This window comes from Thermoleptolyngbya sp. C42_A2020_037 (assembly GCF_015272455.1).
Taxonomy (GTDB): Bacteria; Cyanobacteriota; Cyanobacteriia; order Elainellales; family Elainellaceae; genus Thermoleptolyngbya.
The window spans coordinates 1-57,459 of the sequence record NZ_JACYLP010000023.1 but is presented as its reverse complement, the minus strand read 5'-3'; the positions used below and the strand labels follow the sequence as shown (position 1 = coordinate 57,459).

Here is a 57,459-nt window from a genome sequence, read left to right as displayed (position 1 = left end):
AGTGGGATTGGATTGTCGATGCTCTATGTGTAGCGGGTATTTAGAGAATTGATATTACCGCTCTGGGGATTGACGATAGCGAGGTGTTTCAATCCCTGGAAGGGATTTGGGGGTTTTGCGACCACTCGTCCGATTGTCGACAAAGGCGAGGTACCGTTTGTTTCAATCCCTGGAAGGGATTTGGGGGTTTTGCGACGGGGGTGGTAAAGAGAGTCGTGTGATTGACGTGCATGTTTCAATCCCTGGAAGGGATTTGGGGGTTTTGCGACATCGTCCGGCTGCTGCCGTTGCCCGCGTCGGCGCAGCCCAGCCCATAGGGTTTCAATCCCTGGAAGGGATTTGGGGGTTTTGCGACCGCAACCCAGTTCCAGACGGGTGGTGATTTGGTGAATTCGTTTCAATCCCTGGAAGGGATTTGGGGGTTTTGCGACGCAGAATCTCTGCCAGACCTCAGGATAGTCGGCGAGTTCCAGTTTCAATCCCTGGAAGGGATTTGGGGGTTTTGCGACCTTAGAAAGAATCTCCACTTCAGCAGAGATTCCGTCGTTTCAATCCCTGGAAGGGATTTGGGGGTTTTGCGACCCTCTTGGACTTCTTCGATCTCCTCCTCAAGATCTTCGACTCTGTTTCAATCCCTGGAAGGGATTTGGGGGTTTTGCGACGTGATTTGAAAGAGGTTCTGAAAATCAAAGGTTGGTTTCAATCCCTGGAAGGGATTTGGGGGTTTTGCGACCCCTACCTTCTTTAATGATAGCATATTTTGCTAGCATCAGTTTCAATCCCTGGAAGGGATTTGGGGGTTTTGCGACCTGGCATCACAATACACCCAGCGCTGTGCCTTCCAATCGGTTTCAATCCCTGGAAGGGATTTGGGGGTTTTGCGACCTAGTAGCGATCCGCAAGGATCGCCTCGGTGTAGAGTTTCAATCCCTGGAAGGGATTTGGGGGTTTTGCGACCCTTGTTCCTGGATTCAGTATTCTGGAAGGGACGCTGGGTTTCAATCCCTGGAAGGGATTTGGGGGTTTTGCGACCGAGAGGGTTGCATCGACTTTGGAAAGCTTCTCAAAGCCCTCTTGTTTCAATCCCTGGAAGGGATTTGGGGGTTTTGCGACCCTGGTTGATCGGTAACTCAATTCCTGATAGCAAAAGCAGTTTCAATCCCTGGAAGGGATTTGGGGGTTTTGCGACCTGCCACGCTGCCTATTTTCAGATACGAATTGCCGTGCTGTTTCAATCCCTGGAAGGGATTTGGGGGTTTTGCGACCTGTGCGCTTTTCGTGCGATCGCCGCCTTCCTTCCCACAGTTTCAATCCCTGGAAGGGATTTGGGGGTTTTGCGACTGCTAAGGCCGCTGGAATTGAGATCGGTAATGCAGGTTTCAATCCCTGGAAGGGATTTGGGGGTTTTGCGACCGCTGCCTCTGCTTCAAGATCAAATAGAAACTCGTTCACGTTTCAATCCCTGGAAGGGATTTGGGGGTTTTGCGACTTGCGAGAGCAATTGGGGCTAGAGTACAAGGCAGGGTTTCAATCCCTGGAAGGGATTTGGGGGTTTTGCGACCGATGTGGGGGCCTTGCCCGTACTGACTGTACAGGTTTCAATCCCTGGAAGGGATTTGGGGGTTTTGCGACCCGCCCCTTAGTACGACGACCACCCTCTCGTACGACGTTTCAATCCCTGGAAGGGATTTGGGGGTTTTGCGACCGATCGCTTCTCTGGCTTGTCGTTCGAGGTGGTTGGTTTCAATCCCTGGAAGGGATTTGGGGGTTTTGCGACCGATAGTGGGATTGTGGATTCCTCCTGGATTTTAGAAGTTTCAATCCCTGGAAGGGATTTGGGGGTTTTGCGACCCTAGGCGATTCTAGAGGCTTCTGTGTGAATTCTTGATAGGTCGTTTCAATCCCTGGAAGGGATTTGGGGGTTTTGCGACCTCTGCCCCAAAGTTTTCTGGCGGCACAATCAGCGTGTGTTTCAATCCCTGGAAGGGATTTGGGGGTTTTGCGACCGAAAGATACCTCTGAGATTAGATCGCTGTTTTTGCCAGTTTCAATCCCTGGAAGGGATTTGGGGGTTTTGCGACCATCGGTGGGTACGATCGGCGGGTGCCTAAATCAGGTTTCAATCCCTGGAAGGGATTTGGGGGTTTTGCGACCCGAATCCTTCTAGCGGATCACCCGGAAACACGCAGTTTCAATCCCTGGAAGGGATTTGGGGGTTTTGCGACCTGGGCGTAGGCTCGAACGACGTAAAAAGCATTGTGTTTCAATCCCTGGAAGGGATTTGGGGGTTTTGCGACGCGCCAACCCGGTCACTGTGAGATCCGTGGTTGTAGGTCGGTTTCAATCCCTGGAAGGGATTTGGGGGTTTTGCGACCGTGCTTTTTCACCCAGATCGATTGCACGAAATAAGAGAGTTTCAATCCCTGGAAGGGATTTGGGGGTTTTGCGACCCTCCAGAATTTGATTGGCGCGCCCAATGCCGTCGACGACCCCGTTTCAATCCCTGGAAGGGATTTGGGGGTTTTGCGACCTTCAATCCCGACACCAACCGATGGGCCGCTAAGGAGTTTCAATCCCTGGAAGGGATTTGGGGGTTTTGCGACCATCAGGCTACGAATTTTGCCCTTCAGTACCGCATAGTTTCAATCCCTGGAAGGGATTTGGGGGTTTTGCGACGGGCGATCGCACTCGACGGCGATAGAAGCGGTTTAGTTTCAATCCCTGGAAGGGATTTGGGGGTTTTGCGACCATTTGGTTTCAGTGGATTGGGTCAAGCCGTATAGTTTCAATCCCTGGAAGGGATTTGGGGGTTTTGCGACACCATGACCCCCAGGCAGGCGCAGAAATACATGCGTTTCAATCCCTGGAAGGGATTTGGGGGTTTTGCGACCCACAGACGCAAGTTGCCCTCGCCTATCACACCCAAAGTTTCAATCCCTGGAAGGGATTTGGGGGTTTTGCGACAGCCACTCCACAAAGCTCGGCTGGGCATCCAGACTGTAGTTTCAATCCCTGGAAGGGATTTGGGGGTTTTGCGACCGGGAACACCTTGTCTCCTGGAGTCTCGGCACGGTTGGGTTTCAATCCCTGGAAGGGATTTGGGGGTTTTGCGACTCAAAAATGATCCAGCCCTCGCGGGTCTGAATGTTTCAATCCCTGGAAGGGATTTGGGGGTTTTGCGACGCGGATGGCTCGACCCTGCGGGGAGTTGGCAGCAGCTCTAGCCGATCGGTTTCAATCCCTGGAAGGGATTTGGGGGTTTTGCGACCAGCAAGTGCCGGTCTTCGCGATGCACCGTACCTTTGGTTTCAATCCCTGGAAGGGATTTGGGGGTTTTGCGACGGAATCCACAACTCAAGCCGCACTAAACCTGATTGAAGTTTCAATCCCTGGAAGGGATTTGGGGGTTTTGCGACAAGCGCTCACGACACTACAGCGATCCGGTAGCGTACCGTTTCAATCCCTGGAAGGGATTTGGGGGTTTTGCGACGCTTCAATCAACTCGGCAACGCGCCCCCCGTGATGAGTTTCAATCCCTGGAAGGGATTTGGGGGTTTTGCGACCATCGGGCTTCCGCAAAAGTAGGACGAACGAGCTGGTCAAAGGTTTCAATCCCTGGAAGGGATTTGGGGGTTTTGCGACGAACTATGGGCTAGCTCCGTTTGAGCGGGCAAACGGTTTCAATCCCTGGAAGGGATTTGGGGGTTTTGCGACTTGAATTCCCTGGCTACGAATACGCAGTCGAAGTGTTTCAATCCCTGGAAGGGATTTGGGGGTTTTGCGACCTGCGTCGATCTACGCAAAAGCAGCAGTACAGAGGTTTCAATCCCTGGAAGGGATTTGGGGGTTTTGCGACTTTGCGCGGGTTCTCTCGTTTGAAGATTTGCCAGCCCACTTGGTTTCAATCCCTGGAAGGGATTTGGGGGTTTTGCGACCCCACGGATCGTACCCACGGATCGTACCTGGCTACTCTTGGTTTCAATCCCTGGAAGGGATTTGGGGGTTTTGCGACTTTGCAACTGAATTGGTGCAATTTGGATCAACTCAAGTTTCAATCCCTGGAAGGGATTTGGGGGTTTTGCGACAAACGGGCTGGTGGGCATGCAAGCTGTAGTGGCTAACGTTTCAATCCCTGGAAGGGATTTGGGGGTTTTGCGACTTCTGATCTCCTTTTGCGCCTCCCTTAGAGTAGATAGGTTTCAATCCCTGGAAGGGATTTGGGGGTTTTGCGACACTCTCATATGGAAGGGTGGGTGCCCCGCGATGCCGTTTCAATCCCTGGAAGGGATTTGGGGGTTTTGCGACACGAACTGGCTTAGATGCAGCAAAGCGATCGCAAGTTTCAATCCCTGGAAGGGATTTGGGGGTTTTGCGACAATCGTGGTGCTGCTCCGCAACGCCATCCTGGCGCAAGTTTCAATCCCTGGAAGGGATTTGGGGGTTTTGCGACAGGCGTAGCGTATCTTATCTTCCCCCAATCCGTACTTATCCCGGTTTCAATCCCTGGAAGGGATTTGGGGGTTTTGCGACCCAGAAGCACCAAAACTAAGCAACACCCTCACGATCGTGAGGTTTCAATCCCTGGAAGGGATTTGGGGGTTTTGCGACGGACTGCTCGCGCCACCCCCGATCGAGAAGATCCACAGTTTCAATCCCTGGAAGGGATTTGGGGGTTTTGCGACCTTGAGATCTTTCAGTGTCAACGTCCCGTCCGACTGGTTTCAATCCCTGGAAGGGATTTGGGGGTTTTGCGACGGTGCAACGTTGAGGGCGTAGATTCGCAACTGCCCTTCGTTTCAATCCCTGGAAGGGATTTGGGGGTTTTGCGACCAGCTTCGTCGCTTTTGCCATTTTTCAAAATGTTTCAGACTGCCCTTCGTTTCAATCCCTGGAAGGGATTTGGGGGTTTTGCGACCCTGACGGCAACGCCGTTGGGCGATATCCGCGCCACCCAGTTTCAATCCCTGGAAGGGATTTGGGGGTTTTGCGACAGTTGTCAGCCCTGACGGAATGGCGATCGCACTCTGGTATGGGTTTCAATCCCTGGAAGGGATTTGGGGGTTTTGCGACCTCCGTTCGCAAGTCTTGGGAGAGAATGATCCGCGTCAGTTTCAATCCCTGGAAGGGATTTGGGGGTTTTGCGACGAACGATATTTTGGAAATTGCGATCACCGGTATTGCGGTTTCAATCCCTGGAAGGGATTTGGGGGTTTTGCGACAAGGGTGGGTGCCCCGCGACGTTTCATGTGAAATCGTTTCAATCCCTGGAAGGGATTTGGGGGTTTTGCGACCGATCCCTCCTGTTGGAGGTTTCTGTGTAAATTGGGTTTCAATCCCTGGAAGGGATTTGGGGGTTTTGCGACGTTTGCGGAACCCTGCTGCGCCCACACGAGAGTGTAGGGATGTTTCAATCCCTGGAAGGGATTTGGGGGTTTTGCGACTTGATCTTTCGGTAATGCCCGTAGGGCACGTTGTAGACGCCAGTTTCAATCCCTGGAAGGGATTTGGGGGTTTTGCGACCCTCCCCTAGCCCGTTTCCGATTCTCCGAGGAAGTGTTTCAATCCCTGGAAGGGATTTGGGGGTTTTGCGACAATCAATTGAATGCGATCGCCTATCACGTAGCTGAGGTTTCAATCCCTGGAAGGGATTTGGGGGTTTTGCGACCCTAAGCTCGATCTAGGCGATCTGGGAGCCAATCTCCGGTTTCAATCCCTGGAAGGGATTTGGGGGTTTTGCGACTTTCGCGCCTCAGAAACTCACTCCCAACGATTTTTGTTTCAATCCCTGGAAGGGATTTGGGGGTTTTGCGACAATCTCTACTACAGGCAGTCACACGCACACGAATTCGTTTCAATCCCTGGAAGGGATTTGGGGGTTTTGCGACCGGCAATTTTGAATTCCAAGCTTTGCCAGTTTTTGCCCGACAGTTTCAATCCCTGGAAGGGATTTGGGGGTTTTGCGACCGATCTTTGTTCCCTGCCTGACGGACTGGCTTCCTGGCGTTTCAATCCCTGGAAGGGATTTGGGGGTTTTGCGACGCAATGAGCAAGCCGAACTGAAACCATTTTGTGATGGTTTCAATCCCTGGAAGGGATTTGGGGGTTTTGCGACCGTTGAGAGAGCAATTTTTTGTGGATTCGACCACAGAGTTTCAATCCCTGGAAGGGATTTGGGGGTTTTGCGACGGAACGGCTTACCCTCATTGACGAGCTGCACATAGGTTTCAATCCCTGGAAGGGATTTGGGGGTTTTGCGACCCCATAGTTCGTGACGGGCATCCGGCGATCTGGAGAGGTTTCAATCCCTGGAAGGGATTTGGGGGTTTTGCGACAAATCGTAGTATCGCGGCTCTATCCCAGCGATCTCAGGTTTCAATCCCTGGAAGGGATTTGGGGGTTTTGCGACTGACGGGTCAACATCACTCGTGCGAGATCCCGATGTTTCAATCCCTGGAAGGGATTTGGGGGTTTTGCGACCTGGGTTGAACCGCATTTCCCGTTCATACCCATCAAGTTTCAATCCCTGGAAGGGATTTGGGGGTTTTGCGACTCATACTGGCGACACCGTTGCGCGCGTCAACTCCAGTTTCAATCCCTGGAAGGGATTTGGGGGTTTTGCGACCCGCCGTTTGGCAACTGGGGCGATCGCAACTTTGCTCAGTTTCAATCCCTGGAAGGGATTTGGGGGTTTTGCGACCAATCCGCCGTTTGGCAACTGGGGCGATCGCAACTTTGCTCAGTTTCAATCCCTGGAAGGGATTTGGGGGTTTTGCGACTGGTTATTGAGCCGCAGGTTGGCAGCATCCACCAGAGTTTCAATCCCTGGAAGGGATTTGGGGGTTTTGCGACCTGAAAGAAATAGGCGCTGGATCGCACAAGGCTATCGTTTCAATCCCTGGAAGGGATTTGGGGGTTTTGCGACAGTCGCGCAGCTCTCTGGCGATGCCGTAGGGCTTGTTTCAATCCCTGGAAGGGATTTGGGGGTTTTGCGACGGAACCTTCCGCCCGGAAGCGCGGCGGCTAGTTTCGCTGTTTCAATCCCTGGAAGGGATTTGGGGGTTTTGCGACGGGCTGCGGTCTGAAGAATCGCTCAACCGCTACGGAGCCGTGTTTCAATCCCTGGAAGGGATTTGGGGGTTTTGCGACCCATAAGTATACATCACGCCCAGCGAAGCGGTAGCTGGTTTCAATCCCTGGAAGGGATTTGGGGGTTTTGCGACACTCGATCGCGGCGGCTACGTTGAACGGCTCAAAGAAGCGAGTTTCAATCCCTGGAAGGGATTTGGGGGTTTTGCGACTCCTGTGGCGGCGCGCCCTTGTCCATCATCAAGCAATACATTGGTTTCAATCCCTGGAAGGGATTTGGGGGTTTTGCGACAGTCCTTCCCACCGTTGCCGTAGTTCCGTGGCGATCGCCCCGTTTCAATCCCTGGAAGGGATTTGGGGGTTTTGCGACTGCGACCGCCAGTCTGGTCAGTCTGTCGCCCCCACTCCAACAAGTTTCAATCCCTGGAAGGGATTTGGGGGTTTTGCGACGCATCGACAAAGTTGTGGTGTTCTGCCCGGTTGCGCTGTTTCAATCCCTGGAAGGGATTTGGGGGTTTTGCGACGCAGATTCCCTTCCTGGACGCCTTCACTTAAGATGCTGTTTCAATCCCTGGAAGGGATTTGGGGGTTTTGCGACCCCCATTGATGCATTTCGCCCTGCCTTTTACTCAGAAGTTTCAATCCCTGGAAGGGATTTGGGGGTTTTGCGACAAGGTGGCGCGGCTGCATGAGCAGATTGCCCGTACCCGCAAAGTTTCAATCCCTGGAAGGGATTTGGGGGTTTTGCGACCCTTCCCGGTCGCGACCGCTGAGGTGCCGGGCGAAGTTTCAATCCCTGGAAGGGATTTGGGGGTTTTGCGACCTCGGGCCTTCCGGCTCACGATTGCGGCGTGCGTCCTGAAGGGTTTCAATCCCTGGAAGGGATTTGGGGGTTTTGCGACGGCGGGACTCTGTGATCCTTAGTATATTCAATTTTCGAGGTTCAAATGCGCGAATCGATCGCGGATTTGCATATTCAGCCGATTGGATATGCCAAGTCATATTAGACATTCACCGCGATCGCACGTCTATCAAGCGTTTGGGAGCTTGCGCGAACCGCTCTTGCAAGAGCGATCGCCCGACCCAAGATAGACCAAGCCCTTCCGCCTTTTCAGCAGAGGTTGCTGCAAAAACAGCCTACCTCTCGCGCAGGCATAGCTCAATTTTAAGCAAAAAAGATGGTATCGTCACGCACTGCCTCTCCGCCTATGCGCTCTACTTTGCCATAGCAACAGGCACAGAGCGTATAAAACCGAATGCTATCTTGCTCCGGTTTGATTAGCTTGCTCAGGCGCAATCGCAGCTTGGCGTACTGTGTTTCTGTAATGGTGCATTCAAACACGCTGAACTGCATCCACTGACCGTAGGACTTCAAAACTTTGTGAATTTTAGTTCGGCGCTTGTCATCCGAGATGTCGTAGGAAATCACCAGATACATGGCTTTGCTATTTGATAATCAGCGGTGGATATTTGTCTGTTTGTTGCATCAAGAACTTTGCCAAAAGCCGCGCCTGGATTTCAAAACTCTCCTGATACGTGCATTTCTTATTCAAAACCGGGTGCGAAAAAGAGGACTGCTTCTTTTGCTCATAGAGCCGCAAAAACGTCCGCCGCCCCTCATCCAACAGCGCCACTGCATGGCTAATTGGCTCAGTGGTGAAATCTTCAGGAGTCAGTGACTTGCGATTCACCGCCGATAGGACTACTGCATCTACCACCAGTGGGCGAAACTCTTCCATTAGATCCAGCGCCAGCGACGGTCTGCCATAGCGCTGGACATGCAGGTATCCCAGATAGGGGTCAAACCCGACAATGTTAATTGCGCCTTGCACATCATGCCGCAACAGCGCGTAGCCGAAACTGAGCAGCGCATTCACCGGGTCTGTTGGCGGGCGGCGATTGCGGGTGCAAAAGGTGAATCCTTCCTGACGAATCAACTGTCCAAAGTTGGCAAAATAAGCCGCGCTGCCGGCCCCTTCTAGCCCGCGCAAAGAATCAATCGAGTCTGTTGTGTCAATTGGGGCGATCGCCTGTTCCAGTCGCGTAATTCCTTCCTTCAAGTCGAGGGTAGGATAGTCTCGCTGGGCACGCATTAGCGTGTTGCGATAGTTTTTCAGCTTTCCTCGAATTACACTCCGAGCGACATGAATCGCTGCTGCTGTATCTCCTGCTGCGCTCCATTGGGCAGCCCGCAGCAGCACGTTTTTTGTTAGCGGCGGCTCCAGTCGCCCCAGATATCGGCCCGTTGCCGTCAAAAACGTGAGGGGAATCTGGCGTTCTAAAAGCTCAATCATTGCTGCTGGAGACACCGTTGCCCGCCCCAGCACCACAATCCCATCTACCTTGATCAGCGGCACATCCAGCAGCGTTTTTTGGTTTGCCCGCACCTTTAGCCGCTCATCGGTTTTGCCAATGAAGGCATCTTCTTGAGTAATATAAACGGTTCCCATTGTTAACCTTTCTCCTAACTCGTCTCCTAACTTTTCTCCTGGTATTGGTTGACCTGGGCCGCTGCTCGTGGCAGACATTGGGCATAGAGGCTACAGCCCTTGCAACGCGGCGTATAGACCGCAGGCGGCATGGTTCCCGTTTCCAGCAGGGTTTTGACTTGGTCGATGGTGGCGATCGCCCGCTGTCGTAGCTCTGGCGTGAGGGCGATCGCCTGCCGCTGGTGCGATTGGGCATAGTAGACATAGCCCATCGTCACCGGCTGGCCCGTCATCTCCTCCAGGCATAGCGCCTGCGCGCACACCTGCAAGGCATCATTCTCAAACTCGCCCGTGGCGCTGCGCTTATACTCCACTGGGTAATATTTGCCATTTTCCGCCTCGATCAAATCGGCCTTACCCACTAGCCCATAGCGCTCCGACCGCAGCCAGATCGCCCGCACTTGCCACGTCTCTTCCCGATGCCCTGCCCCCAGCGAATGGACGCGATCGTGCAGCCCCGTCCCCTCCAGCGTGTAGTGATTGTCCACAAACTCCCCTGCACAAAACATCCGCCAGCAGCGATGCGGGCAATAGGTGTACTGGTTGAGCGCCGCAATGGGTACATCTTCAAGATTCATGGCTCTTGCTTGCGAGAATCAAAATTGAGATTAATGGTTACGCCCTTTTCCAGGTATTTTCCCAGCGCCTCGCCAAACTGCTGTTCCGTCGATTTGGGTGGCGGCGATTCTTTTAGGCAAGCCAGCATAAAGCCAGCGATCATCACAGAGAGGGTGATCACGTCCATATCGGTTTCAGTCGGTTTCAGGTAGATGGATAAGTTAACGAGGTCAGAAATGAGTCGTGGCTAGGCGAGTCGCCGGGTCATGCCCATGCCCATTGGCGTTTTGCGACCCACTCCGGCATATAGCGCAAAGTCTGCCAGCGTGTTGAGCTGGCGAATCGTTTCCGTATCTGCCGCTCCCATAATGCGAAACGAAAGGTTTCCCACACAGCCAATGAACTTGCTCCGGGCATCTTTCACCAACTCTGTGCGAATGTCAAAATAACTTGGAAATAGATGCTCGATAATCGACTCTGGGAACGGAATGTTGCTGTATTCATTCCATCGCCTCAGCAAACTGCCAAAGACATTTTCTCGGCTGGGCAGGGCAGAATCAAACGTCCCCTGGCGAAAGGCAGTCGGTGTGAAAAAGCGGAAATGAATCTGCGGCTCCTCCCGCGAGGCTGTTTCGTATAGCTGCTGATAGGGCGCAAAGCCTGCCCAGGGCTGAGTCGATTGTGGTGTTCCCAAGATGCTGGTGATGTGTAAATCAGCCGCCCCCAGATGCCAGGAATGCTGAGGGTTTAGGTTCAGCCATAGCCGAGACAGGTTGCCAAAGAGCTGATCATCCAGCAGCGAGATGCGCCACCAGCACGGTGTCTCTGCCGGAATGGGGCGAGAATGCTGCCACTGCAAGCAATCGGGGCGATCGCCCTTTTGCAGGGGGCTGAGCGCAAAGGCTTTGTTGGCAGTCTGGGCATGGAGGCGATCGCCCAATTCATAATCTACAGAACTCACCAGCGTCAAAAACAACGCATGAAGATGTTTTCCAGTAAGATAACCGGGCTGGATGGGCGATCGGGCTTGCAGATTGAGGATAAGACTGTGGGGCATGGCTTAAGCAACCCAAAATTCTTCGTTGTCAGGACTTTGCAAGGTAACCCCAGCAGCGGCGATCGCGAGAATGCCAGAAAGACTGGGGAAAAATAGGTATTCCTTGGGAGTTGGGCGATCGCGGCCAGAAACATGAATGGGATAGCACTCTAGTCCTTGCTTTCGTAATTTGACAATTGCCCATCGATTTTTATTATGTTCTTTGACAACAACCCCTGGAATTAGCTGTTTCTCAATTTCTTTAATTAAGGCTGTAGGACGAGTTGAGTCGCCAATCATACGCTTGATGGAGCAGTTTTCAAAGGCAAATAATCTGCAAAGGTAGTTATTGTCAAACTCTTCTAGGCTATCGACACATAGAGAGAATGCCAGAGAATAAGGTTGCTCCGCTCTGCTTAAAGCGATGATTTGCTCTCCATCTGATTCAAATTCGTAAAATCTGAGAAGATGCATGGGATCGATTATGACTTCCCCAGCTTCATCCAGTAAAAGTTTGTGAGGGTCCTGAACCTTCAGACTCTCAAAAAAGCTATCCCTAAATCGAAACAATGGACTATAGCTGGTGTGAAGAATCTTAGCGTAATTACGAAGATCCCCCGCCAGATCAAAATTTTCTTCTAGGAGGGATTCTACTGAAGTAATGGAAGCACGACCTGTCTGAATATCTTCATAGTCTTCTGGACAGCAAGTTCTGAGAAAGCTCATCAAACAACTCTGGCCACCTTTAATATATTTCCAGTCTTTTTGAATTTTTTCGGGCGGCACTTTCGCAAGATTTTCTGCCCCCTGTAACAGTCGCATTCGTTTTTTGTAGAAATCCCAGTCTCGTTTTCCTTGAAGAACGGTTTGCAGGACTCTGTACAACTCAGTAATCAGACTAGCCTGAGGAAGTCCCTCTAGCTGTGTCTCTAGCTCAAGGAGCGGTCTAGCAATTTCTAAGAAAGCTTCTGAACGCCAGTAAATGTCTAGAAATGGTCGCTTCAGACAATCCAAAGCCTCAAGCTTTTGTTGTAAACCAGTGCGGCCAGCATCAACAGGTAGATTGGCAATGTCCTGTTCCCAGGCTTCTTCTGGCAGATAGGCGATCGCCTCTGAAGGAATATGAGTAACAGGCTTACCCAAGACTCGCCCAACACGACCAATCCGCTGCCAAAAGGAGAAGCGATCGCGCGACGAAAAAATAAGCCAGTCTAGGTTTTGGCGTTCTGGCTCAATATCTCGCTCAAAGTTAAAGCCAACATCGACAGTGCTAGTTGCCAAAATGACTTGTTTTTGGGCTGCCGAGTGCCGCTGTTCTTTTGGAGTATTTCCAATAATTCGCCCAAAATGATGTTCTTCAACTTTCTGTCTTAGCTGATCTGCAATACGATTAAGCGTATCTTTCGAGTCTAATATGACAGCTCCGTGTTGATCGGGCTGTTTCTGAAGTCGATTTACAACTTCATCGGTTATCTCGACGATTAGGCTTTCTTTGTCTATCTGTTTGCGAATTTCCAGATTGACTGAAGTTTGGGAGGGTATTTGATGACTCTTGCCACTTTGTCCGTCAACTTTTTGAATTTTGACTCCTTCTTTTTGCAGGAGGTTTAAAGCTGCTTCACAGGCAGGTTCGGGAGTTGCTGTTAAAAGAACTATTTTGCGTCCATGCTCAAAATACCTGAAGACCTGAGACAAGACCAGGTAGAACAGCAAGCTAACAAGCTGCTTTGCATCGTAGAGATGAAACTCGTCAAAAATAATCGTTGAGAAACTGCTGTAAAACTCACTCGCGATGTTACTTCTATCTTTAGAACCGTATTGAAAAAAGGCTGCGTAGTAGAAGATATCTGGATTTGTGACTAGGAGCAGAGGCCGGCCGCCATACTCAGGAAAAATTGTGGCAGGCTCCCTTAGCAGGTTATAGATCTTCTCTCCTGGACGCGGCCCAACCCTGTCATCCGGCCATTCTCTCACCTGTTTAGCAGAGGCAGCAACGACGACGTGAGGGAGTCCAGTGACATCAACAAACGTTTGAGCAGCTTCGGACTGCTGTTCGATGAGAGCATTAGTAGGGGCGATATAAATCGCATTGCGATTGCGATTATGGTGAATAACGCTCAGTCCTGCCTTTGTTTTGCCGGTTCCGGTCGGTGCCAAATCAAGAATAATATCGTGGGTCTTGGCTGCTTCATAGACTTCGACCTGGTGTTGGAGAACACCATGACCAAAGGCTTTTAGCAGTTCAGCCGGCAGGCTTGGATTAGGGCAAGTGGCGATGCTGCGGGGTTCGAGCTGAATTCTGAGGTTATCCATGATTTCGACCTCCACAAAATTCTAGGTTGGCAGGGAGAGTGTAGTCGCCTACTTGCCAGCCTGCTCCGCTAAATTGCAGGTTTTTGAGCAACGAAGCCGGGGGAATTGAAATCAGGTCAAAACTCAATAAGCTTAAACCAGTAGGGAGATCGGCTGAGTTGAGATAAGCTTGGCAGTTGTATTCCCCTGGAGGCAGGGCGGTCACACTGACTGTTTTCACAATCTCAACTCTGACTTTGCTCATAAACTTGCCGACTCGGATGTATTCAGGCAGTTCGCCATCGCCAAAATGAATAGTTTGAAATCGGTTGCCTCGCTCAATAACTCGCAATCGCCCCGTTTGTGGAAAGTTGCTGGGACGAAAGGTGTTGGGCTTAGTGCCCGTGCGCTTTAGAGGCAAGTCTTCTCTAGCAGTCGCCACCCGGTTGTTGGTCATGGCATACCAGTAGGAGTCTGATAGCGCGTTGAATCGTTCAAAGCGAAAAGAGGCTGAGTTTTCTATAGGCCAGGCTGGGAGAATATAGCGCTGACCAGACAAGGGGGTGAGATCTTCGAGATAGGTGGGTCGCCCGGTGGCTTCTCCGAGCAACCGATAGGGCGATCGCGCCCAGCCCAAGGCATAAGCCAGGGCATAGTTCCCGATAGTGCCTTCGGTGTAGTAGGTATCTGATAGCTCTCTGGAGGCAAAGAAGACCGGCTCAGCGCACCATAGCTCGATCAGTTGAGCCGTTCTGTAGGGAGGTGGGGTGGTTTGAGGCTCTAGCGCGACTTGTGTCATGGATTACGCCTCCTGCTCTTTGCCTTTGCCCTTTTTCTTTGAGGCAGCCTGGATCTTACGCATGGGTTCGTAAGCTTCATTAAGCCGCTTGAGGAAATTGGCTTGGTCGTCGGGCGAAAGATGGCGGTCTACATCAGCAATCAACTCGTCTAACTCGGTTGCGGAGAGTTGCACTGAAATCCCTCGCTTATTCGTCCAGGTTGAAATGACTTCTTGTGCAGCGGCGACTAAAGCATTAGTGTTGAGGGGATGCTCTCGCTGGTCGGTTGGTAGCCTGTCATAAGTGGCCTGCACCAGTTCCAGAGAACTCGGAAGTTCGGCAATGCCGCCAAAGATACCCAGAATTTGGTTCTCCATGCGGCCAACCCGACTGGAAACAGCGCCATAGCGAGAGGTTAGCAAAATGTTGCCCAGGGCGTAGCGTAGCTCGTCAGCGGTCACGTCTTTGAAAGTGACGATATCGAGAAAATGAACCCCTGGCTTGATATATTCGCTGGTGTTAAGGGCCGTAGAGGCTTTGCCTTCTTCGTCCCGCATGGTGCCCGTTTCAAAGATGGCATTGATAGTGCGATCGCCAATCAGTTCAGTAGAGGGCAGTACGCTAAAGGCATCTTCTGTCCACACCCGGCTTTTTTGCGCCCCTTCGCCTCCAGCAGCAAAGCCATAGAGGAAGCAGTCAATACACATCTCACAAGGAGCGTTGGTATTGAGAGAACAGATGGAGTTGCCCTTGGGGTCAGGATACAGAAGTTCGTGCATTCGCAAAAACTCGCGACCTTTGCGCCGCTCTGGGGCAATTTGCTTGCGCTTGGTCATCACTAGGCGGGGAATGGTAGCGGTGTCTGCTACGCCCGCTTGTACATACTCGCTGCACATGGGTTCCCCAGTGCCCTCGGTGCGGAAGATAGTTTCCGATTGGGTCGTTCGCAGCACCACAGCACCAATGGTGCGGCCCTTGGGAAAGTTTTCGTAGCTGGTGGCGAGAAAGGGTTGCAGTTTTTCAATAGACATGGTGATTACTCCTAAGCTTGTGCAGATTGTTGTTCGGTTTGGGCCTTCAGTTCTTTGCGAGCTTCCTGAAGGAAAAAGAGATAAGCAGCTTCTAGGGTTTTGCTGTCGCTCAAAAGCCGATCGGGGCGTGAGTTGTAGACCTCGACAAACAACTCTTTAAGCACGTCGTAGTATTGCGAGATTTGCTCGTACTTGGTGGCTCCAACCCCATGCTCTCGAATGCGATCCAGGCGGTTGTGGTATTGCTGTACCAAGGCCGCAAACACTGTATCCCAGTCCATGTGGGCTTTTCGGGCACGGATGGCCTTGATGAACTCTGAAAAAGGTTCGGCTTGGGCCGTGCGACGGAAGGAGCTACCGCGCAGTTTGCCGACCTCTGCAATATGAGCCGCCTGCTTGAGGTAGCGCGAAACACGATCATGTTCTTCTGACATCAGACTCTCCAAAAGGGTGGTCAAAGGTTCTTTAATTCGGGTCCAGGTCGCCTCCAAGTTGGGATCATCCTGCTCTCGCAACAGCCAGCGCAGGAGGACGTGATAAAGCTCTAAAGGACGAGAAGTTGAGCGTGCCAAGTCATATAGACAGTCATCTTTTTTTTGCAGACTGGCTACGGCTACGGATAGTTGGCCCAGACATTGCAAGCGCTCTAGTACTGCTTCAGCGGTAACCTGCTGGCGACGTTCTTGTGTAGAAAGATTGCCCTCACGGAGGTATTGCCCTGAGCCTAAAAGAGGTTGAAGAGCGGACGGAATGCCCTCGACCCGCCCAAACATATCCCAACTCGGCTCAATTTCCAGGTTGGCACTGAGTACAAATGGGAAGCCAATATCCAGAGCTAGAGCCATCTCAAGGGCTAGCCGCAGAGACTTGAGTAATGCCAGTGAGTTATTCACGTCGCCCCAGAGTACGGGGATAGTGACGGTGGAATGCATGAACTCAGGCCGTTTGGGCAGGGCCAACCCCACGACTTTGTTTGCTTTGAAGACAATCTGGTTGTCTCGATAGAGCTGGAACTCATCGATGGTAACGGTGCCGTCTTCGTTCGTCGCAGCGGTGTGCTGGAGAAATTGTTTCCAGATGCATTGGAGTTCAACGCTAGACCCCTTGGGTAAAGCAAAATGCAGGTATAAGGGAGCCTGCTTGCTGGCCTTTGGGAAATTTGCCCCTACAGTGAGCAGTTGATATCCCAATGCTGACAGGGCATCGCCCCGGCGTTTGGGTTCTGCACTCATACCGCCCGGTAGCCGGTTTGAGAACGACTGAACCTTTGTCTCTGGAGGCATTTTGGCAGAAATTAACTCTTCAATCTGAGCGGTTGACGTTGAACCTAGGGAACAGCGCAGACGAGGATTGGCCTCGATGTAGCTGGTGAGTTCAGAAAAGCCTCGCCAGGTAGAAGTATGGGCAAAGTTGAGCAAATGGGCGACAGCCGCTAATAATTCCTGGGGCACTGAGGTATCTTCGGTTTGTCGCAGTTGGAAGGAGTCTTGTAGAAGGGGGGCGATCGCTGCTTGACCTTGGGGCACAGCTTTAGCGGCAAACAGACATCGCCCAAACTGCGGGTTGAAGGGTTCCAGAGCTTGCCGTTGCTCAGGGGAAAGTCCAACTCGTTCAGCAATGCGATCCCAAGCATCCTTCGGGCTAAGGTTTGCCTCGCGATAGCTGAGGTAAGTCGCTTTAAGCCCTTCTGAAACCGCAAAATCTTCAGCGTTGGAAATTGGCAGTAAACCCAGTTCAGCCGCAGTTGCTACCGCTGTTTCTCCAGCTTCGCCGCCGTATTTCTGAACGTCTTGGGCAATTTTGTCCGCTTTGTAGCCACTAAATTTTTTGACTAGCAAAGCGTCTACCTGCTCGATAGCAGCATCAGGGTTCTGCTGCACGGCCTGCGGGTCAACCTTGATGCCGTCTTTGCTGGCTTTGACCAATTGCTCAACGTTGCCACTGAAAACCTGGTTGATTTTGCGGTGCCATTTTTGGGCGATCGCCAAGGTTAAATCCTCTTCAGGGAAGCGTTCGCCAATAAAAAGCTGCCCATCTGGATCAATAGATAAAGTCGCCAGACCCCGCTCATGGAGAACCTCTTCGCAGGCGGCTAAGAGTAGAGCAGTTAGATAACCTCGATCTTCTGCTAATCCCACTTTGAACAAGTGAGTATCCTTTTGTAGAGCTACCGTCAGTTCAGTTTCAACCTTACGAATGCGCTGTTCTTCAGGAATGCCCAAGTCGTAAAGGTCACCGCCAATGAGCATTGCCGCCCAGCGCTTGATATTTGGGTCTTCGGGTAGAAACCGCATACCATCGCTGGCACTATGCCCGGAATGTCGCTCAATTAGACGACGCACCAATTCTAGATCTTCATCAGTTTTTACCCAGCCAGCTACGCCAGCCCGTTCGAGTTGTTCTTTGAGAAAGGTGCGATCGCGAGCCAGTGTTTTGACATTACGTTCCTGTGCATCCAGCTTGTTCAGGTCATGAACTGCTGTTGCAGCAAGGATGAGCGATCGCTTATCGTCCGGTACCTTAGCAAGTTTGCTGATGGTGAGAACAAATTGACAAGCTGAATCAAGATGCTCTGCTAAGCTTCTTCTCTGGCGACTGCCATATTGAGCATGGTCACCATGCAGTTCATAGAGCCTGGGGCGGATTGTATTGAAATATTGTTCGTCTACAGTATGTGATTCTTGGTTAAGAAGACGGCGTTGCCTAAACATAAAGCTTTTTTCCTCCACAAGAGCTTTCACTACTTAACACTTGCTCGTCTTGCAACCAACCAATACTCAAACATTCTGAAATCTATTCGCTGCTTCTCCGCTTTCCATCCTTTCTGCTTAGCCCGGTGCAGCATTGCCGAAAACCCATGCCCCACCCGCTCCGCCGGTTCTGGGGTCGAGCGCCACTGGCCGTCACTCAGTACAGGCCTCCGCTTTTCCATCATGGTTATGCAAGTTCCCCTTGTATTAATCCCAAATTTGCTGTGTGAATCCCGATTGCAGCCAAAATGCGTTGAAAAATGAAAAAACTCGGTTCATTGAGATTTCCATTGCTTTGGAGGCATCTATTGAGCGGATAAAGTGTACGTGCTTTGTTGAATGAGCCTATCTTTACAGAGATAATAGAGGAGCGTCAACACTTGAACGGACAAAGTGTACGTACACTTTTCAAAAGCTGCCCATGCCTCAAAAACGTTCTTCCATCACGCTCTCGATCGAAGAGCATGAAAAAGCTCAGCTAGAGCAGCTTGCGCTGGATTTTGACCAGACCTGGGGAGACAAGCCCAATGTCTCGAAGCTGCTGAAGGCGATCGCCCGTGGAAAGCTGCGGCTGGCAGTAAACCACGACTGGAGCCGCGATCGCATCGATACCTGTAACAAAGCGCTGAATTTGCTCAAAGACGCGGGTCAGATCAACGAAGCCCTAGAGCTAGCCCAGTTGCTCTTAGAACGAAGCGAACTGAGCCACCCGCTGCGTCAAGAAATTGAGCGCTGGGTCAACCAGCCCACCGCCCCTTGGCGCATTGACCTCGATCGCTGCATTCGGCTGCACCGACCCTTCAAGCTGATCTATCAAGATGCCGCCGATCGCCTGTGGAACTTTACAGTACGCCACGCCAAGATCGAGCGCCACGAAGATCGCCAATATCTCGACTGCTGGTGCGATGAGACGGAGGGGAACCAGGATATTGAACCGCTGCGGCACAATCGGTCATTGCGGCTGGATCGAATCCCGGATGAAGCCGTCATTGCTCCTGCCGACGGTCAATGGCAACCCGAGTTAAGCCACATCGAGATTGAGTTTCATCTGAGACGGGGGTTAGCTCTGGGCTATCGTACAAAAACGGGGGCGGACCTGACCAACGAGTGGCTGCCTGAGCAGCAAATTCGACGAGTCGTTCGCCGCATTCATAACACGTTCTGGTTCTTTCGCGAGGTGCGACGCTATGGCTCTGAGTGTGTGATTGTGTCGCCAGAGGCAGTGCGCGATCGCTTTAAGCAAGAACTCCTGGCCATGATTGAGCAATATAATGCCGACTAACCCAGCAATGTTAAGTTTTAAAGGCAAATTCAGATGTTGCCGCATCGCAGCGTGAATTAGACGGAAGCTCCAATTCATACCGCTTCTCATTGCAACCGCTAATTCATATCTAGAATCTGCATGGAACCCAAACGAGAATTTTCTGCCCCTACGGTTCTGGGGCTGGTGGCGATCGCTCTGCTGCTGGCGGTGGCGGGCATAGGCGTGGCGTTTTGCAAAAGCCTGTTCGGCGCAGGCACAGGCGCAGAGATCGAAACGCTGACTGCGGGCAACCTGTTGGGACTCCTGCTGCTGGCGCTGAGTTTGCTAGCGGCGCGGGGCTTTTTGACGGTGCAGCCAAACCAGGCGGTGGTGTTGGTGTTTTTGGGCAAATATATCGGAACCGTGCGAAAAGAGGGCTTTTGGTGGATCAATCCGTTTTCTGCCCGACGGTTTGTGTCGCTGCGAGTGCGAAACCTGAACAGCGATCGCCTCAAGGTGAATGATTCGGTCGGCAACCCGATTGAAATTGGCGCGGTGGTGGTGTGGCGCGTGGCGGATTCGGCCCAGGCCGTGTTTGACGTAGACAGCTACGAAAAATTTGTCGAAATCCAGAGCGAGACGGCCATCCGCACGCTGGCGATTCGCTATCCCTACGATGCGGGCGATGCCGACATGCCCTCGCTGCGGAGTAGCCAGGACGAAGTGGCGATCGCCCTGCGCGAAGAACTGCAAGCCCGCCTGCAAGTGGCCGGAGTCGAGGTGATCGAAAGCCGCTTATCTTATCTTGCCTATGCGCCCGAAATTGCTCAGGTGATGCTGCGTCGTCAGCAGGCGCAAGCCGTGGTCGCCGCCCGCCAGCAAATCATCGAAGGCGCACTGGGCATGGTGGAACTGTCGCTGCAACGCCTCAGCGACGGCAACCTGATCGAACTCGATCCTGCGACTAAAGCTGCCCTGATTAATAACTTACTGGTAGTGCTGACTTCCGAGCAAAACGTACAGCCCATCATCGATACGCGAATTTAGCTCGTTGCCAGAGGAGGTAAGCTAGCACCTGGCTAAATCGGCACCTGCACCCGTGTCGTCACGGTCATTACGGGGGGCGTTTGCTCAAGCTGCGTAAATTTCCAGCCGACGATCGCCCGATAATCCACCATCATCGTCAGCAGACCAATGCCGGAAGCGGTGTGTTCGTCGCTGAGGGCGTTTTGCTCTAGCTGCTGGATGTAGAGTTCCAGCGGTTGGGCCGCAAGAATTTCCTGGATAAAGCGCTGAAAGGGGGCGATCGCCTCTGGTTTGACGCTGTTCGTCACCCAAAACACCAGGCGATCGGGGTGGAGTTGTAGCTTGATGCTGATGGGTTGGCGGGAAGCGTCGTCGTGAAACTTCATCGCGTTTTCCAGTAGCTCGTTGGCAATATAGCGGACGGCATCCTGCATTTCGGTGCGGCGGCTCACTGTTTTTGGGTCGCGCTCGTCGGCGGGAAAAAACGTCACCATGTAATCCGCCAGGAAATTGGCAGACAGTCCGTTATTGCGCCAGCGCTGGCGAATCGATTTGGCGCTGGGCGAAAAGCCCAAAATCAGATATTCCTGATTGGGCTGCAAGTTGTCGTCAAATTCTCCGAAGATTTGATTCATGCAGGCGGCTGGGGGCGGATCATGGGGGCGGATCAGGTAGGAGCAAATTGCAGGCGCATAGGCAAAGTGACCAAATACCCAGAAACGAGCAGAAATGCATAGAATGAATCCACAAAATTTTAATCGGCTTTTTCGATTTTGATTCAGAAACAAGCGAGATTTAGTGAATCCTCAAGCGCCCTCCTAGCGCTGTTTTACAATTAAAAGCGTAATGTCATCGAACACTTTTTGCTGGCCAATGTGGCGACGCACATCGTCGATCACTGCCTGCCGGATCTCAATAGCAGAGCGCTGCCAGTGCTGGCTAACTACCTGACAGAGCCGCTCGATGCCGTAGAGTTCGTGAATTTCGTTGGCGGCTTCGGTAATGCCGTCGGTATACAGCACCACGCCATCGCCCGGTTGCAGGTGAATGTGGGTGTGGGTGATGAAGTCGGAAATATCTTCCACTAGACCCACCGGAAAGCCCAGCGTCATGGTGTTAATCGACTCGATCTCGCCATTCGCCCGCACGACCAGAACTTCCTCGTGCTGTCCGCTGAGGCGCAGTTGACCCGCTTCATAGTCCAGCAGGGCCAGCGTCAGGCTGCGATCGCAGTTCATGCGCTGCACATTGTCGTAGATCACGCGATTTAGCGTGCTGAGAAAGCGCACCGAGTCGGTTTCCTGCGTGGAGAGCAGCGTTCGCACTGCCGTCTGCACCATGAGCATCAGCATACCGCTTTCCAATCCGTGACCCGTGATATCGCCAATCCCAATCTTGACCGCGCCGTTGTCGTGCAGCACGTCATAATAGTCGCCGCCGACTTCATCAGCGGGTTCCATAAACCCGGCAATTTCAAGTCCTTCAATCTGATCTAGCTCATGATCTTTGGGCAGCATCATTTGCTGAATTTGGCGGGTAATCGCCAGTTCTGCGCCCATTCGCAGGTTTTCTGACTGCAACTGCTGGTTGAGCAGCGTAATTTCGTCGTTGGCGCGGGCAAGCTGGGCAGTACGCTCTTCAACTTTTTGCTCTAGCGTGCGATAGAACTGGGCATTTTCCAGGGCGATCGCCGCTTGCGCCGAGAGAATGTTGAGTACCGTCACCCGCTCTGGCGTAAAGGTATCGGTGGCCAGGTTGTTTTCCAGATACAGCAGCCCGATCAGATTGCCCTGGTTCAAAATGGGCGAACACAAGACAGAACGCAACTGGTGCTGCACGATATACGGATCGGTGGTGAACAGACCCTCCTCAACCGCATCCCGCAGCACCACGTCTTCGCGGGTGCGCTGCACGTAATAGATCAGCGACAGCGGCAGGGTTTGCTCATCGGGCGATCGCGACTGCACCCGCACCAACTCTTCCTCCTCCAACTGTCCTTCTGCCTCAATTCGCAGTTCGTCGCCCTGAAGCAGCAGCAGACAGCCCTTCTGTGCGCCTGCATTTTCGATGGCCAGCTTCAGCAACTTCTCCAGCAGGTTTGCCAGCACAATTTCCCCAGAAATCGCCTGTGCCGCCTTAATCACCGTATCCAGATCCAGGTTTAGCCCCTGCGAACCTCCTGTAGAATTGCTCGACCCCAGTGATACGGTTTGGTTCAATAAATTGGCTCTGGACGAGGCTTCCATCCGCCGATCCAGCAGTTGGGGATAGAGCGTGTTGAGCGCATCTACTTTGTAAGTTGCACCCCAGCGCAAGTAAGTATAGCGGGCATCGATCAGATAAGATTGGGCCAGTCGTTCTTTACCCAACGCCAGATAAAACTTGCCCGCTAGCTCCTGGGCCAGCGCCAGGTCGTTGATAAAGTTATTGTCTTTGGCAGCTTGAATAGCCTGATCGTAGGCATCAATGGCCTCGGCCGTGTGCCCCAACACCCGCAGCCGCTCAGCCTCTAGCAGCAGATGGCGATGCAGGTAGTTGGCAGGGCAGTAGGTCGCCCAGCGTCTGGTCATTCGCAGAAACTTGTTAATTTGGCGCAGATATTGTCGCTGCACCTTGGGCGAAACGCTGTTGTAATGCGCCAGGTAGGCCAGCGGCCAATAAAAATAGAAGAGGGCATAGAGCGAGGTCATGGGCGACGATTCTTGATATGCCACAGCCTGTTTTCCGGTTTTAATTGCCGTGGCATAGTCGCCGATGTGATACGCCCAGATCACCTTGGCAATGGAGCCGTAGAATAGCGGCACTCCCAGTTGCCTGTCTATAAACTGGGGCATCATTTCGTCTTCGTTGTAGATGCTGCCAACCAGGCGATTCGCGTAGTGCTCTGTTCCAGAATCGCCCTCGATACCCTGGCCGCGCAGGTGCAGCACGAGCTGATGCCACGGCAGCATGGAATAGAGAACCTGCTCCTGTCCAAAGCTGAGGAGCTGGGTTTCATATTGCTGAAAGGCTTCGGCCACCTCATACAGTGGTTCGCCCAGCAGCATCTGGTGAAAGCAGTAGACCGAGGCAGCCAGCGAAGCCGCCTCCTGGTTGCCCAGTTCCAGCCCTTCGGCATAGGCAGCTAGCAACTCAGGGGGCGATCGCCGCAGCGGCTCTTTCCAGTGGCGCAGGCAGGTTTCAAAGCCGACAATGACGATCGTTTTGAACTGGCGGGCGTTGAGCCGCTCCAGCAGTCTTAGACTCATTTGTCCAAAGTCATAGGCCCGGTCAATATCGCCCAGCCCCGCTCGCAGCATCACGCCATAGGCCACGCCCTGCACCGCCGTTTGGGGCGAGCTGCCATATTTCACCACTAGGTTGATCACGCGCAGCGCCGTGACTGCAATCAGATAAGGGGCGGCGTTGGCAGCCGCCATGATGGGTGAGCTAACGAGCCGCATGATGCCTTCTTTGACCGGATCGGTCATCGGCGGCAGCGCTTCCAGATCGCGAGAGGAGCGATTGCCAATCACCAAAAAGCGCGTCCGCATCAGTTCTAGCCCCACCTGGAGGCGGCTGGGATGGCGCGGAATTTTCAGCCCCAGGCGATTGATCGCCGTCACGAAAACATCCAGCGCCGCGTCCATGTCGTTTTGGGCGGAGTAGGCGGAGATTTGCGTCTGGTAAGCCTTCACAGTGTCCAGGTCGGCGCGGGCGTGATGCAGGATCATGTCGGCAAGCTGGTTGACCAGATCAAAATCGCCTTTCAGGTAAGCGGCTTCGGCAGCCTCTTCGTACAGCGCCAGAGTGAGTTCGTATTGATTTTGCCAACTGTGCTGGTCGAGCAGGTCGGCTCCGACCCGCAGATAGCGCAGCGCCGTGTCGTAGGCGTTGGATTCTTTGGCTTTGGTGCCTGCTTTCAGGTTTAGCCGAGCCAGCTCGTGCCGCTCGACGGGGTTGGCAATCAGCCCGATGCCTGTGTTCAGGTGATTCACGATGTCAAACAGGCGCTCCTCCTGCTGGTCTGCGGAACTGTGGGTGAGGAGCGATCGCCCAATGCGATAGTGGATCGTTTCGCGTTCGGCTTCGGGAATTAGCGAGTAGGCCGCCTGCTGCACCCGGTCGTGTAGAAATCGAAACACCAGGTCACGATTCCACGCCGGATCGCTCTGCAACTCGTCTGCGCTGGACGACTCCTGCCCATTCTGCTCCAGGCTGGCAAACGGATAGCCACCGCCCAGCGGCATCACCAGCCCTTCCTGCACACTCTGCCAGAGATCGGTTGCCACTGCGCTCTGGGGCAAGCCAGACACGATCGCCAGTGTAGGCACGTCGAACTGGTTGCCCAGGCAGGCCGCCAGCCGCAATACACGCTGGGTGTCTGGCTCTAGCTTTTGGATCTTGTCGGCCATCAGCTCAACGACATCTTCTGGCAAGCCCGTATCGCGAATCTGACTCAGATCCCACTGCCAGTTTCCCGACGACGCATCGTAGTTGAGTAGCCCTTCGGCATACAGCGACTTGAGAAATTCCGTCAGAAAAAACGGGTTGCCCTCGGTAATTTGCATCACATAGTTGGCTAGGGGGGCGATCGCCTGGGGCGCGACACAGCACGTATCGGCCACAATCTGCTGCACGGTGTCTGCATTCAGCGGGGCCAGGTCGATCTGGTTGACCCGCACGCCTGCCTGCCGAATCTGCTCCAGCGTCAGCATCAGCGGGTGGGCTGGGCTGACTTCGTTGCTGCGATAGGCCCCCACCAGGAACAGATAGCGGCTATCCGGCGCAATCAGCAGGCGCTCGATCAGCTTTAGCGAGGCCACATCCGCCCATTGCAGGTCATCTAGAAACATCACCAGCGGGTGTTCTGCCTGGGTGAACACCTGGATGAAATTTTGAAACACCAGGTTAAAGCGGTTTTGGGCTGCCTGGGGAGCCAGCAGCGGCACCGCTGGCTGGGGGCCGATAATTAGCTCGACTTCGGGAATCACCTCGATCACCACCTGTCCGTTGCGCCCCAGCGCCTTCGACAGCAGCGTTTTCCAGCGGTCGATCTGCGTCTGGCTCTCGGTCAGCAGTTGCCGCATTAGTTCTTGAAAGGCCTGAATCAGCGCTGAGTAAGGAATATTTCGCTGAAACTGGTCATATTTGCCCGCGATGAAATAGCCTTTGTGGCGCGTGATGGGTTTGTAGATTTCCTGCACCAGCGACGACTTGCCGATGCCGGAATAACCCGCCACCAGCATCACCTCGCTGCGTCCGGCGGCCGTCATCGCGGCCCGTAGCGCTGGCAGTTTGGACGGGGTCATCGGCTCTCCGTCGAGGATGCGCCCCCGCTCTGCGGCTCCGGCGGCGATCGCCTGCCCTGCTGCCACCCGCTCAAACCCATCGAGCAAAAGCTGCACCTCTCGCTCTCGTCCGTAGAGCTTTTGGGGAATCTGGAAGCGACCGGAAGCGTCGTCTTGCCCCAGCGGAAAGGGGGCGATCGCCCCAGTGGCCCGCAGGTCTACTAGACAGCGCTCCAGATCGGTTTTGAGGCCATAGGCGCTCTGGTAGCGGTCTTCAGCATTTTTGGCCAGCAGCTTTAGCACGATCTGCGACAGCACAGACGGCACGGTTGGGTTGATCTCGTGGGGCGGGTCGGGCTGCTTGGCCAGGTGGCTATGGATTAGCTCCATTGGGTCAGACGTGCTAAAGGGCGGATTGCCCGTCAGCAGTTCATACAGGGTCGCCCCCAGCGAGTAAAAATCAGTACGATAGTCCAACGAACGGTTCATCCGCCCGGTCTGCTCTGGCGACAGGTAGGCTAGCGTGCCCTCCAGACGGTTCAGCGTTTGCAGGGTGGGGTTTTCGCGCGACAGCACGGTGGCATTGCCAAAGTCGATTAGCCCGACGCGGCCGGTGTCTGCGTCGTACACCACGTTGGCAGGGTTCACGTCTTTGTGAATCACGCTGGCGGCATGAACCTGTCCCAGAATCTCCGCCAGGGCGATCGCCACCGACAGCGCCTCTGGCACATCGAGCGATCGCCTCAGCAGCAGCCGTTGCAGCGACTCGCCGCCAAAGTCCTCCAGCACCAGCACCACGCCACTCTGATGTGGCTCCAGTCCATAGACGCGGCTGATCCCGTCCACCGCCGACAGCCGATTCAAAATCTCATGCTCCAGCCGAAACCGCGCCAGTTCCTCCAGACTGGGATATTCCGACTGAGTCGCTTTAAGAATCACAGGCACTCGATCCAACTCGCGCTCAGCCCGATAGACCACCGAGCGACTGCTCATGTGGAGTTGGGTCAGCACTTCATAACCTGCAATTACGACCATGCCGGATAAGCGCTAAAACAAAAACTGGGTTCTCAGGATGATACTGTAGACCGGCGGATTTTCGCTGAAATTATTCGGGTTAAACGACACAAAAAACATCGGCACCAGCCCTACATTGTCATTCAGTGGAAAGTAGTAGCTGGCCAGCACATCGACCTGTGTGCCGCCATCGCCATAGCCCCCTACCAGAAACTCCTCACCATCCGTCACGTCAAACGGAATCGTCGCCGCCAGCGTACCCAGCGCCCCTGGCTTACCCAAATCCGGAAACGCAAAGCCCAACTGAAACGCCTGCACCTCCACATTGCCGCCCCGCCGCAGGGGATTGATCGGGTCAATCTCCGACGTGCTAAAGGAGTAGCGCCCAAACACGGCAAACCCCGGCGACAGGGCCCAGTCAAAATTCAGCACAAAGTTATGGGCGATGATGTCGTCTACCGTGCCGCCGAAGCCGTCATCTACCGCGCCCCGCAGCGAAGTCAGCAAAAAAGGAAACACCGCCAACCCTTCGGGCACACCCGGAAACGGCGGCGGCGCTTCTAGCCGACTGCGGTTATACAGCAGGCGAATGTTGGCGTTAAAGCTGGGGGAATAGGTCAGCTCCGCCAGGATGTTGTTGTTGCCGCTGAAAAAGCCGCGACTGGGGTTGGCCGGGCCGTCGCCGCCGGGGGAAATAAACGGTTCGTCAAAAATCCGCTGCGATCGGTCGTTTCGGGCCAGGTAGCCCGCCCGCAGCAGCCATTGGGGGCTGAGCGTCCATTCAAAAAAGCCGCCCGCCCCCGATAGCCCGTTGCCCGCCAGCGTACTTTGGTAGAAATTTAGCCCGCTGGAGCCGAAAACGATGTTGGTAAACGGGTTTTGGTCGAAATGGCGAAACGGCAGGATGCGGGGCCCCACCACCAGCCGAAAGTCTTCGCTAAACAGCGGAAAGGCGTACTTTAGCTCAAATAACCCGACGGAATTGGGCGACAGCGGCGTAACGGGGTTGGAATCGGCGTAGGGGATGCCAAAGCTGCTGGTGAATCCGGCGGAACTGAAGGCACTGGCGGGCGGGTCGCCGTTGCCCATTGCCAGGATCATCGTCAGTTCGTCGGTCTGCTGAAAAGACCCCGTGAAGACAAAGTAGGTCGAATAGCTGAAGGTGGTGGAGGGATCATCTCGCACGGTTTCCACCACCGGGTCGCCAAACTGCCCCGTTTGCAGGTCAAACTGGCGGGCAGGTCGCCGAGATGCCGGACTCACGCCGGGGACGGTGATGCCTTCGGCTAAAATGTCGCCGCCTGCAAAGGACTGACTGAAGTTAAAGGAGGCCAGCGTGTTGAACCGCAGCGTGGTGGAAAACTGATTGGCTTCCAGTTCGGAGGCGGCGGCCTCTAGTTCATCCAGGCGATCGCCCAGGGTGGCCAGTTCGGGTGCAAACTCGCGCTGGAGGGCTTCGATGCGGGCGATCGCCTCCGGATCAAGCTGCTCCAGTCGCCCCGTCACCGCGTCTAGACAGGCCGCCAGCCCCGCCGCAAACTCGTAGCGCGTCATCGCCTGCCCGCCTAGATACAGCCCGCTGGGGTAGCCCTCCAGACAGTCCAACCCGCCTTGGGCTTCGTCATTGGACAGGTAGGCCAGTGCCTCGTAGGCCCAGTCGCCCGGAGAAACGTCGGCAAGCTGCGAAACCGAAGTCACCTGCGCCATTTGGTCTACTGCAAACCCGTCTAGCTCTGCGGCTAGGGCAGCAGGTTCGGCGACAGATCCGGCTTGATACGCGGCATTGTCTAGGGCAGGTTCATCCAGGGCTTGCGAGTAGGCAGGAAACTCCAGCGCCAACAGGCCGAGCGACGGGCCCAGAACTGCCCAAAATCCCCGGCACAGCCGAATGCTAAAGCGTGTGCTGAGGGGGCAAATAGGAGGGGCGATCGCCCGCTGTATCTGAAACGGAACGGAATATAAACCCACGATTTCAAATCCTCACACGCTTCAAAATCAGATTCAAAGATTCCCGCAAGGGCTTGTTCAAATTTCGTTCAAAAGCTTGTGCAAAGTTTTATACAAAGCTGGTTTGAGAAGCATTGAAATCCACATTCAAGGCTGCCTTCGAAATCTCGTTCAGAATGGCTAGACAAGCGTAGTCTGACTTTCCTACTCAAGTTCGTACCAGCGTTCGCAGGCTTGTCGAACTTTTGTCAGAGTCTTGTTCATCGTCACATCCTGCACAACAGCAGCCTCTAGAAACGCCTCTAGAACGCTCTATCTGCTTGCCCTACTACCACAGATGCACGCTCGCTGCCGCAAATTTGCATCGCAGGCGAATAATCTACGAGTACTATATAGTAAGTCCGAGTCAAAAACTAGCCGTCTATCAAAATGGGATTCTGAGCAGAACTTTGTGAGTCTAGCCTGGCTGTTTATCCCGATTTCTCTTGTGGCGCTGGGCATGGCAGGCGGCTACTTTCCGCAGTTGCGCCGCGCCGTGGCGGAGTTGCCTCGTCCGCAAACGGCTCAAACCGATGCTGAGTGGACCGCGGCCTCGCCGCCGCTAGTTTCGGTGGTGATTCCGATGTACAACGAGGCTGAAAACCTGGAGGGCTGTATTCGCTCGGTGCTGGACTGCACAAGTCTATCTGCCAACCGCCTCCAGGTCTGGGTGATCGACGACCAATCTACCGATGGCACACTGGCGCAGTTGTATGACCTGCAAGCGCGGCTGGCTGATCCCCGGCTGCATATCCTGGCGGGCCGGCCCCAACCCGTGAACCAGCGCTGGTCGGGCAAAAACTGGGCCTGCTTTCAAGCCTCGCAGCACGCAGACGGCGACTGGCTGCTGTTTCTTGATGCGGACGTGCGGCTAAAGCCAGGGGCGATCGCCTCGATGGTGCAAACGGCGATCGCCCTTCAGGCAGACCTGCTCACCTGCATTCCGCAAGTGGTCAGCGGGTCGCTGGTGGAATGGCTGGTGCAGCCGCTGATGTTTGCCAATGCCGTAGTCACGTTTAATTCTGAAGCCGTGCGCGATCCAAAGTCGCCGACGACCTACGCGCTGGGCCCCTGCCTGCTGTTTTCGCGGGAGAGCTACGCGGCGGCGGGCGGCCACGGCGGCATCGGCGCGGAAGTTGCAGAAGATGTTGCCTTTGCCCGCACGCTCAAGCATCAGGGCTTTCGAGTGGTGCATGTGCTCGGTCGCGACCTGCTCAGCCTGCGGATGTATCGCTCCTTTGGGACCCTGTGGGAAGGCTGGACAAAGGTGCTATACGTCGGCGCAAACTATAGCGTGCCGCTGATGCTGCTGCTGGCGCTGGTGATGCTGTCGATTTACACCGTGCCCTGGCTGGCGCTGGCGATCGCCCTCGCGTCCCTGTTCACCGATGGTGGCCTGGGCGGCTGGATTCTGCTGCTGCTGGCAATTGCCGGCCTGGGGCTGCAATATGCCATTCGCGCTATCGGCTCCCATGCCCTGGGCACAACGACGCGCTATTGGTGGCTGCATGTCCTCAGCGGCCCGCTCATCACCGCGCTGGCAATCGCCTCTATTGTCAAAGCCGAAACGGGCTGGGGCTGGACTTGGCGGGGGCGATCGCTGAAGCCCCTGCGCCGGGTTTCTTCGTCTCGCCACCGCTGAGGCAGATTTTGGATTTTAGATTGTCGATTTTGGATTTTAGATTGCCAGCCCAAAATCCAAAATCCAAAACCCACCTCACTCGTTCAGCAGCAGGTAATACAACTGCCCTGGATGGTTGATCAACCCAGCGCGATCGCCCGCGAGCTGCCCGCTGCCCATATAGATATCGACCCGACCGGGCCCACGAATCGCGCCGCCTGTGTCTTGATCCAGCACATAGCGGCTGACGCGGCGCGGGGTCAACTGTCCTGCTGCTTCGACCTGGGGAATGTCCGTGCGGATTAGCGCCAGGGCACCGGGCGGAAACACAGTCTTGTCGGTGGCGATCGCCCGCTCAGCCGTCACGGGCACATTCAGCGACCCGATGGGCGGCGCACCGGCCGTTTCTCGGAAAAACACAAACCGATTGTTGCGCGGAATATAAACGTCTAACTCTGCCGGGTTTTGCCGAAAATAGTCCAGCACTACGGGCAGGCTCAGCCCCGCTTCGGGAACCTTGCCATCGTTACTCAACTCTCGCCCCAGGCTGGTGTAGGCATAGTCCGTGCGGCCGGCGTAGCCAATGCTGAGGGTCGTGCCGTCCGTCAGTTGCAGCCGCGCTGACCCCTGCACCTGGATCAGGAACGCTTCCAGGCGATCGCGCAACCAGGCGATTTCCAGCCCCCGCAGCGGCCCGTCCGCCCCCCGCAAGCCGTCGATGCCCTCTAGCTGGGCGCGGGTGGGGTGGGGCTTGGGCCAGCGGTCGAGGTCGGGCGGCAGGCGATAGACGGGATAGCGAAACTCGGCGGTGGGGCGGCGGCTGGCGGTGTAGGTCGGCTCGAAATATCCGGTGAAATCGACCGTGCCCTGGCCGTCGCGCCCGATGGATTGATAGAGCGAAAATTCTCGCAGCACCGCTGTTCGCAATTCTTCGGCAGAACGGGTGGATTGCAACAACTGGCGAAACCGCACCAGGCTGCGGCGGACGCGATCGCGCGTGAACCCTGGCACAGCAAGATTACGATAGGCTTCGGCCGCGGCAGGCGTGTTCAAATACCGCAGCGAATAGTCGATGGCGCGAATCATCGCCGGGCGATCGCCCCCAAATCGCCGAAGCTGCTCATCCAGCGTCACGGCTGCCTCTAGCTGGGTCGCCTCCACCCGCCGCAGTGGAACGGTCTGCGCCGCTGCCAGTCCCGCACTGCCCAGCCAGAGGCCCAACGCCAGTGCTGCACCTGCGAATAGGCGGCTGTAAAACTGAGGGCGATCGCCCCACTGCCTTTCTACTATCAATTGTCCTATCACCGTCAAACTCAACTCCAAACCAAGCGCTGGCCCATCCATTTATAACGTTCAATCGAACCATTCAGTTCCACCGTTCCGCCACACGCCCAACCCCAACCTCCCAACCCCTGAAACCTAACCCCCCAACCTTGGGCATAATGGAGGGTGCTGATGCAGAGAGCTATGGCATGACTTCAGAGCCGTTTTTGACCATTGATGACCAGCCGATCACCGTATCCCAGGTCTTTCGCTACTTGCAGGCAGGGGGCAAGCTCGACGGGTTCATTGGCGAAATCGTCCGGCAATACGTCATCGAGCGATCGCTCATTGAGGAACCCAACCTCCAGCCCAGCCCCGCCGTGCTGGAACAGGCCGTCGTCGATTTTCGGCTCAGCAACAAGCTGACGGATGCCCAAGTCTTCCAGCAGTGGCTCAGCACCAACGGGCTAACCTACGAAACCTTTCACGAGCGCATTGCCATCGGCTTCCGCATGGACAAGCTGCGGCAAAACGTGACGGAGCCGAAGCTCCAGGAATACTTCATCGAGCGCAAGATGTTCCTGGATCGCGTCGTGCTGTCGCGCATTATTGTAGACAGCAAAGATTTGGCAGAGGAACTGCGGCTGCAACTCTCCGAGGGAGCCAGCTTTGAGCAACTGGCGCGGGAGCATTCCCTGCTGGAAGACCGCGTGATGAACGGCATGATGGGCCCCGTCAGTCGCGGCAGTATGCCGGATATCTTGCGGGCGGCGATCGATCTGGCAGAACCGGGGCAAATCGTTGGCCCCATTGAGATAGAAGGGCGCTGGGCCCTGTTTCGCGTCGAAGAACTGCTGCCTGCCGTGCTGGAAAACCCCCAGGTGCGCCAAACCCTGCAAAATGAGCTATTTGACCAGTGGATCGCCGAAAAAATTCAAACCTTGCCGATTAAAATCAATATTGGAGAATAATGCCCCAAGACCCCCTTGCCAGCATTCCCTGGGATGCCCCTCCCCTCTGCTGGCTCAATGCCGATCAGCAAATTGCTGTCAAAAATCAGGCCGTCGTCCGCTCCTTTAAGCTGGGCGAGGTGATCTGGTCGGCCGATGCGCCAGGGGAGCAATATCTGGTGCTGGTGGGCAACGTGCGGCTGGTGCCGGAGGAGGGCAAGCCAACGCTGCTAAAGCCAGGGGACTGGTTTGGCAATTTTCCCAGCCTGACGGGCCCCTGGAAGGCGCGGGCGGCGGGCAAAGAGGTGCAGGTGCTGGCGTGGAACAGCGACCTGTGGGATGAGGTTTCGGCGCGGGTTCCCGAAGTGCGCCAGTTTTGGCTGGAGGGGCGATCGCGCTATCAGCCCGACTATTCCGACGCGCCCAAACCCGTGGCAGGGTTTCCCTTCGTGGGCGGCGTAAATTCGGCGGCCGCCTGCCTGACGATGGTTGCCCAGGTGCTCAATGCGCCGACGCAGATCGACTGGGTGCAGCGGCAGTTGCGCGGCCAGTTGCCCAAAGACTTGATTAACGCAGCCGAAAAGCTGGGCCTGCAAATGAAGCGGCTGCTGCTGACCGACTGGCGTGACTTGCAGACCGTCAGCTATCCGGCGCTGATGCTGTGGCATCGGGAGCATTGGGTGGTGGCCTACGGGGTGAAGGGCGATCGCCTGCTGATTGCCGACCCGCTCGATCCTGACCGCACCTGCAAAAGCGTCCCCAAGCCCGTCGTTCAATCGGCCTGGGACGGGCAACTGTGGACGGTGGAACCCGTGCAAAAGCAGGACAAATTTAGCCTCAAGTGGTTTTTGCCTGCGGTCTGGAAATATCGCGTGCTGCTGGGGGAGGTGCTGTTTGCCTCGCTAACGCTGCAACTGCTGGGGCTAGGGACACCCGTGATTACGCAAGTAATCATCGACAAGGTGATGGTGCAGGAAAGCATCCCCACGCTGGACGTAATGGGCATCGCACTGCTGATCATCGCGGTGTTCGAGGCGGTGCTGGGCATTTTGCGGATGTTTATCTTTACCCACACGACCAATCGGCTGGATATGGCGCTGTCGGCACAGCTCTTCCGGCACTTGCTGCGGTTGCCCTTATCTTACTTTGAGGCGCGTCGCGTCGGCGACACAGTGGCCCGCGTGCAGGAGCTAGAGGAAATCCGCCAGTTCCTCACCAGCACCGCGCTGACGGTGATCCTGGATAGTATCTTCTCCGTCGTGTATCTGGGGATGATGGCGTACTACAGCATCACACTGACGGGTATCGCGCTGGCCGTGATTCCCCTGTTTGCTATCCTGACGCTGATCAGCACGCCAATCCTCCGCAACTGGCTAAACGAAACCTTCAACCGCAGCGCCGATAGCCAGTCTTATCTGGTGGAAACGATGACGGGCATTCATTCCGTCAAGGCCCATGCAGCAGAACAAACCACGCGCGATCGCTGGGAAGGTTTGTATGCTCGTTTTGTCCGCACGGGCTTCCGTGCCACCACCACGGCAAACATCAGCAACCACCTGGGCGATTTTCTTACCAGCCTGTCAGCCCTGCTCATCCTCTGGTTTGGCGCACGGCTGGTGATCAATCAGGATCTCACCATCGGTCAGCTCGTCGCGTTTCAAATGCTGTCGGGTCGCGTTACGGGGCCGCTGCTGCGGCTAATCCAGCTCTGGCAAAACTTGCAGGAAGTGCTGCTGGCGGTCGATCGCATTGGCGATATCCTCAACGTTGCCCCCGAAGCAGAACCCGGCACGGGGCTAACGCTGCCCAATCTGCGCGGCGAAGTGGTGTTTGAAAACGTGTTTTTCCGCTATCAGCCCGATCAAGAGGCGATTCTCAAGGGCATTTCGTTTCGGGCTGAGCCGGGGCAGTTTGTCGGCATCGTGGGGCGCAGCGGCTCTGGCAAGAGTACCTTATCTAAACTGATTCAGCGGCTCTATCCGGCAGAGGCAGGGCGAATTCTGGTAGACGGCTTCGATATCAAAAGCGCTGACTTATCTTCGCTGCGACCGCAAATCGCTGTGGTGCTGCAAGAAGATTTCTTATTCAACGGCTCTGTGCTGGAAAATATTACCCTGGGCAATCCCAATGTGACGGCAGAGCAGGTAATCGAAGCGGCGCGGCTGGCTGTCGCCCACGACTTTATCTGCGACCTGCCCCACGGCTATGAAACCAGCGTCGGCGAACGCGGCACGGCCCTCTCTGGCGGACAGCGACAGCGCATCACCCTGGCGCGGATGTTCCTTTCGGATGCGCCCGTGCTGATTTTGGACGAGGCCACTAGCCACCTGGATGCGGAAACCGAGCAGCAAGTCCTCGAAAATTTGAAGCAGGTGTCGAAGGGGCGGACGCTGTTTCTGATCGCTCACCGCTTTGCCCCCTTGAAACGCGCCGACCTGATCCTGACGATGGAAAAGGGCGTAATTGTGGAGCGCGGCACACACGATTCGCTGTTGCAGGAAAAAGGGCTATATTATTCCCTCTATCAGCGACAGCAAATGTCGGTTTGAGCCATCCCGCGCTCAGCTAAAGATCTCGGCAGGTGTGAGCGCAAAGGCAGGCACCACCGTCGATTGAATGGCTTCTGCCTCGCTGTAAACCCGATCTTCGTATTGACCATTGACCCAGAGGCACAGCGTCACCTGCCGGGTTTCGGGATCGACAATCCAATATTCTGCGATGCCGCGAGCCGCGTACTCGGTGCGTTTGTGGCGATAGTCGCGGTCACGATTGACCTGACCGGGGCTAACCACTTCCACGACTAGCGCTGGGGGCGGCATGTCGCGAGTGATTGTGGCGCGGGAAGCACCCGCCACAGCCGCCTTTGAGTCTTCTGTATGCACCAGCAGATCGGGAATCCGCGCTGTGGCCCGTCGCCCGGTCACTTCAATTTCAGTTCCCCAAACGACCCAATCCGCCGGGATGTGTTTAATGAACTCGAGGAGCAATTTTCGCGCAATACTAAGATTCTCATCACTTTCGGGGGGCATTTCGACCAGCGCTCCATTCACCAATTCATAGCGAGTATCTGTACCGTCGTCGTGGCGCAAATAGTCCTCAAAAGTCAGGCATTGGGATTCGGTGGAGGTGGCTTGGCTCATGGATACGGCGCTCCGCTTGCACAGGATCGTTGGGGTTATTTTAACGAGATTTCTTATGCGTCGGGCGATCGCAGCACCGCATCTCCTGTACCGCCGTTTATAAAATTGCTCGCGCTTTTGGTATCCCTATCGAAGATCGGGTAGAAATTCTGGAAGAGTAGACTTGCTGCCCTTGTCCCGCAGGGTTTCCTCTAGAGCGACGATTGCCCGTCGGGGCGATCGCCTTAGGGACAGCTTCATCTCGCCGCGCTGCGGGCGCACCATGCCGCGCTCAACTGTCCCACGCTCCTCTGTCATTGCCCAATCAGTTAGGCAAAGCCCCAGCGCCAGCAGCACCCCGCCGACCCCCAGCACAAACACCCCCAGCGAAAGCTGAATCAGCCAGTTCGCCTGCACCAGCGTCCGCAAGGCCAACAGCAGCGTGCTGGAAACCAACAGTAGCAGCGATCCGTGGGCGACTAGCAGGCTTACGGCAACCATCTGGTGGTGTCGCTTGAGACGGCGATTGCTCCGCCGCAGCGCCAGCAGTGATCGATAGGCCCCCCGTCCCCACGACTGTTCCAACCGCCAGGGGCGATCGCCCAATCCCTTCATCTCATCTCGCAGCACCTCTCCCCCTGCCCCCCGCAGCAGACTATCCAACCACACCCAGCGCAGCATCAACCCCAGCCACACTGCCGCCCCCACCGCCACCATCAGCACGCTGTTCAAAATCAGTTGGATGAGTTGGGTTGTTTGCTCAATGCTCATTGGCTTGTCGGGAATTGAGGGTTGCCAGGAATCAGGGTTTGTTGAAAATCTGAGAGCAGGAACGAGCCGCAAAACTGACGAAAAAGGAGCTAGGATGCTGACTTTGCCTACCCTTGAAAAGAAGCAGGTGTAAGGCAGCAGGCAGGCGCAGAAACGAGAGCGAAAACGGAAAAATAAAGTCGGCCTCTGCCTGAGCAAAAACCGACTGTGGCAAGAAGTTGGTTAGTTCAATAGTACTACCCAACTTCGAGTAATGCAACTGTTTTTAGGAACCAGGATCAAGCCCTAAGTTCCGTATTCTAGAGCCTGGATTCTAGAAAAAGGCGGGCTGATGGCGGATCAAGCTGAGGAATTCTTCTCGCGTGCGCTGATCTTCCTGGAACACACCCAGCATGGCGCTGGTGACTGTCCAGGAACCGGGCTTTTGCACCCCGCGCATCACCATACACATATGAGTCGCTTCCATGACCACCGCCACGCCCTGGGGTTCCAGAATCGTTTGCACCGCTTCGGCAATCTGACGAGTTAGGCGTTCTTGCACCTGGAGGCGGCGAGAATACATTTCCACGATGCGGGCCAGCTTGCTCAGCCCCACCACTTTTTGATTGGGGATGTAGGCGACATGAACTCGACCCATGAAGGGCAGCATGTGGTGTTCGCACAGGCTGAAGGCGTTGATATCGCGCACCAGCACCATTTCGTTATGTCCTTCGTCAAAAATTGCGCCGTTCACCAGTTCTTCGAGCGACTGGTTATAGCCACTGGTGAGAAAGCGCATGGCTTCGGCGACTCGCTTGGGGGTCTTGAGCAAGCCTTCCCGCTCCGGGTCTTCGCCTACGCCCAGCAGCATCGTTCGCACTGCGTCGATCATGTCCTCTTGCGACACTTCGGTATGCTCTTGGGCATAGGAGGTCGTGCGATCGGGGCGCACTTCCAGGGTTAGTGTTTCGCCCTGCTTGGGTGTATCAATCTTAGTGGGTGAGGAGTTGGCTCCATTAGATCCGTTCGTAAATCCGTTAGAAGAAGCAATCGTCATAGGTCTTGGGATGAACTCTCCAAAGAAAACAATGAAACTGTTGAGAGAATCAGCCAGTGCCGAACGGCTTGTTCAGCAATCTCTCTGTAAAGCAGTCCCGGTAAAGCAGTCTCGGTAAAACCGTGCTGCTTGGGGGCTGGCTCGGATCTTCACAAGGCTCCCGCACTGGGAACCAGCGTGATTTCTTCAATCACTGCACCAGGGGGGAGCAGGGCAGTATGCACAATCGACTGGGCGACCACGTCGGCAGTGAGCATACGAGAGCGATCGAAGTCGGCTTGCACCGTATCGGTGTCCCAGATTGGCGTATTGACCGATCCGGGCGAAAAGGTGACGACGCGAATCCCGTGGGAGCGCTCCTCGGCTGCCAGGGTTTTGGATAGGGCGATTAGCCCCGCCTTGCTGACGTTGTAGGCTCCCCATCCGGGAAAAGCTTGATAGCCCGCGATGGAGGCGATGTTGATAATCACACCCTGGCCGCGATCGCGCATGGTTGGCAGCACAGCCTGAATGCACTGAAAGGCGCTGGTGAGGTTGAGATTGATCACCCGCTGCCAGTCGGCGAGGGGAGTCGTCAGCAAGTCTCCGGTGTAGCCGATTCCGGCATTGTTCACCAGAATGTCGATGGGGCTGGCAGTGGCGATCGCCCCAATTTTTTCGGCAACCTGATCCAAAACTTCCAGGTCAATGGGGTAGCTGTTGGCCTCTACACCCAGTTCCCGGGCCGCAGCGGCAACTGGCTCCAGCGATTCGGCGGAGCGGGCCACCAGAGCTAGGTTTACCCCCGCTTTGGCAAAGGCGATCGCCGTGGCTGCGCCAATGCCCCGACTGGCTCCGGTGATCAGGGCGCGGGTGGGAAGAGCGTGAGACATGCGTAAAATCCTGAACTGATGGATCAGCGTGAATGGAATAGAAAAAAACAATGGTTAAGCCAGCCTGTAGCCAAAACTTAAAATCGCAGGTGGGTAGCGAACTGGGAGAAACTCCAGTTCCAAGCAGCGGTATGAAGCGGTTGATTAAAGGAACGATTGGTTAAAAGCAGTTGGGTTAGCAGGTGAGTTAAAAAAGTTAGAAAACTGGATTGCTAGCGTCAAAGAGTCCTGAGCTCAAGTCAGGCGTGGGTCTTGGATGAGGCGGCATCTGGCTAATCCGTGCCATCAGGCATTGCAGTGAGGCGATCGCACGGCGAGTGTCCAGAAGCCAGACCGAATCCATCAGCAATAACTCTATCCAAATCAAAGCCAAGCCCTAATGCCTATGATTAGCATGACCGAAACAGGGCCCTATTAACGAGTATTAAGCGCTACACACCAGAATCGGCTCCAACATATTAAAAAATGTTACGGATTTGATTTTAACACTCATAAACCAGACTCGACCAATTTCCTCTGCTACGCTAACTGATTTTGTCAAAGGGAGTAGTGGGCAAATCCGTCCTGCCGTCTGGCTCCAGGTTCATTCAGAAATCGAGGGGCTGGGCCTATCAGTTCAGCCTCCCCAACTCCTTCCACTCGCTCAAGCCGACATCTCCTGAAAGATTCCAATCTTGCGAAACTTTTGGTAACGCAGGTCACGCCGCTGGGCGTTGGTGAGGCTATCAAGCTGGGCCAGGTTTTCTAGGATGGCGGCCTTGAGGGTGGCGGCGGCCTGGAGCGGGTTAGCGTGGGCCCCGCCCAGCGGCTCCGGCAAGATTTGATCCAGAATGCCAAGCTGTTTCAAATCTTGGGCGGTAATCCGTAGCGCCTCCGCCGCCTGAGGCGATTTGGCTGCGTCTTTCCACAGGATGGCGGCGCAGGCTTCGGGGCTGGCGACCGTGTAGACCGAATGCTCGAACATCATCAGGCGATCGCCCACGCCAATGCCCAGCGCCCCGCCCGAACCGCCCTCGCCGATGACAGTGCAGAGGATCGGCACGTCCAGTCGAAACATTTCGCGCAGGTTATAGGCGATCGCCTCCCCCTGGCCCAGCCGCTCTGCCTCCAGCCCCGCATAGGCCCCCGGCGTGTCGATAAACGTCAGAATGGGCATCCCAAACCGATTGGCGTGGTTCATCAGCCGCATTGCCTTGCGATAGCCCCCCGGCGAGGCCATGCCAAAATTGCGCGCTACGTTGTCTTTTGTGTCACGCCCCTTTTGATGCCCTAGCAGCACCACGGGCCGTCCGTCCAGCCGCCCAATGCCGCCCACCAGCGCCCGATCGTCTGTCCCCGTCAGGCGATCGCCATGCAGTTCGATCCATTCATCGGTCATGGCCTGAATATAGTCCAGCGTGCTGGGTCGGCGAGGATGCCGCGCCACCTGGAGTCGCTGCGCCGGAGTCAGGTTTTGAAAAATCTCCTGCCGGAGCTGATCGGCCCGCTCCTCTAGCTTTTGAATCTGGTCAAACACGTCCACCTCGCTTTCCTCCGCCAAGTTGCGGATTTGCAGGATGCGCTCTTCCAAATCGACCAGAGGTTTTTCAAAATCCAGCAGCAGGCGACGTTCCGTTGTGGGCATGGCTCAGGGTTAGAGGTTGAGAACTAGCTTGGGGTTGAGAACTGGGCTGATCACCCAAGGGTTCATTTTAGCAATCCGTCGTTCTCCACAGTTGCCCCAACGGCTGCGCCAGGGGATTTCAGACATCAAAACTATTGAGCTTTCCTGAGTTGGCCCCAGGAAAAAATTGATGGTAGGACTTACGCAGTTGGACGATTTCTCGCGGGCGCAGCCCGCGAGCAATCGTCCAAAACCTAGAAAACTTATCGCAAGTGCGTAAGTCCTGGATGGTTCTAATGGTTCTAGCTGAGGGATCTGCGGGTTGTTCCACGCCGTCCCCTTTTACCTGATTCCCGTTCACCCAATCGGGTGAGCCAGGTAGGTGAGGTAAGGATTGGGGCGATCGCCCTACGATAGGCACGACACTTCTGACAGCTTGGCTAGAGGAGGCAAAGCAGATGCTCAAACACAGCGGCGTTCGTACCATTCCAAATATTCGAGTCGTTGTGGTTGCTTTTGTCGCCGGCCAGTCCCAACGTCTCCAAACTAAAGTTCAGATCTTTCTGATCATTCAGATTTTGCGGCAGTTGCCCATTCTGCGGCAGTTGCTCAGCCCCCCACGCGGAATGCAGCCGGGGCTGCTGATGCGACGAAGCGGCCGCTGGGGCGCAGCAAGCTTTTCCAAAGCCCTTTTCAAAGCCTCTGGGCTAAAGGGCGCGGAGGAGTTTGCCCATTGCGGATAGCCCGCGAATAGTCCGTGCAATGGTTCAGCGTTTTGTTTGGGATCGCTGGGCCCTGCGTCCCCTCAGGCGACTTCAAGATTTAGCCAGGTCTAGAGGCTTCTCTGACCTGCATTTGCTTCCGGTTTTAGACACGGTTTGGCGCTTCATCCGCCGTGCCCGCAGGTTGGTTTATAGGCGGGCGGTTGAGGAGTCGGCGTTGGGGCAGTTGCCAGAATAGTTGCTAGAGCAGTTGCCGGAACAGTTATAGGAACACTTGTCGGAACGGTTACTGGAACAGTTGTTGGAACGGGCAGGGTGAGTTTGGTTTGCCAAAAGCGGGCGATCGCCCTAGCTCATGCTCTAATGTTCGCCCCCGTTCAAACTCTGGTTGATGCCTTTACCGGCCGCATCGCGGTTACCTCTGGTGCTTCGCTGGTCGAGCCTTGCCACCGTAGCGTGAGCCAGGTTTCGCAGCACATGCAGTGCCCGCAATAGGTTCCTGATACTCTCTACAACTCCGCAGCGCGATCGCCCTAGTGGTGTTTGCCAAGGCTCCAACCCGCTGATTTTGCCTCCTCTGAGGGTGCAGATCAGCATTTCCCTCGACGGATGGCGATGGTTTGACCCGGTTTGAGGTTTGACCCGATTTAACTACAGCGACGGGCAGGCAAGCTGGCTTTTGCTGCACCGTGCCCAAAGTCGCCCCTTCATCTCACCATTCACCCCTGGAGTCTTTCTCATGAAAACGATTCATAAACCCGGCGACCTAGAGCCGAAGCCGGGTTCTGCAACCAGTCTGGCAATTGACGGCAGTTGTTCCCGCAGATCTCGCTGGGCAAGGCTCTGGGACAGCTTGCTGGATCATCTATTGAGTCCTCTCCTGAGCTATGCAGGCGACCCTGGCGAACCGCGTGTTTGGTTCGAGCGCGATCGCAATGGGGAAAGCTGGTGGTGTGCCCATGACCCGGTGACGGGCGATCGCGTCCGCTGCCACACGGGTACAGAACTCCGTGCCTGGTTGGAATCTCGGTACAATCGCCCCTCTAGCCGCTCGACTCACACCGCCCGCAGCCTCGTGCCACCGATTCATCGCTGGTAGGCTGCTAGGAGGCGGAAACGCAAGCGTCAGGACTGAAGGCCCTGATCCGTGACGCTTGCGCCCAACTCTTCCCGGCTTCTATTCACCCGACGGCGGCCATTGCTCGACCTCCCCATCTTTGAAATTTCCAGAATTTCCGCAATTTCCAAAATCTCCGAATCTCTGAAACCCGAATCCCTCAAACCTATGAAACCCTGGCTTACGAAAAACACGATTTCAGCCGAATCGCGGGAGTTATTTTGGCTGGCGCTGCCGCTGGCAGGAGCGCAACTGTCGCAGTCGGCGACGGGCTTTGTCGATACGGTGATGATGGGTCGGCTGGGCAGCGAGTCGCTAGCGGCGGGCGGATTGTGTGCGACCTATTTTGTGGCGCTGCTGCTGCTGGGCGGGGCGATCGTGGCGGCGGTCAGCCCGCTGGCGGCGGAGGCCTACGGGGCAAATAATCCACAGCGGGTCGGCGCGGTTAATCGGCAAGGACTCTGGCTGGCGCTGCTGCTGAGTCTTCCCATGACGGTGCTGATCTGGCACGGCGACGCGGTGCTGAGCCGCACGGGGCAGTCGGCAGAGATGCTGGATCTGGGGCGGCCCTACTTGCGGGCGATCGCCCTCGGCTATCTCCCCGGTGTGGGCTTTGCGGCGCTGAAAAGCACCGTGTCGGCCCTGTCGCGCCCCCGGCCGATCATCCTGATCATGCTGGGCGGAATGCTGATCAACATGACGCTGAACTATGCGCTGACGCTGGGCAAGTTTGGGCTGCCGCAGTTGGGGCTGGCGGGCATTGGCTGGGCTAGCGCGATTTCGCTGTGGAGCATGTTTGGGGCGATCGCCCTTTACATCCTGCGGCAAGCGTCGCTGCGTCCCTACGCCCTCCTGAGCCATCTGCATCGGTTTGACCCCAAGCTGTTTCGGGAACTGGTGCGAATTGGCCTACCCATCGGCATTCTGGCTGCCATCGAGGTGGGCCTGTTTACCGTTACCACGTTTCTGATCGGGCAACTGGGAACCGTGCCGCTGGCGGCCCATCAGGTGGCGCTGCAAACGGCCGCCGTCACGTTCACCATTCCGCTGGGGATTTCCTTTGCCACGACCGTCCTCGTCGGTCAACGCCTCGGCCAGCGCCAGTTTCCTTTGGCCAAGCTGGCCGGATATCTGGGCATTGGCATGGGCAGTCTATTTATGGCCATCATGGCGCTGATTTTCTGGCTGATGCCGGAAACCATCGTGTCGCTTTATATCGACGTGCGCGACCCGGCCAACAGGGAAGTGGTAGAACTTGCCAAAAAGCTGCTCTGGGTAGCGGCTATGTTCCAACTGGTAGACGGCATCCAGGTCACGGCGACGGGCGCACTGCGGGGACTGAAGGATACGCAAGTTCCCATGCTGATTGGGCTGCTTGCCTACTGGGGCGTAGGGCTGACCAGCGGCTACTGGCTGGGTATCCAGGCGGGATTGGGAGCAGTCGGTCTGTGGTGGGGGCTGGCCCTGGGGCTGACCGTCGCGGCGATTATCCTGCCCTGGCGATTTAGCCGCGCCAATCCGCTCAAGCTAGAGGACGGTCTGGCGAGTTCAGGCTCCTGAGGCGATGGCGGATTACGGCTCTACGCGCACGGGCGTTCCCACTTCTACTAGGGCATAGAGCGCTAGCACGTCTTCGTTTCGCAGCCGGACGCAGCCGTTGGATGCCGCCTGCCCGATGGAGGAAACCGTCGGCGTGCCGTGGAAACCGATCACGCCGTTGGGCAGTTCTGCAAAGCCGATCCAGCGTAAGCCCAGGGCACTGTCTGCTCCTGGCTGGCGAATTTCGCCTGTCCAGGGGTTCTGCCAGGTCGGGTCTTCGATCATTTCAAAAATGGTGAACTCGCCCGTTGGCGTGGGAGTGCTGGGCTTGCCAACCGCAACCGGAAAGCTGCCTAACATGGTGTCGTATTGATAGGCAAACACGCGCCGCTGGCTGATGCTGAGGACGAGATGGGTCGCTTTGGTGCGGGGTGCGGGCGTGAACTGCTCCACATCCCACAGCGGCGGTAGCTCCGGCAGCGTCGTGTTGTAATAAATCGGCAGGGGAGCAGTGGGAATCGCTTGACCGGAGGTCGGGCCACTGGTGGAAACGGGATAGGCTTCAGCGGCGGGATGGCTGGCAGCAGGAGAGGAAAGGAGGGCGATCGCCCCCAGCACCAGCACTCCAATTAAACTTCTCGCCCTGCTTGACCCATTCCAGTGGAGTCTGTCCCGTCCGAACCGCAAGCTTGTTTGCTTAGTTATGTGCCCAGTCAATCGCAGGTTTTGCGGCAAGTTTTGTAATAAACTCGACTGATCCCGATTCACAATTTGCTCCTCTTCCACACGCTAAAGCTCTCTTTCAAACTATCTTGCCCAGTCGAAAGATAGCAAACGATAGCAAACTGCGAACTTGGGATTTTTACTGCACCTTTTGCAGGTAAATTTTTTACGGCTGCTGCTAAGAAGAGTCAGATACAGCGTTTTTGAAGCTAGTGAGGCACACGGATGGTTAATAAGTCCTTGCCTCGTGAGGGCAGCATGTGCCTCACCCCGCAAGAAAATGCTGTACAGCATTTCTGTATATCTCACTAGCCGCAAAAATGCCGTACCAAGATGCGCGAGGGGGTCGTAAATTTATCACCTCATATCAATTCTCGAAAACAGCGCTACAGATTCAATCGCTTTCAATCGATGCAAGCCTTTCAGCCTCCCAGATTAGCAATCTAAAGTTGCCAGTCCAAGGTCTGGGAGCAACATTCAAGATTTAGAACTGCTCCGCTGATTCGCCTGTTCAGTTTGACTGAGCGTTGGCTGCCTGTTTCACAGGAATCTTAATCACAAACTCTGCCCCGTTGCCCGGTTCCGAGTGGCACTCTAGCGTTCCGCTGTGGCGCTCGGTCACAATCTGGTAGCTGATCGATAGCCCCATGCCCGTGCCCTTGCCAACGGCCTTGGTGGTAAAGAACGGGTCGAATAGCCGCTGCCGAACGGCTGCGGGAATGCCAGAACCATTGTCAGAAATGCGGATAAACACCCACTGCCCGTTGAGCAAATCGGTGCGAATCTTGATGCTGGGTTTACGTTTTTTGTCCTGAAATGGGCTGTTGGGCTGGGCCATCGCCTCTTCAAGCGCATCGATGGCATTGCTGAGAATGTTCATAAACACCTGATTGAGCTGTCCTGCATAGCACTCAACGTGGGGCAAATTGCCGTATTCCTTGAGGATGCAGATTTCGGGGCGATCGCTCTTGCCCTTGAGCCGATTTTGCAAAATCATCAGCGTGCTGTCGATGCCGTCGTGAATGTCTACGGATTTGAACTCGGCTTCGTCCATGCGGGAAAAGGTTCGCAGCGACGCGACGATTTTTTGAATGCGCTCTGCCCCAACGCGGATAGAGGCAATGAGTTTGGGCAAATCTTCCAACACAAAGGGCAAGTCGATGGCCTCAGCCTCGTCCTGAATTTCGGGATGGGGGGTGGGATAGTGCTTCTGATACAGGTCTAGCAGCCCCAGCAAGTCTTGCGTATAGCCGCTGGCATGAGACAGGTTGCCGTAGATAAAGTTCACGGGGTTGTTAATTTCATGGGCTACGCCGGCCACCAGTTGCCCCAGGCTGGACATTTTTTCGGCTTGAATCATCTGCGACTGGGTGCGCTGAAGCTGTTGCAGCGCGTCCTGGAGTTCTTCGCTGCGCTGGCGGAGGGTGGCTTCGGAGCGCTCTAGCTCTAGCTGAGCCTGCTTGCGCTCGGTGATGTTGCTCATGGTTCCTACTATGCGAGATACGGCTCCTTCTGCGTTACACAGTGGAACGCCACGGTCTTCTACGTAGATATATTGACCATTTTCTTGAAGGAATCGGTATTCTGCGAAGAAGAGCTGCTTCTGACGCACGGATTCTTTGAATAGCGCTGTAGCCCACATACGGTCTTCGGGGTGGATGCGTTGCTCCCAGGCTGCAATATCCACATGCTGAAATTCCTCTGGTGTGTTGCCGGTCATCTGGGCGATCGCCCCCGCCCAGCGAATTTCCCTCGTGCTGAAGTCATAGTCGTAAATGAGCTGCCCAGTTTGCTCAGCCACCAGGCGGAATCGCTCCTCGCTCTCTCGCAGCGCCGCCTCGGCCTGACGAAACTCACGGATGTCGCGCATTACCGTAGATAGGTAATCGACCTGCCCTTCGGCGTTTTTGTGGGCAATAATCAGTTGCGAAACGGGAATCTCTTCCTGGTTATGAGCCAGGACAGCCGTTTCGCCAATCCACACGCCCTTCTCAACAGCAGTAGGAATCCCCTCTTGCAGAATGCGCTCTATGGCCCAAGCAGGATGAAAGCTCGCGATGAAGTAATCAGTCAGGGGGGCATTGGGCGCGATGCCAGCCAGTTGACGACCAGCCCGATTCATGTAGAAGGGCTTTCCATCGGGAGTGGTCGTGCCGATCAAGTCGGGGCTGGCTTCCAGAATTTCTATTAGGCGCGATCGCTCCTGTTCTGCTTGCTTTTGTGCCGTAATGTCCTTAGCAGTTCCTGTCGTGCCCAAGATATACCCGTCCTCATCGCGTAGCGCTACTGCACTAAACAAAAGCGTCACGAATTGCCCATCCTTTGCGATATAGCGAGACTCATAATTCAACACCGAAGACCCCATCAGCGTTGCCTGGAACGCAGCCAAGTGAGCCTGATGCTGATTAGGTTCCAAGAAATCAGTGAAGGGCCGACCCATCATCTCCTCTGGCAGATAGCCCAAAATTTGTCTGGCAGCAGTATTGACAAACGTAAAACGACCCTGGCGATCGCACGACCAGATCAAATCCTGCGATGTTTCCACCAACCGACGATAGCGATTTTCACTTTCTCGTAAAGCGTTCTCTGCTAGTCGCCACTGAGTAACTTCAACAGTTGTTCCTACCAAGCGATAAATTTGACCCACCGCATTTCGCAGCGGCGAAAGAGTCGTCAAAAAATACCGCTGCCTGCTATCTGCTGCGGGAATCGTTTCATAGTAAGAAATCGGAACCCCACCTTCTACACAGGTTCTAAACTGTGACTCAAAAAGTTGTCCCATTTCAGAACCGAAGGCTTCTACGGTCGTCTTGTTGAGAAACACTGACTTGTCGGCGATTCCAAACATTCGCATTGCCGATGAATTGGCATCCACATAGCGATACTGACCGTCATCTCCCAAATCTGAGACGAAGATTCCTTGATTTGCACCTTCGTAAATGCTTCGCAAAAATTCTTCCTTTTGTCGAAGCTCTGCTGTCTGTGCTGCAACTTGTTGCTCAAGTTCTCTCTTGCTTTGCTGTAGAATCTGCTCTGTCCTATAGCGGCTGGTAATATCTCGAATCGTACCAATTACACAAAAACGTCCCTCAGCATCTTGAAAACGATTCTTGCGAGTCGAAAGAAAACGCACCTCCCCGCTCGGAAGTGTCAGTTCCTCTTCATTAATATTCTCTTCACCCGTCTCCAAAACTTGTCGATCTTTTTTCCAAAAGATCTCAACCTGTTCTTTCGGGAAAAACTCATCGTCGGTTTTTCCTAGAATCTCTTCTCGGGCAATCTGAGTAAACTCGCAAAAAGCATGGTTGACTAAGACATAGCGATGTGCATCATCCTTGACAAAAATTGGGTCGCTAGAGCCATTAATCACACGATTCAAAAACTGCTGAGATGACTTTATGCTGGCGCTAGCGTATTTTTGCTCTGTAATATCGCGAGCAACTAAAACAATGTATGAGCGACCGCTAGCATCTTGAAATCGCGTTTTATGATCTTGATAGTCGCGAATTTCTCCGGTAGGTAGCGTGGCTTGCAGTTCAACAATTGAGGGGATTCCTGTAGCTAGCACCTGCTCATCAGTTCGTCGTATGTGATCCGCTTGTTCTGCTGACAGAATATCGTAGTCAGTTTTGTTGAGCAGTTCTTCCTGACTCATGCCGACCTGTTTGCAGAGGGCATCGTTGACCAGCACGTAGCGAAATTCCTCGTCCTTAACCAAGACTCCATCAGGAATCTTATTGATTAGATTTTGAAAGAACTGCCTTGAATCTTGGAGTTGCTGAGCAAGTTTGCGATTTTCAGTAATATCAATCACCCTTGAGATGATACCGACAACCTCATTTTCTGAGTTCAACAAGGGCGAGTGAAACCATTCGCAGTAAATTCGATTTCCAGCTTGGGTCAGGTTTTCATGGGTGCAGCGGCTGCTAGTTTTCTGAGTCAGCAGTTGATGGATGATGTTTTGTAGGGTTGTAAGTTGATCACTAGGCACGATTAGCTCATAGGCGCTGTGTCCAATCGCTTCCTCAGCCGTAAATCCAAAAATTTGCTCCGCAGTGGTATTCCAAGTAACAACCTCTAGTTGGGGAGTCCACTCAATGACCGCGAGAGGACTGTGGTCGATTAGGAGGGCTAACTTTTGTGCTGGATCTAGGCTAGTGATGGGGTTTCTCAGATGTGCGGCGGCTGGCTGCATAGGTTGGGCTGGATACAGGGCGTGTTGTCCGAATGTTCCATGTCCAGAATTCCCAGGACGAACGTTACAGTCAACATAGAAATGGCTGATATTCAGCACTTTGCTGGCTGAGTTTTTGATGAAATTCAGCTATTTTTCGGTTGTTTTTTGCGCGAGTTTGGGGGGCAAGGGTAGGAACTGGGGCGATCGCTCCCCTTACAGCATTTTCTTGCGGAGTGAGGCACGCGCTGCCCTGACGAAGCGAGGGCTGCTTGACCATCCCCCTCCCTCACTGGCTTTACAAACGCTGTATTACAGGCTGACCAATTTCGGATAAAGAATGCAACAAAGCTGTAAGCCTTCAGGTCAAACTGGGGCGCTGCCTGTATAATTTCAGGACTCGTCAGATCAAGACGGGTGATTGGAAAATGGCTGGAGCGATCGCCCCTAGTTCATGCTGTTTTCTAGTTTTTTAGCCGACTTTTATCAAGCCATGAATCACGATCCCTTTCTTGTTAAACCCGGTTCAAAAGTTTCTTTGAAAAAAGACTATGACCCTGGCTATACCGGAGACTATACTGACAAAGCCGCGGCGCAGGAAAAGCTGAAAAAAGGTGTAGAGCGGCTGGCAAAATATCAGGATGTCCTTTACGCCCAAAATATCTATGCGCTGCTGCTGATCTTTCAAGCTATGGATGCGGCGGGCAAAGACAGCACAATCAAACACGTCATGTCGGGGGTCAATCCCCAGGGTTGCCAGGTCTACAGCTTTAAAGCACCGTCGGATGAGGAACTCGACCACGACTACCTGTGGCGATCCTTCAAGGCGCTGCCAGAGCGGGGACGGATCGGCATCTTCAATCGATCGCACTACGAAGAAGTGCTGGTAGTGCGGGTGCATCCCGAAATTTTGCAAAAGCAGCAGTTGCCCAAATCGGCCCTCACGAAAAATATTTGGAAGCAGCGGTTTGAGGAGATTAATAACTTTGAAAAATATCTGGTGAACAACGGCATTATTGTCCTCAAGTTTTTCCTAAATGTGTCCAAAGAAGAGCAGAAAAAGCGATTTCTGGAACGCATCGAGCGACCAGAGAAAAACTGGAAATTCTCTGCGGCGGATGTGAAGGAGCGGGGGCTTTGGAACGACTATATGCGGGCCTACGAGGAGATGTTTTCCCACACCAGCACCGAACACGCGCCCTGGTACATTATTCCTGCGGATCACAAGTGGTTTACGCGGCTGGCGGTGGCAGAGATTATTGGCGATCGCCTCTCACAACTCGATCTGCACTACCCCGTGCCCACAGACGTTCACATGAAAGATCTGCTAGAAGCTAAAAAGATTCTCGACGCAGAAGAGTAACCCACCCCATGCCCACGCTCCTCCTGGTTGACGGCCACTCCCTCGCCTTCCGCTCCTACTACGCCCATGCCAAAAACCGCGACGGCGGGCTGCGAACCAAAACGGGCATTCCCACCAGCGTTTCCTTCGGGTTTATGAAGGCGCTGCTGGACACAATGGAGCAGGAAAAGCCGGACTATGTGGCGATCGCCTTTGACCCCGGCGAGCCGACCTATCGCCACGAAGCCGACCAGACCTACAAAGAAGGACGGCCCGACGCGCCAGAAGATTTTCTGCCCGATTTGTCCAACTTGCAGGAACTCTTGCAGGCGCTAAAGCTGCCCGTCATCGCGGTTCCGGGCTACGAAGCCGACGACGTAATCGGTACCCTCAGCCGCAAGGCCGTGGCCGACGGGTTTCGGGTGAAGGTGCTGACGGGCGATCGCGACCTGTTTCAGCTCATCGACGACGAGCAGTTGACCGTCCTCTACCTCAGCACCACCTTCGGCAAAGGCACACCCCCGCCCCGCGAGTTCGGCCCGCAGCAAGTGAAAGACAAAATGGGCATTACGCCGCAGCAGGTGGTCGATTACAAAGCCCTCTGCGGCGACGCTTCCGACAACATTCCTGGGGTCAAGGGCATCGGTGACAAAACCGCCGTCTCTCTGCTGACCGACTTTGGCTCCCTCGCAGAAATCTATAGCCACCTCGACGACCCCCGCATCAAAAGCGCCGTCCGCAAAAAGCTAGAAGAGGGCCGCGATGCTGCCCTGCATTCGCAATACCTGGCGCAAATTCACCTGGACGTGCCCCTCGCCCTCCGCCCCGAAGACTGCAAACTGCAAGCCTTCGACGATGCCGATGTCGTCCCGCTTCTAGAAAAGCTCGAATTCCGCTCCTTCCTCAACCGCCTGCAAAAGCTCCACAGCCAGTTTTCTGGTGATGGCGCGACCCAGCAGCCTAGTGCCCCAAACGCCGCCCCAGCGCTCCAGCACTCCAGCACCCCAGCCCCCTCCGAAGACGACGATCTCTGGTTCTTTAGCGCCGAAGACACTGCCACCTTCCAGGGCTACGCCACCACGCCCGTTCAGCCGCAAATCATCGACACGCCCGACAAGCTCAGCGCCCTGGTGAACACGCTGCAAACCTGCACTGACCCCGCCGCGCCCGTCGCCTGGGACACGGAAACGACCGCCCTGGAACCCCGCGATGCTGTGCTGGTGGGCATTGGCTGCTGCTGGGGGCCGGGCGAGGCGGACGTGGCCTACATTCCCACCGGGCACGCCCAGGGGACAAATCTGGATGTGGCAATAGTGCTAGAGGCGCTGCGCCCGATTTTGGAGAGTGCAGACTATCCCAAAGCCCTGCAAAATGCCAAGTTCGATCGGCTGGTTCTGCGCTGTCAGGGCATTCACCTAGCGGGTGTGGTGTTTGACACGATGCTGGCTAGCTACGTGCTGAACCCCGAAGGCAGCCATAATCTGACCGATCTGGGGCGCAAGTATCTGAATCTGAACGCTCAGAGCTACGATGACCTAGTGCCCAAGGGCAAAACCATTGCCGATGTCTCCATTCCCAAGGTCGCCAACTATTGCGGCACGGATGTCTATTCTGTGTTTCACCTCGTCCCCCAACTGCGGGCAGAACTGGCACAAATTCCCCGGCAGACGGAACTGCTGGAAACGGTGGAGCAGCCGCTCGAACCCGTGCTGGCAGAGATGGAATACACGGGCGTTCGCATTGACCAAGACTATCTCAAGGCGTTTTCCAAAGCCCTGGAGCAAGACCTGAAGCGAATCGAGGAGCAGGCCTACGAAGCAGCGGGGCAAACCTTTAACCTGGGTTCGCCCAAGCAACTGAGCGTGCTGCTGTTTGACACGCTGGGGCTGGACAAGCGCAAGTCCAAAAAGCGGGCCACAGGCTACTCTACGGATGCGTCTACGCTGGAAAAGCTCCAGGGCGACCATCCGGTGGTGGATTTAATCCAAGAGCATCGCACCCTGTCGAAGCTGAAATCGACCTATGTAGACGCGCTGCCCAGTCTGGTGCGCCCTGACACACAGCGGGTGCATACCGACTTTAACCAGACGGTGACCGCAACGGGTCGGCTGTCGTCGTCGAATCCTAACTTGCAAAATATCCCGATTCGCACCGAGTTTAGCCGCCAGATTCGCAAGGCGTTTATTCCGGCAGAGGGCTGGCTGCTGGTGGCGGCCGACTATTCGCAGATTGAACTCCGCATCCTGGCGCACTTGAGCGGTGAGCCGATTCTGATTGAAACCTACCAGAACAATGGCGATGTGCATACTGTCACCGCCCAACTGCTGTTTGAAAAAGAGGACATCACACCGGACGAACGGCGGATGGCCAAGACGATTAACTTTGGCGTGATTTACGGCATGGGGGCACAGCGGTTTGCGCGAGAGTCGGGCTTTAGCCAGGCCCAGGCAAAGACGTTTATCGATCGCTTCTATGAACGCTACTCTCGTGTGTTCGGCTATTTGCAACAGATGCAGCAAGAGGCGATCGCCCGTGGGTATGTGGAAACCATCCTCGGTCGCCGCCGCTATTTCAACTTTGGCAGCGAGAGCCTGAAGGCATTGCGAGGACAAAACCCCAGCGATATCGACATCAATAAAATTCGCCTGCGCGACCAGTACGACGCACAGTTGCTCCGCGCTGCCGCCAACGCACCCATCCAGGGGTCTAGCGCTGACATCATCAAGCTCGCCATGATCCGGCTGCACAACCTGCTAACGGATCGTCGGGCCAACCTGCTGCTGCAAGTGCATGATGAACTGGTGTTTGAAGTGCATCCCGACGAGTGGGACGACTTGCAGCCGCAAATCCGCGCCGCGATGGAGTCTGCCGTTGACCTGAAAGTGCCGCTCAAAGTGGAGATGCACGCCGGACAAAACTGGATGGAGGCGAAGTAAATCTGCGGTAGGATTCTGCAAGATTTTTCCAATTCACCCACCCCATCCACGACTTAAAGAGATTGCACTAATGGGCAACGGCTGGAAACACTGGCAACGGCGATATCGAGCAGCTTTGGCAGGGGCGATCGCCCTTCTGGGAATCACCACCTCCGCCCAGGCAAACCCCACCAGTCATCTCAGACCTGTTGAACTGCGCGGGGTTTGGCTTACCAATATCGACAGCGAGGTGCTGTTTTCCAGCCGCAACCTTGTTGTAGGGCTGCGTCGCCTGTCTCGCCTGCATTTCAACACGGTTTATCCCACCGTCTGGAACGGTGGCTACACCCTCTATCCCAGCCCCACTGCCCAGGCGACCTTCGGGATTGCCCTCGATCCCTATCCTGGCTTGCAGGGGCGCGACATGCTGGGCGAGGTCGTCGTCGAAGGTCGTCGGCTGGGCATGGCGGTGATTCCCTGGTTTGAGTTTGGGCTGATGGCTCCGGCGGGGTCTGAACTGGCGGCCCAGCATCCCGACTGGTTGACCCAGCGGCAAGACGGCACGCAGGTTTGGATGCAGGGCAACGAACCCCGCGTCTGGCTCAATGCCGCCCATCCCGGCGTGCAGGACTTTATGGTGAATCTGCTGTCGGAAGTGGTGGAGCGCTATCGCGTAGACGGCATTCAGCTAGACGACCACTTTGGGATGCCCGTGGAAATGGGCTATGACCCCTACACCGTGGCGCTCTATCGGGCAGAACACAACGGCGCAGACCCGCCTGCCGACCCCGAAGACCCCGACTGGGTGCGCTGGCGAGCCAACCATATTACTCGCCTGTTTCGCCGCATCGTGGCCGAGGTGAAGGCGCGAAACCCCGACGCGATTATTTCTCTGTCGCCCAATCCCCGCGAGTTTGCCTACGAGCGCTACTTGCAAGACTGGGGCACTTGGGAGCGGCGCGGCTTGATTGATGAGCTAATCGTGCAGGTCTATCGCAATGATCTAGGGCGCTTCGAGATGGAGCTAGACCGACCAGATGTGCAGGTGGCGCGGGAGTATCTGCCCGTCAGTATTGGCATCCTGGCGGGGCTGAGGGGGCGCATCACGCCGATTCGCCTGATTCAGCGGCAGGTGAGGGAAACGCGCGATCGCCACTATGCTGGGGTGGCCTTTTTCTTTTATGAAACTCTGGGCGATCGCGACGAGGACTTTCAGCGCCTCTTCCCCTTTCCTGCCCGTCGCCCCATCCCGCCAGATTTGGGATTTTGAGGATTAGCGGCGGTAGGGCTTACTCCGAAAACCCTGGGCTGATTCTCCAACCCCGAACCCCAAACCCCTAAACTGAGGAAAGTACGCAAGAACATTACGCTGGGAGCAGACCCGATGCTGTCGAAGGGCTTTGAAATCGAGATGTACACCGGCACGCCCCAGGGCGACATTGTGGGATTCTCTGACAAGATTGTGGCTGCCCTAGACGGGTTTATGCGAGAACCAGACACGCGCAACGTGGAATACACCACGCCGCCGCTGCATCGCTACGAGCGGCTGCTATGTGAGCTGGTTCGTCCTCGGCTGCGGCTGCGATCGTTTCTCAAGCGGCTGGGCAACTACACGCTGATTCCTGGCAGCACCCTAGCCCTGGGCGGCAGCGACCAGTTTCACCGATCTGATCCAGCTAACCCCTACCACAGCTTTATCGAGCGTACCTACGGCACAACGGTTGTCACGGCTAGTGTGCATATCAACGTGGGGATTGCTGATCCAGAGGTGCTGATGCGGGCCTGTCGCCTGATTCGCGCCGAGGCTCCGCTGTTTCTGGCGCTGAGTGCTGCTTCCCCATTTCTAGACGGACAGCCGACGGGCAACCACTCTAGCCGCTGGCGCGTGTTCCCCAAAACGCCCCGCGAAGTGCCCCTGTTTGAAAGCCACGCCCACTATATCCGCTGGACGGATGAGCAGCTTAAGCTGGGCACCATGCAAAACGTGCGCCACCTGTGGAGTTCGGTGCGGCCGAATGGCGATCGCCGTCCCTATTGCCTCAACCGACTAGAACTCCGCATTTGCGATTTGGTGAGCGACCCGGTGGCGCTGCTGGCAATTTGCGCCCTGCTAGAAGCCCGGATTCTTCAGGTCATGGAAAATCCTGACCTCGACCCGCTGGTGCAAAGCGAACTTCCCAGCGCGACGCGGGCCGACGATTTGGTAGAGTTGACCGATGCTAATGAAAATGCCGCCGCCCAGAGCAGCCTGGATGCAGAACTGCGGCACTGGAAAGACGGCCGGGTGCTGCGGGCACGGGATTGGGTGAGCCTGTTGCTAGAAGAAACGCTGCCTACGGCCAAGCAACACGGCTTTGGCTGTTTCCTCCAGCCGGCCCATAAAATTTTGCGGGACGGGAACGAGGCTCAGCGCTGGCTGCGGCTGATTGACCAGGGGTGGGATGCCCGTCAGGTGATGACACAAGCCATCCGCGACACAGAGGCCGTAGAAATGGCGCTGGCGGAGGATTTGTGTGAACCAGGCGTAGATCTCAGCGTGCCAGAGGATGAGCCGTGTTTGGCACTGGTTCCCTAAGAAATACGCTTCCCGAAGGGGGCACCCCGCCGCATACTAGTCCAAGTTGCGCCCAGTTAGCTCCACAAAGATATCCTCCAGATTGGACGGGCGCACCATCATCCCAGCTTTGTGAGGCTGTGCCTCAAAGAAGGCCTGGGCCTCGTCCATCGTGGGGAAGAACTTGTAATCCCAGCGATCGCCCGCTTGCTTCATCACCAATCCTTCTCCGTGCTGGCGGCGCAGTTCCTCCAGCGTGCCCAGGGCGATCAGCTTGCCACCGTCCAGAATGCCAATGTGGTTCGGCACGGCGTAGCTGCCAAAGCTGGAACTACAGAGATATTCCACCTCTTCCATGTAGTGCGTCGTCAGCAAAATCGTCATGCCCTGCTGGTTTAGCCCTTTGATGATTTCCCAGAGGCGGCGACGGGTCTGCGGATCGAGTCCGACGGTCGGCTCGTCCAAGAACAAAATGCGCGGCTCGTGCAGCAGGGCACGGGCGATTTGCAAACGTCGCTTCATGCCGCCAGAGAGCGTTTTCACCAAGTCATTGCGGCGATCGCTCAGTTCCACATACTCCAGCCAGCGGTCAATTTCTCGCTGGCGGCGGGGATTGGGAATATGGTGCATCCGCCCGTGAAACTCCATGTTTTCCCACACGGTCAGATCTATGTCCACGCTCATCTGTTGCAGCACCACGCCAATTTGCCGCTTTACCAGCACGGGCTGCTGCGCTACGTCATAGCCTGCCACTTCGATGCGTCCGCTCGTGATTCGCGTCAGCGTGGTCAACATGCGAATTGTAGTGGACTTGCCCGCGCCGTTGGGCCCCAGCAGCCCAAAGATTTCCCCCGGCTGAATCGTAAAAGACAGGTCGTTGACCACAGGCGTATTGCCGTAGACCTTGGTGACGTGTTGAAGGGCGATCGCCGCTGTCATAGTTCAGGGTTGGAAGTTGAAGATTGGAGTTTGGGCAGGAAACATGATGCGCGTCAGCGTTTCTTTACATCTTTACATAAGGTAACATCCCTAGCAGCCTCAAATCCTGGCTATAAAACCCTGACAATTTGGCAAAATTTCTCAGGCTGGGGGTTGACGAGGTTTTGCAAACTTCGTTACAGTTAGCGGTAAGTTGAAATGAGTTCAACTTGCAAGCATCTCGTTTTCAAACATCTTGCGCTGAGCAACCTGTTTCTACAGCTATCAGGCTTTGTTATGTCGATTCAAGTCCGCTACTTTTACTTTTGGTTTAGCAAGGTTCACCTGGGGTGAGTCCAGCTTGACCTGGAACCTTGGGTGAACCGCAGAGCGCAACCTCTGCGGTTTTTGCATTTTAAGCGGTCTTTCTTAAGCAGCTAGTCTCCCATTGCATCCCCAACTTACGTTCAAACCCATGAGCCATACGCCCCGCTACTTTTACTTTTACTTTTTTGGGACCAGGGAACGCCCCGGGTAAGTTGGTCATGCGCGATTATGCGACCATGCGACCCGGGGCCTCTAGAGGTTCCGGGTTTTTGTTTTGGACTTTAGATTTTGGGGTTTGGATTTTAGATTTTAGGTTTTGGATTTTAGTTCGCTCCCATTTACGGTCTAGTTCTCTTCTCATCTTTTACGTCTAACCAGGAGATTCTTCCCATGCAAAAAGCAAAGCTGACCCTTAAGACCGAACCCAGCCACAGTAGCGTCATTCAGATTTCCGACCAGGTTTCGGCGGGCGGGTCAGAACTGCTCCTCATCGGCGGGCCCTGTTCCGTCGAAAGCCGCGCCCAGATGGATGCCGTCGCCAGTCGCCTTTCGGTGGCGGGCGTGCAGGCGCTGCGGGGCGGGGTCTACAAGCCGCGCACGTCGCCCTACGATTTCCAGGGCATGGGACGCGAAGGGCTAGAAATTTTGGCGGCAGTGCGCGATCGCACGGGAATGCCCGTCGTTACCGAAGTCATGGCGGTTTCTCAGATCGAAGAAATTGCCGCCTACGCCGATGTGCTGCAAGTGGGCAGCCGCAATATGCAAAACTTTGACCTGCTGAAGGCGCTGGGTCAGGTAGACAAGCCAATTTTGCTGAAGCGGGGTCTGGCCGCCACAATCGAAGAATTTGTCATGGCCGCAGAGTACATCCTGGCGCACGGCAATGAGAAAGTGATGCTGTGCGAACGGGGCATTCGTAGCTTCGACACCTACACGCGCAACGTGCTGGATCTGGGGGCAGTCGTGGCGCTGAAGCAAATCACCCACCTGCCCGTGATCGTAGACCCCAGCCACGCCGCCGGAAAACGCGAACTGGTGCCGAATCTCGCTTTGGCGGCGATCGCTGCTGGAGCCGACGGGTTGATTATCGAGTGCCACCCCGACCCCGAAAAATCTGTCTCCGATGCGCGGCAGGCCCTCTCGCTAGACGACATGGTGGCAATTGTGGAGAAGGTGAGGGCGATCGCCCCCGTCGTCGGCCGCACCCTTCCCCCCGTTCAGGAGCCGCTGCCGCAAGTTGTCGTTGCGTAGTCAGAAAAAGAGGGAAGAACGAAGAGAGAAGAACGAAGAGGGAAGAACGAAGAGGGAAGAACGAAGAGGGAAGAACGAAGAG

At 55.2% G+C, this 57,459-nt stretch carries 36 protein-coding genes and 1 CRISPR repeat array; of the genes, 15 read left to right on the top strand and 21 right to left on the bottom strand.

What is annotated here, in order from left to right; genetic code table 11:
• Nucleotides 1-85: 85 nt before the first annotated feature.
• Nucleotides 86-7,988: a CRISPR direct-repeat array (repeat unit 37 nt; unit sequence GTTTCAATCCCTGGAAGGGATTTGGGGGTTTTGCGAC).
• Nucleotides 7,989-8,251: 263 nt separating this feature from the next.
• The 9 genes from cas2 to IGS16_RS07030 are packed head-to-tail and all read right to left on the bottom strand — an operon-like array spanning nucleotide 8,252 to nucleotide 17,982.
• Nucleotides 8,252-8,524 carry a CRISPR-associated endonuclease Cas2 gene (cas2, locus tag IGS16_RS07070; RefSeq protein ID WP_297075860.1) on the bottom strand — a complete coding sequence of 91 codons (273 nt, stop codon included), beginning with the start codon at nucleotides 8,522-8,524 and terminating at the stop codon, nucleotides 8,252-8,254.
• Between the two features lie 7 nt (nucleotides 8,525-8,531).
• Nucleotides 8,532-9,536 (bottom strand): type I-D CRISPR-associated endonuclease Cas1d, encoded by a 1,005-nt coding sequence (cas1d, locus tag IGS16_RS07065; protein WP_297084542.1) that lies wholly within the window; start codon nucleotides 9,534-9,536, stop codon nucleotides 8,532-8,534.
• Between the two features lie 26 nt (nucleotides 9,537-9,562).
• Nucleotides 9,563-10,153, bottom strand: a complete 591-nt coding sequence (cas4, locus tag IGS16_RS07060; RefSeq protein ID WP_297084541.1) for a CRISPR-associated protein Cas4 — start codon at nucleotides 10,151-10,153, stop codon at nucleotides 9,563-9,565.
• Complete coding sequence (locus IGS16_RS07055; protein ID WP_297084539.1) at nucleotides 10,150-10,320, bottom strand: hypothetical protein; 171 nt, start codon at nucleotides 10,318-10,320, stop codon at nucleotides 10,150-10,152. The genes cas4 and IGS16_RS07055 overlap by 4 nt, the downstream gene beginning before the upstream one ends.
• 60 nt (nucleotides 10,321-10,380) lie before the next feature.
• Complete coding sequence (gene cas6, locus IGS16_RS07050) at nucleotides 10,381-11,190, bottom strand: CRISPR-associated endoribonuclease Cas6 (protein ID WP_297084537.1); 810 nt, start codon at nucleotides 11,188-11,190, stop codon at nucleotides 10,381-10,383.
• Between the two features lie 3 nt (nucleotides 11,191-11,193).
• Nucleotides 11,194-13,482, bottom strand: coding sequence for a type I-D CRISPR-associated helicase Cas3' (gene cas3 / locus IGS16_RS07045; protein ID WP_297084535.1), 2,289 nt, complete (start codon nucleotides 13,480-13,482; stop codon nucleotides 11,194-11,196).
• A complete protein-coding gene (gene cas5d / locus IGS16_RS07040; RefSeq protein ID WP_297084534.1) occupies nucleotides 13,475-14,260 on the bottom strand; it encodes a type I-D CRISPR-associated protein Cas5/Csc1 in 786 nt (261 codons plus the stop codon). The genes cas3 and cas5d overlap by 8 nt, the downstream gene beginning before the upstream one ends.
• A gap of 3 nt (nucleotides 14,261-14,263) precedes the next feature.
• Nucleotides 14,264-15,271 carry a type I-D CRISPR-associated protein Cas7/Csc2 gene (cas7d, locus tag IGS16_RS07035; protein ID WP_297084532.1) on the bottom strand — a complete coding sequence of 336 codons (1,008 nt, stop codon included), beginning with the start codon at nucleotides 15,269-15,271 and terminating at the stop codon, nucleotides 14,264-14,266.
• 11 nt (nucleotides 15,272-15,282) lie between these two features.
• A complete protein-coding gene (locus tag IGS16_RS07030; RefSeq protein ID WP_367185746.1) occupies nucleotides 15,283-17,982 on the bottom strand; it encodes a CRISPR-associated protein Csc3 in 2,700 nt (899 codons plus the stop codon).
• 460 nt (nucleotides 17,983-18,442) lie between these two features.
• Between IGS16_RS07030 and IGS16_RS07025 the strand changes: the two genes are divergently transcribed.
• Both IGS16_RS07025 and IGS16_RS07020 read left to right on the top strand, forming a co-directional pair.
• Complete coding sequence (locus tag IGS16_RS07025) at nucleotides 18,443-19,303, top strand: WYL domain-containing protein (protein WP_297084528.1); 861 nt, start codon at nucleotides 18,443-18,445, stop codon at nucleotides 19,301-19,303.
• A 120-nt stretch (nucleotides 19,304-19,423) separates the two neighbouring features.
• The gene (locus IGS16_RS07020) at nucleotides 19,424-20,311 is read left to right on the top strand and encodes an SPFH domain-containing protein (RefSeq protein ID WP_297084526.1); all 888 of its coding nucleotides are present in this window, start codon (nucleotides 19,424-19,426) and stop codon (nucleotides 20,309-20,311) included.
• Between the two features lie 32 nt (nucleotides 20,312-20,343).
• Here IGS16_RS07020 and IGS16_RS07015 read toward each other — a convergent pair whose 3' ends face one another.
• From IGS16_RS07015 to IGS16_RS07005, 3 genes are all read right to left on the bottom strand, one after another.
• Nucleotides 20,344-20,925, bottom strand: coding sequence for an ATP-binding protein (locus IGS16_RS07015; RefSeq protein ID WP_297084524.1), 582 nt, complete (start codon nucleotides 20,923-20,925; stop codon nucleotides 20,344-20,346).
• Nucleotides 20,926-21,108: 183 nt separating this feature from the next.
• Nucleotides 21,109-26,595 (bottom strand): AAA family ATPase, encoded by a 5,487-nt coding sequence (locus IGS16_RS07010; protein WP_297084523.1) that lies wholly within the window; start codon nucleotides 26,593-26,595, stop codon nucleotides 21,109-21,111.
• Nucleotides 26,596-26,607: 12 nt separating this feature from the next.
• Entirely contained in the window at nucleotides 26,608-28,542 is a 1,935-nt protein-coding gene (locus tag IGS16_RS07005) for an iron uptake porin (protein ID WP_297084521.1), read from the bottom strand.
• Between the two features lie 430 nt (nucleotides 28,543-28,972).
• Between IGS16_RS07005 and IGS16_RS07000 the strand changes: the two genes are divergently transcribed.
• Entirely contained in the window at nucleotides 28,973-30,202 is a 1,230-nt protein-coding gene (locus IGS16_RS07000) for a glycosyltransferase family 2 protein (protein ID WP_297084519.1), read from the top strand.
• A gap of 75 nt (nucleotides 30,203-30,277) precedes the next feature.
• Here IGS16_RS07000 and IGS16_RS06995 read toward each other — a convergent pair whose 3' ends face one another.
• On the bottom strand, nucleotides 30,278-31,375 hold the full coding sequence (locus IGS16_RS06995; RefSeq protein ID WP_367185745.1) for a murein transglycosylase A: 1,098 nt from the start codon (nucleotides 31,373-31,375) through the stop codon (nucleotides 30,278-30,280).
• A 278-nt stretch (nucleotides 31,376-31,653) separates the two neighbouring features.
• Between IGS16_RS06995 and IGS16_RS06990 the strand changes: the two genes are divergently transcribed.
• Together IGS16_RS06990 and IGS16_RS06985 are read left to right on the top strand one after the other, a co-directional pair.
• The gene (locus tag IGS16_RS06990; RefSeq protein WP_367185744.1) at nucleotides 31,654-32,415 is read left to right on the top strand and encodes a peptidylprolyl isomerase; all 762 of its coding nucleotides are present in this window, start codon (nucleotides 31,654-31,656) and stop codon (nucleotides 32,413-32,415) included.
• Nucleotides 32,415-34,943 carry a type I secretion system permease/ATPase gene (locus tag IGS16_RS06985; protein ID WP_297084514.1) on the top strand — a complete coding sequence of 843 codons (2,529 nt, stop codon included), beginning with the start codon at nucleotides 32,415-32,417 and terminating at the stop codon, nucleotides 34,941-34,943. The genes IGS16_RS06990 and IGS16_RS06985 overlap by 1 nt, the downstream gene beginning before the upstream one ends.
• Nucleotides 34,944-34,955: 12 nt before the next feature.
• Here the strand turns inward: IGS16_RS06985 and IGS16_RS06980 are convergent, their stop codons facing one another.
• The 5 genes from IGS16_RS06980 to IGS16_RS06960 form a co-directional block, all read right to left on the bottom strand.
• Nucleotides 34,956-35,534, bottom strand: a complete 579-nt coding sequence (locus IGS16_RS06980) for a Uma2 family endonuclease (RefSeq protein ID WP_297084513.1) — start codon at nucleotides 35,532-35,534, stop codon at nucleotides 34,956-34,958.
• Nucleotides 35,535-35,660: 126 nt separating this feature from the next.
• A complete protein-coding gene (locus IGS16_RS06975; RefSeq protein WP_297084512.1) occupies nucleotides 35,661-36,284 on the bottom strand; it encodes a hypothetical protein in 624 nt (207 codons plus the stop codon).
• 313 nt (nucleotides 36,285-36,597) lie between these two features.
• Nucleotides 36,598-37,320: a GTP cyclohydrolase I FolE gene (folE, locus tag IGS16_RS06970; RefSeq protein ID WP_297084510.1), complete on the bottom strand. Its 723-nt coding sequence runs from the start codon at nucleotides 37,318-37,320 to the stop codon at nucleotides 36,598-36,600.
• A gap of 149 nt (nucleotides 37,321-37,469) precedes the next feature.
• Entirely contained in the window at nucleotides 37,470-38,192 is a 723-nt protein-coding gene (locus IGS16_RS06965) for an SDR family oxidoreductase (protein ID WP_297084508.1), read from the bottom strand.
• A 643-nt stretch (nucleotides 38,193-38,835) separates the two neighbouring features.
• Nucleotides 38,836-39,816 carry an acetyl-CoA carboxylase carboxyltransferase subunit alpha gene (locus tag IGS16_RS06960; RefSeq protein WP_297084506.1) on the bottom strand — a complete coding sequence of 327 codons (981 nt, stop codon included), beginning with the start codon at nucleotides 39,814-39,816 and terminating at the stop codon, nucleotides 38,836-38,838.
• Between the two features lie 437 nt (nucleotides 39,817-40,253).
• Between IGS16_RS06960 and IGS16_RS06955 the strand changes: the two genes are divergently transcribed.
• The 5 genes from IGS16_RS06955 to IGS16_RS06935 all read left to right on the top strand — a co-directional run bounded on the left by IGS16_RS06955 (nucleotide 40,254) and on the right by IGS16_RS06935 (nucleotide 43,194).
• The gene (locus IGS16_RS06955; RefSeq protein WP_068508949.1) at nucleotides 40,254-40,538 is read left to right on the top strand and encodes a hypothetical protein; all 285 of its coding nucleotides are present in this window, start codon (nucleotides 40,254-40,256) and stop codon (nucleotides 40,536-40,538) included.
• A 19-nt stretch (nucleotides 40,539-40,557) separates the two neighbouring features.
• Nucleotides 40,558-40,755 (top strand): hypothetical protein, encoded by a 198-nt coding sequence (locus IGS16_RS06950; RefSeq protein WP_297084502.1) that lies wholly within the window; start codon nucleotides 40,558-40,560, stop codon nucleotides 40,753-40,755.
• A 77-nt stretch (nucleotides 40,756-40,832) separates the two neighbouring features.
• Nucleotides 40,833-41,012 (top strand): hypothetical protein, encoded by a 180-nt coding sequence (locus IGS16_RS06945; RefSeq protein ID WP_297084500.1) that lies wholly within the window; start codon nucleotides 40,833-40,835, stop codon nucleotides 41,010-41,012.
• 142 nt (nucleotides 41,013-41,154) lie between these two features.
• On the top strand, nucleotides 41,155-41,616 hold the full coding sequence (locus IGS16_RS06940; RefSeq protein ID WP_297084498.1) for a hypothetical protein: 462 nt from the start codon (nucleotides 41,155-41,157) through the stop codon (nucleotides 41,614-41,616).
• Nucleotides 41,617-41,802: 186 nt separating this feature from the next.
• Nucleotides 41,803-43,194, top strand: coding sequence for an MATE family efflux transporter (locus IGS16_RS06935; RefSeq protein ID WP_297084497.1), 1,392 nt, complete (start codon nucleotides 41,803-41,805; stop codon nucleotides 43,192-43,194).
• A 12-nt stretch (nucleotides 43,195-43,206) separates the two neighbouring features.
• Here IGS16_RS06935 and IGS16_RS06930 read toward each other — a convergent pair whose 3' ends face one another.
• Both IGS16_RS06930 and IGS16_RS06925 read right to left on the bottom strand, forming a co-directional pair.
• Nucleotides 43,207-43,797, bottom strand: coding sequence for a L,D-transpeptidase family protein (locus tag IGS16_RS06930; protein WP_297084495.1), 591 nt, complete (start codon nucleotides 43,795-43,797; stop codon nucleotides 43,207-43,209).
• Between the two features lie 610 nt (nucleotides 43,798-44,407).
• Entirely contained in the window at nucleotides 44,408-48,091 is a 3,684-nt protein-coding gene (locus IGS16_RS06925) for a PAS domain S-box protein (RefSeq protein ID WP_297084493.1), read from the bottom strand.
• A gap of 472 nt (nucleotides 48,092-48,563) precedes the next feature.
• Here IGS16_RS06925 and IGS16_RS06920 point away from each other — a divergent pair, with 472 nt between their 5' ends.
• The 4 genes from IGS16_RS06920 to gshA all read left to right on the top strand — a co-directional run bounded on the left by IGS16_RS06920 (nucleotide 48,564) and on the right by gshA (nucleotide 54,902).
• Nucleotides 48,564-49,433, top strand: a complete 870-nt coding sequence (locus IGS16_RS06920) for a polyphosphate kinase 2 family protein (RefSeq protein ID WP_277775236.1) — start codon at nucleotides 48,564-48,566, stop codon at nucleotides 49,431-49,433.
• Between the two features lie 8 nt (nucleotides 49,434-49,441).
• Nucleotides 49,442-52,348, top strand: coding sequence for a DNA polymerase I (polA, locus tag IGS16_RS06915; RefSeq protein ID WP_297084489.1), 2,907 nt, complete (start codon nucleotides 49,442-49,444; stop codon nucleotides 52,346-52,348).
• A gap of 70 nt (nucleotides 52,349-52,418) precedes the next feature.
• Nucleotides 52,419-53,597: a family 10 glycosylhydrolase gene (locus IGS16_RS06910; protein WP_297084487.1), complete on the top strand. Its 1,179-nt coding sequence runs from the start codon at nucleotides 52,419-52,421 to the stop codon at nucleotides 53,595-53,597.
• 114 nt (nucleotides 53,598-53,711) lie between these two features.
• The gene (gene gshA / locus IGS16_RS06905) at nucleotides 53,712-54,902 is read left to right on the top strand and encodes a glutamate--cysteine ligase (protein WP_297084486.1); all 1,191 of its coding nucleotides are present in this window, start codon (nucleotides 53,712-53,714) and stop codon (nucleotides 54,900-54,902) included.
• A 36-nt stretch (nucleotides 54,903-54,938) separates the two neighbouring features.
• Here the strand turns inward: gshA and IGS16_RS06900 are convergent, their stop codons facing one another.
• Nucleotides 54,939-55,820 carry an ABC transporter ATP-binding protein gene (locus IGS16_RS06900; protein ID WP_297084484.1) on the bottom strand — a complete coding sequence of 294 codons (882 nt, stop codon included), beginning with the start codon at nucleotides 55,818-55,820 and terminating at the stop codon, nucleotides 54,939-54,941.
• Nucleotides 55,821-56,516: 696 nt separating this feature from the next.
• Here IGS16_RS06900 and aroF point away from each other — a divergent pair.
• Nucleotides 56,517-57,377: a 3-deoxy-7-phosphoheptulonate synthase gene (aroF, locus tag IGS16_RS06895; protein ID WP_297084483.1), complete on the top strand. Its 861-nt coding sequence runs from the start codon at nucleotides 56,517-56,519 to the stop codon at nucleotides 57,375-57,377.
• Nucleotides 57,378-57,459 lie beyond the last annotated feature (82 nt).

Coding starts and splice junctions, on each gene's coding strand:
- cas2 (WP_297075860.1), bottom strand. CDS start 8,524: ATGTATCTGGTGATTTCCTACGACATCTCGGATGACAAGCGCCGAACT.
- cas1d (WP_297084542.1), bottom strand. CDS start 9,536: ATGGGAACCGTTTATATTACTCAAGAAGATGCCTTCATTGGCAAAACC.
- cas4 (WP_297084541.1), bottom strand. CDS start 10,153: ATGAATCTTGAAGATGTACCCATTGCGGCGCTCAACCAGTACACCTAT.
- IGS16_RS07055 (WP_297084539.1), bottom strand. CDS start 10,320: ATGGACGTGATCACCCTCTCTGTGATGATCGCTGGCTTTATGCTGGCT.
- cas6 (WP_297084537.1), bottom strand. CDS start 11,190: ATGCCCCACAGTCTTATCCTCAATCTGCAAGCCCGATCGCCCATCCAG.
- cas3 (WP_297084535.1), bottom strand. CDS start 13,482: ATGGATAACCTCAGAATTCAGCTCGAACCCCGCAGCATCGCCACTTGC.
- cas5d (WP_297084534.1), bottom strand. CDS start 14,260: ATGACACAAGTCGCGCTAGAGCCTCAAACCACCCCACCTCCCTACAGA.
- cas7d (WP_297084532.1), bottom strand. CDS start 15,271: ATGTCTATTGAAAAACTGCAACCCTTTCTCGCCACCAGCTACGAAAAC.
- IGS16_RS07030 (WP_367185746.1), bottom strand. CDS start 17,982: ATGTTTAGGCAACGCCGTCTTCTTAACCAAGAATCACATACTGTAGAC.
- IGS16_RS07025 (WP_297084528.1), top strand. CDS start 18,443: ATGCCTCAAAAACGTTCTTCCATCACGCTCTCGATCGAAGAGCATGAA.
- IGS16_RS07020 (WP_297084526.1), top strand. CDS start 19,424: ATGGAACCCAAACGAGAATTTTCTGCCCCTACGGTTCTGGGGCTGGTG.
- IGS16_RS07015 (WP_297084524.1), bottom strand. CDS start 20,925: ATGAATCAAATCTTCGGAGAATTTGACGACAACTTGCAGCCCAATCAG.
- IGS16_RS07010 (WP_297084523.1), bottom strand. CDS start 26,595: ATGGTCGTAATTGCAGGTTATGAAGTGCTGACCCAACTCCACATGAGC.
- IGS16_RS06990 (WP_367185744.1), top strand. CDS start 31,654: ATGACTTCAGAGCCGTTTTTGACCATTGATGACCAGCCGATCACCGTA.
- IGS16_RS06985 (WP_297084514.1), top strand. CDS start 32,415: ATGCCCCAAGACCCCCTTGCCAGCATTCCCTGGGATGCCCCTCCCCTC.
- IGS16_RS06980 (WP_297084513.1), bottom strand. CDS start 35,534: ATGAGCCAAGCCACCTCCACCGAATCCCAATGCCTGACTTTTGAGGAC.
- IGS16_RS06975 (WP_297084512.1), bottom strand. CDS start 36,284: ATGAGCATTGAGCAAACAACCCAACTCATCCAACTGATTTTGAACAGC.
- folE (WP_297084510.1), bottom strand. CDS start 37,320: ATGACGATTGCTTCTTCTAACGGATTTACGAACGGATCTAATGGAGCC.
- IGS16_RS06965 (WP_297084508.1), bottom strand. CDS start 38,192: ATGTCTCACGCTCTTCCCACCCGCGCCCTGATCACCGGAGCCAGTCGG.
- IGS16_RS06960 (WP_297084506.1), bottom strand. CDS start 39,816: ATGCCCACAACGGAACGTCGCCTGCTGCTGGATTTTGAAAAACCTCTG.
- IGS16_RS06955 (WP_068508949.1), top strand. CDS start 40,254: ATGCTCAAACACAGCGGCGTTCGTACCATTCCAAATATTCGAGTCGTT.
- IGS16_RS06950 (WP_297084502.1), top strand. CDS start 40,558: ATGGTTCAGCGTTTTGTTTGGGATCGCTGGGCCCTGCGTCCCCTCAGG.
- IGS16_RS06935 (WP_297084497.1), top strand. CDS start 41,803: ATGAAACCCTGGCTTACGAAAAACACGATTTCAGCCGAATCGCGGGAG.
- IGS16_RS06925 (WP_297084493.1), bottom strand. CDS start 48,091: ATGCAGCCAGCCGCCGCACATCTGAGAAACCCCATCACTAGCCTAGAT.
- IGS16_RS06920 (WP_277775236.1), top strand. CDS start 48,564: ATGAATCACGATCCCTTTCTTGTTAAACCCGGTTCAAAAGTTTCTTTG.
- polA (WP_297084489.1), top strand. CDS start 49,442: ATGCCCACGCTCCTCCTGGTTGACGGCCACTCCCTCGCCTTCCGCTCC.
- IGS16_RS06910 (WP_297084487.1), top strand. CDS start 52,419: ATGGGCAACGGCTGGAAACACTGGCAACGGCGATATCGAGCAGCTTTG.
- gshA (WP_297084486.1), top strand. CDS start 53,712: ATGCTGTCGAAGGGCTTTGAAATCGAGATGTACACCGGCACGCCCCAG.
- IGS16_RS06900 (WP_297084484.1), bottom strand. CDS start 55,820: ATGACAGCGGCGATCGCCCTTCAACACGTCACCAAGGTCTACGGCAAT.
- aroF (WP_297084483.1), top strand. CDS start 56,517: ATGCAAAAAGCAAAGCTGACCCTTAAGACCGAACCCAGCCACAGTAGC.